Annotated in this window: 43 protein-coding genes (1 of these 43 running past the window's edge); 35 read left to right on the forward strand and 8 right to left on the reverse strand. The window is 40.7% G+C overall.

Annotation, left to right across the window (positions count from 1 at the left end):
- The first annotated feature begins 209 nt into the window (after positions 1-209).
- From mreB to GHD25_RS15275, 4 genes are all read left to right on the forward strand, one after another.
- Positions 210-1,211, forward strand: a complete 1,002-nt coding sequence (gene mreB / locus GHD25_RS15260; RefSeq protein ID WP_164218402.1) for a rod shape-determining protein — start codon at positions 210-212, stop codon at positions 1,209-1,211.
- 256 nt (positions 1,212-1,467) lie between these two features.
- Positions 1,468-2,271: a flagellar hook-basal body protein gene (locus tag GHD25_RS15265; protein WP_164218404.1), complete on the forward strand. Its 804-nt coding sequence runs from the start codon at positions 1,468-1,470 to the stop codon at positions 2,269-2,271.
- A 16-nt stretch (positions 2,272-2,287) separates the two neighbouring features.
- Positions 2,288-3,118 (forward strand): flagellar hook-basal body protein, encoded by an 831-nt coding sequence (locus GHD25_RS15270; RefSeq protein WP_164218406.1) that lies wholly within the window; start codon positions 2,288-2,290, stop codon positions 3,116-3,118.
- Between the two features lie 131 nt (positions 3,119-3,249).
- Entirely contained in the window at positions 3,250-3,597 is a 348-nt protein-coding gene (locus GHD25_RS15275) for a DNA-directed RNA polymerase subunit beta (RefSeq protein ID WP_164218408.1), read from the forward strand.
- 216 nt (positions 3,598-3,813) lie between these two features.
- On the opposite strand, the gene GHD25_RS15280 is transcribed toward GHD25_RS15275, so the two are convergent.
- Positions 3,814-3,957 (reverse strand): lmo0937 family membrane protein, encoded by a 144-nt coding sequence (locus GHD25_RS15280; protein WP_164218410.1) that lies wholly within the window; start codon positions 3,955-3,957, stop codon positions 3,814-3,816.
- A 178-nt stretch (positions 3,958-4,135) separates the two neighbouring features.
- On the opposite strand from GHD25_RS15280, the gene fabZ reads away from it, so the two are divergent.
- Together fabZ and GHD25_RS15290 are read left to right on the forward strand one after the other, a co-directional pair.
- On the forward strand, positions 4,136-4,555 hold the full coding sequence (fabZ, locus tag GHD25_RS15285; protein WP_164218412.1) for a 3-hydroxyacyl-ACP dehydratase FabZ: 420 nt from the start codon (positions 4,136-4,138) through the stop codon (positions 4,553-4,555).
- A 159-nt stretch (positions 4,556-4,714) separates the two neighbouring features.
- A complete protein-coding gene (locus GHD25_RS15290) occupies positions 4,715-4,996 on the forward strand; it encodes a hypothetical protein (RefSeq protein WP_164218414.1) in 282 nt (93 codons plus the stop codon).
- 175 nt (positions 4,997-5,171) lie between these two features.
- Here the strand turns inward: GHD25_RS15290 and GHD25_RS15295 are convergent, their stop codons facing one another.
- Positions 5,172-5,360, reverse strand: a complete 189-nt coding sequence (locus GHD25_RS15295) for a YjfB family protein (RefSeq protein ID WP_164218416.1) — start codon at positions 5,358-5,360, stop codon at positions 5,172-5,174.
- 167 nt (positions 5,361-5,527) lie between these two features.
- Here GHD25_RS15295 and GHD25_RS15300 point away from each other — a divergent pair, with 167 nt between their 5' ends.
- The 5 genes from GHD25_RS15300 (at position 5,528) to GHD25_RS15320 (ending at position 12,543) form a co-directional block, all read left to right on the forward strand.
- On the forward strand, positions 5,528-6,040 hold the full coding sequence (locus GHD25_RS15300; protein WP_164218418.1) for a competence protein ComK: 513 nt from the start codon (positions 5,528-5,530) through the stop codon (positions 6,038-6,040).
- Positions 6,041-6,219: 179 nt separating this feature from the next.
- Positions 6,220-7,065, forward strand: coding sequence for a TetR/AcrR family transcriptional regulator (locus GHD25_RS15305; protein ID WP_164218419.1), 846 nt, complete (start codon positions 6,220-6,222; stop codon positions 7,063-7,065).
- Between the two features lie 84 nt (positions 7,066-7,149).
- Positions 7,150-8,013: an efflux RND transporter periplasmic adaptor subunit gene (locus GHD25_RS15310; protein ID WP_164218421.1), complete on the forward strand. Its 864-nt coding sequence runs from the start codon at positions 7,150-7,152 to the stop codon at positions 8,011-8,013.
- 3 nt (positions 8,014-8,016) lie between these two features.
- On the forward strand, positions 8,017-11,070 hold the full coding sequence (locus tag GHD25_RS15315) for an efflux RND transporter permease subunit (RefSeq protein WP_164218423.1): 3,054 nt from the start codon (positions 8,017-8,019) through the stop codon (positions 11,068-11,070).
- Between the two features lie 378 nt (positions 11,071-11,448).
- Entirely contained in the window at positions 11,449-12,543 is a 1,095-nt protein-coding gene (locus GHD25_RS15320; protein ID WP_164218426.1) for a mechanosensitive ion channel family protein, read from the forward strand.
- A 229-nt stretch (positions 12,544-12,772) separates the two neighbouring features.
- Here the strand turns inward: GHD25_RS15320 and GHD25_RS15325 are convergent, their stop codons facing one another.
- From GHD25_RS15325 to GHD25_RS15335, 3 genes are all read right to left on the reverse strand, one after another.
- On the reverse strand, positions 12,773-13,216 hold the full coding sequence (locus GHD25_RS15325; protein WP_164218428.1) for a threonine/serine exporter family protein: 444 nt from the start codon (positions 13,214-13,216) through the stop codon (positions 12,773-12,775).
- A 228-nt stretch (positions 13,217-13,444) separates the two neighbouring features.
- Positions 13,445-14,188 carry a threonine/serine exporter family protein gene (locus GHD25_RS15330; RefSeq protein WP_164218430.1) on the reverse strand — a complete coding sequence of 248 codons (744 nt, stop codon included), beginning with the start codon at positions 14,186-14,188 and terminating at the stop codon, positions 13,445-13,447.
- A 309-nt stretch (positions 14,189-14,497) separates the two neighbouring features.
- Complete coding sequence (locus GHD25_RS15335; RefSeq protein ID WP_240452388.1) at positions 14,498-14,899, reverse strand: hypothetical protein; 402 nt, start codon at positions 14,897-14,899, stop codon at positions 14,498-14,500.
- Positions 14,900-15,116: 217 nt separating this feature from the next.
- On the opposite strand from GHD25_RS15335, the gene GHD25_RS15340 reads away from it, so the two are divergent.
- The 4 genes from GHD25_RS15340 to GHD25_RS15355 all read left to right on the forward strand — a co-directional run bounded on the left by GHD25_RS15340 (position 15,117) and on the right by GHD25_RS15355 (position 23,020).
- On the forward strand, positions 15,117-16,202 hold the full coding sequence (locus GHD25_RS15340) for a glycosyltransferase family 4 protein (RefSeq protein ID WP_164218523.1): 1,086 nt from the start codon (positions 15,117-15,119) through the stop codon (positions 16,200-16,202).
- 1,353 nt (positions 16,203-17,555) lie between these two features.
- The gene (locus tag GHD25_RS15345) at positions 17,556-21,470 is read left to right on the forward strand and encodes a S8 family serine peptidase (protein WP_164218432.1); all 3,915 of its coding nucleotides are present in this window, start codon (positions 17,556-17,558) and stop codon (positions 21,468-21,470) included.
- Between the two features lie 264 nt (positions 21,471-21,734).
- Positions 21,735-22,694 carry an RpnC/YadD family protein gene (locus tag GHD25_RS15350; protein ID WP_164218434.1) on the forward strand — a complete coding sequence of 320 codons (960 nt, stop codon included), beginning with the start codon at positions 21,735-21,737 and terminating at the stop codon, positions 22,692-22,694.
- An 89-nt stretch (positions 22,695-22,783) separates the two neighbouring features.
- Positions 22,784-23,020, forward strand: a complete 237-nt coding sequence (locus tag GHD25_RS15355) for a hypothetical protein (protein ID WP_164218436.1) — start codon at positions 22,784-22,786, stop codon at positions 23,018-23,020.
- Between the two features lie 18 nt (positions 23,021-23,038).
- On the opposite strand, the gene GHD25_RS15360 is transcribed toward GHD25_RS15355, so the two are convergent.
- Together GHD25_RS15360 and GHD25_RS15365 are read right to left on the reverse strand one after the other, a co-directional pair.
- Positions 23,039-24,073: a dipeptidase gene (locus GHD25_RS15360; RefSeq protein WP_205601373.1), complete on the reverse strand. Its 1,035-nt coding sequence runs from the start codon at positions 24,071-24,073 to the stop codon at positions 23,039-23,041.
- A 175-nt stretch (positions 24,074-24,248) separates the two neighbouring features.
- A complete protein-coding gene (locus GHD25_RS15365; protein WP_164218528.1) occupies positions 24,249-25,562 on the reverse strand; it encodes a nucleotide sugar dehydrogenase in 1,314 nt (437 codons plus the stop codon).
- 195 nt (positions 25,563-25,757) lie between these two features.
- Here GHD25_RS15365 and galU point away from each other — a divergent pair, with 195 nt between their 5' ends.
- From galU to GHD25_RS15450, 17 genes are all read left to right on the forward strand, one after another.
- On the forward strand, positions 25,758-26,645 hold the full coding sequence (gene galU / locus GHD25_RS15370; protein ID WP_164218438.1) for a UTP--glucose-1-phosphate uridylyltransferase GalU: 888 nt from the start codon (positions 25,758-25,760) through the stop codon (positions 26,643-26,645).
- Between the two features lie 146 nt (positions 26,646-26,791).
- Positions 26,792-27,169 (forward strand): hypothetical protein, encoded by a 378-nt coding sequence (locus GHD25_RS15375; RefSeq protein WP_164218440.1) that lies wholly within the window; start codon positions 26,792-26,794, stop codon positions 27,167-27,169.
- A gap of 402 nt (positions 27,170-27,571) precedes the next feature.
- Complete coding sequence (locus tag GHD25_RS15380; protein ID WP_164218442.1) at positions 27,572-28,690, forward strand: glycosyltransferase; 1,119 nt, start codon at positions 27,572-27,574, stop codon at positions 28,688-28,690.
- Between the two features lie 96 nt (positions 28,691-28,786).
- Positions 28,787-29,920, forward strand: coding sequence for a glycosyltransferase (locus tag GHD25_RS15385; RefSeq protein WP_240452386.1), 1,134 nt, complete (start codon positions 28,787-28,789; stop codon positions 29,918-29,920).
- Positions 29,917-30,708 (forward strand): glycosyltransferase family 2 protein, encoded by a 792-nt coding sequence (locus GHD25_RS15390; RefSeq protein WP_164218446.1) that lies wholly within the window; start codon positions 29,917-29,919, stop codon positions 30,706-30,708. Before GHD25_RS15385 ends, GHD25_RS15390 begins: the two co-directional genes overlap by 4 nt.
- Before the next feature lie 216 nt (positions 30,709-30,924).
- Positions 30,925-31,710 (forward strand): ABC transporter permease, encoded by a 786-nt coding sequence (locus tag GHD25_RS15395; protein ID WP_164218448.1) that lies wholly within the window; start codon positions 30,925-30,927, stop codon positions 31,708-31,710.
- A gap of 15 nt (positions 31,711-31,725) precedes the next feature.
- The gene (locus GHD25_RS15400; protein WP_164218450.1) at positions 31,726-33,333 is read left to right on the forward strand and encodes an ABC transporter ATP-binding protein; all 1,608 of its coding nucleotides are present in this window, start codon (positions 31,726-31,728) and stop codon (positions 33,331-33,333) included.
- Positions 33,334-33,348: 15 nt separating this feature from the next.
- Positions 33,349-35,295 (forward strand): glycosyltransferase family 2 protein, encoded by a 1,947-nt coding sequence (locus tag GHD25_RS15405; protein ID WP_164218452.1) that lies wholly within the window; start codon positions 33,349-33,351, stop codon positions 35,293-35,295.
- On the forward strand, positions 35,276-37,417 hold the full coding sequence (locus GHD25_RS15410; protein ID WP_164218454.1) for a glycosyltransferase family 2 protein: 2,142 nt from the start codon (positions 35,276-35,278) through the stop codon (positions 37,415-37,417). The genes GHD25_RS15405 and GHD25_RS15410 overlap by 20 nt, the downstream gene beginning before the upstream one ends.
- Positions 37,418-37,437: 20 nt before the next feature.
- Positions 37,438-38,868, forward strand: a complete 1,431-nt coding sequence (locus GHD25_RS15415) for an ATP-grasp fold amidoligase family protein (RefSeq protein ID WP_164218455.1) — start codon at positions 37,438-37,440, stop codon at positions 38,866-38,868.
- A 13-nt stretch (positions 38,869-38,881) separates the two neighbouring features.
- Positions 38,882-40,504: an acylphosphatase gene (locus GHD25_RS15420; RefSeq protein WP_164218457.1), complete on the forward strand. Its 1,623-nt coding sequence runs from the start codon at positions 38,882-38,884 to the stop codon at positions 40,502-40,504.
- Positions 40,505-40,533: 29 nt separating this feature from the next.
- Positions 40,534-42,180: an acylphosphatase gene (locus tag GHD25_RS15425; protein WP_164218459.1), complete on the forward strand. Its 1,647-nt coding sequence runs from the start codon at positions 40,534-40,536 to the stop codon at positions 42,178-42,180.
- Between the two features lie 28 nt (positions 42,181-42,208).
- Positions 42,209-43,657, forward strand: a complete 1,449-nt coding sequence (locus GHD25_RS15430) for an acylphosphatase (protein ID WP_164218461.1) — start codon at positions 42,209-42,211, stop codon at positions 43,655-43,657.
- A 184-nt stretch (positions 43,658-43,841) separates the two neighbouring features.
- A complete protein-coding gene (locus GHD25_RS15435) occupies positions 43,842-45,410 on the forward strand; it encodes an ATP-grasp domain-containing protein (protein ID WP_164218463.1) in 1,569 nt (522 codons plus the stop codon).
- A gap of 540 nt (positions 45,411-45,950) precedes the next feature.
- Entirely contained in the window at positions 45,951-47,006 is a 1,056-nt protein-coding gene (locus GHD25_RS15440; RefSeq protein WP_240452385.1) for a CapA family protein, read from the forward strand.
- A gap of 33 nt (positions 47,007-47,039) precedes the next feature.
- A complete protein-coding gene (gene cuyB / locus GHD25_RS15445) occupies positions 47,040-47,756 on the forward strand; it encodes a cysteate racemase (RefSeq protein ID WP_164218465.1) in 717 nt (238 codons plus the stop codon).
- A gap of 15 nt (positions 47,757-47,771) precedes the next feature.
- On the forward strand, positions 47,772-49,370 hold the full coding sequence (locus tag GHD25_RS15450; RefSeq protein WP_164218467.1) for an ATP-binding protein: 1,599 nt from the start codon (positions 47,772-47,774) through the stop codon (positions 49,368-49,370).
- Between the two features lie 75 nt (positions 49,371-49,445).
- On the opposite strand, the gene GHD25_RS15455 is transcribed toward GHD25_RS15450, so the two are convergent.
- On the reverse strand, positions 49,446-50,447 hold the full coding sequence (locus GHD25_RS15455; protein WP_164218469.1) for a YheC/YheD family protein: 1,002 nt from the start codon (positions 50,445-50,447) through the stop codon (positions 49,446-49,448).
- 180 nt (positions 50,448-50,627) lie between these two features.
- On the opposite strand from GHD25_RS15455, the gene GHD25_RS15460 reads away from it, so the two are divergent.
- The 3 genes from GHD25_RS15460 to GHD25_RS15470 all read left to right on the forward strand — a co-directional run.
- Positions 50,628-51,707: an ATP-binding protein gene (locus tag GHD25_RS15460; protein WP_164218471.1), complete on the forward strand. Its 1,080-nt coding sequence runs from the start codon at positions 50,628-50,630 to the stop codon at positions 51,705-51,707.
- A gap of 161 nt (positions 51,708-51,868) precedes the next feature.
- Positions 51,869-54,967 (forward strand): peptidoglycan-binding protein, encoded by a 3,099-nt coding sequence (locus tag GHD25_RS15465; protein ID WP_164218473.1) that lies wholly within the window; start codon positions 51,869-51,871, stop codon positions 54,965-54,967.
- Positions 54,968-55,109: 142 nt separating this feature from the next.
- Positions 55,110-57,671, forward strand: the 5' portion of a protein-coding gene (locus tag GHD25_RS15470; protein ID WP_164218476.1) for a peptidoglycan-binding protein. Its footprint extends 837 nt past the window's final position; the window shows 2,562 of its 3,399 coding nt (coding positions 1-2,562); the start codon lies at positions 55,110-55,112; the stop codon falls past the right edge of the window.

The raw sequence follows: 57,671 nt of genomic DNA on the forward strand, positions 1-57,671 counted from the left end.
GACAAAAAAATAAAGCCATTATAAGGCTTTTGCGATTTTTATGATAGATTAAGTGTCAAACTCCCGTGTCACAATATGACCGCCAAAAGACAAATTTTCTGCAGAATTTTGGAGAAAGTGCAGTTAATTACAGGATTTTGTGGTAAAATATATTATTAGTGGCATTATGTCAAAATGTGAGAAAGTAATTATTAGGAGGATCCATACTCATGTTTTCTAGGGATATTGGAATCGACCTTGGAACTGCCAATGTGTTGATTCATGTTAAAGGAAAAGGCATTGTTTTAAATGAACCATCGGTCGTTGCCATGGATCGAAATACTGGAAAAGTATTGGAAGTCGGAGAAGCTGCACGCCGGATGGTTGGACGTACACCAGGAAACATTGAAGCTATTCGTCCGCTCAAGGATGGAGTAATTGCAGACTTTGATGTAACAGAAGCGATGTTAAAGCATTTTATTAATAAAATTAATGTAAGAGGATTTTTATCGAAACCGAGGATGCTTATTTGCTGCCCGACAAATATTACGAAGGTGGAGCAAAAAGCAATTAAAGAAGCTGCTGAAAAATCAGGCGGAAAGCGGGTTTATCTGGAAGAAGAACCAAAAGTTGCCGCGATCGGTTCCGGCATGGAAATCTTCCAGCCGAGCGGGAACATGGTTGTAGATATTGGTGGAGGAACCACAGACGTGGCTGTACTTTCCATGGGTGATATCGTGACCTCTGAATCGATAAAAATGGCCGGTGATAAGTTTGATGTGGACATTCTTCAATACATAAAGAAGAAGTACAAACTGCTCATTGGTGAACGTACGGCAGAAGCCATTAAGATCAATATAGCTACCGTATTCCAGGGCGCGCGAAAAGAAGAAATGGAAATACGCGGGCGTGACATGGTGTCCGGATTGCCGCGCACGATTACCATCTATTCGGAAGAAATTGAAGAGTCTTTACGGGAATCAGTCAATTTAATTGTACAGGCTGCCAAGTCGGTATTGGAGCGTACACCGCCTGAACTGTCTGCCGACATCATTGACCGCGGCGTGATTTTAACGGGCGGCGGAGCATTGACACACGGCATGGATCAGTTGTTGGCCGAGGAGCTGAAGGTTCCTGTATTTATCGCAGAAGAACCGATGAACTGTGTTGCCACAGGCACCGGGTTAATGCTGGAAAATATAGATAAGATCGAACGGAAAAAAGTTGTTTAAAGACGATTTTTTGCAGAGTTAGAAAATAGTTTGCCTGCCTGAATGCAAAGGTCTTTAACCTGAAGTGCAAAGGCTTTTGCTGAAGGGTTCTATCTCAAAAGCACAAAGAATTGTTAAAACGAACGCCGGGTGAAACGTGCTGGTATGCCCGGGAAATTTGCGCATGTAAAAAATCAATGAATGGGGTTCGCCTGACTTTTTGATTATATGCGCTTATACATAATATCTATTAAATTATGAAAAAGGGGGAATTCCCTTGTTACGAGGATTTTATACGGCAGCGAGCGGAATGATTGCTCAGCAGCGGCAGCAGGAAGCGTTGTCCAATAATATTGCCAACGCCAATACACCTGGGTATAAAGCAGACCAGGCGGCATTGCGGGCATTTCCGGAGATGCTTTTGCAGGAAATCGGCACAAAAAAAATACCAACCAGCCGCGGTTTGAGCTTGCCATTGCAAAACCCGGTCGGCTCTTTAAACACCGGAGTTTACGTGCAGGAAACAATCCCTGGTTTTATTCAGGGAGATATGAGGGAAACCGGCATAACAACAGATCTGGCACTCGTAAATGGGGTAATGCCTGATGAAGCCGGCAGTTTATTTTTCACAGTGCAGAATGAGGCGGGAGATGTCCGCTATACAAGAAATGGGAACTTTACCGTGGATGGCGCTGGTTTTTTGGTGACCAATCAAGGCTATTATGTGCTTGATGAAGAAGGGGATGCGATCCAGACAAACGGGATGGAGTTTCAAGTGAGCCGGGACGGTGTGCTTCAGCTTGAAGGTGAGGATATTGCCCTCGGCATTGCCTATACTGAAAATGCCAATGAACTTGTCAAAGAAGGCGATGATTTATTCAGCGGTGATGCAGGTGCAGTGCCTGATGATGCTGCTTATACAATCCAGCAGGGCTTTTTGGAACAATCCAATGTCGACGCTATGCAATCTATGACCCAGATGATGGAATCGTACCGCATGTTTGAAACGAACCAGCGCGTTCTGCGGGCATATGATGAAAGTTTGGGAAAAGCAGTTTCGGAAATTGGCCGGCTGGGGTAAGGGAGGAGTATAATATATGTCCAGATCAATGATACAGGCGGCGGTCACGATGAACCAGCTGCAAAATAAATTGGATTTAATCGGAAATAACCTGGCGAACAGTCAAACAACCGGGTATAAAAGCCGTGAAGCGGATTTTTCCTCCCTTTTGACACAGCAAATCAATAATGTTACACACCCGCAAAATGCGGAAGGGAGATTAACTCCGGATGGTGTAAGAATCGGATCAGGTGCCAGACTGGGTTCTGTGAATATGAACATGGCATTGGGTGCGATAAATGAAACAGGAAGAGAACTTGATGTTGCTCTCCTGCAGCCAAATTATTTTTTTCAGGTAGAGGTAACGGAAAATGGGAATACGGAAACCCGCTACACCCGGGACGGATCCTTTTACTTGAATCCGATAAATGATAATCAGGATGTCCTGCTGACCAATGGTGACGGGAATCCGGTGCTCGGCGAAAATGGCCCGATTATTATTGCAGAAGGGTTCGACTCTATAACAATTCAGCCAAATGGACAAATAACAGTTCAGCGCGGAAATGTAACAGAGGATGCCGGTAATATTACGATTACTGAAGTAGTCAGACCAAGGCTCTTGGAAGCGGCCGGAGAGAATAATTTTCGTTTGCCGGATACAGCAGAACTTGGGTTTGAATTAGATGAGATTCTGCAGGCACCAGCCGGTAATCAGGAGCTTTTGAAAAACGGTGCATTGGAGAATGCCAATGTGGATGTTGCTAAACAAATGTCTGACTTAATGCTGACACAGCGTGCATACCAGTTTAACTCCAGAACTATTTCCATGGGCGACCAGATGATGGGGCTTATCAATCAGCTTCGTTAAGTTCAGTTTTGGCACAGGGACTCCAGTTCAGTCAGTATAATGAATTCTAAACTGCTCCGGTGCCAAAAATCACAGCAATTCCGGGAGCAATAAGCCGGTTTTCTAATCAAGAAGTTTAAGGGGAAACAAACATGTCAACGAAACAAACAGGAAAAGCAGCGGAGGAAAAACAATCAAGACAAGTGTACAAGAAAGCCAGAAAAAAAGAGAATAAACGGCGGGAAAGCCGGGCATCGGAGGAAAAGGCCGCAAAAACACAAACAAGAAAACAGCGCAAAGAAAGACGGAATGCAAAAAAACCGAGAAGGCGTATCTTTCCGTTGTGGCTTCGCATTATTGTCGTCCTGATTCTGGCTGCCGGTGCACTTGTTGCAGGTTTAATGATTGGCTTTGGCGTGATTGGAGACGGAACGCCAACAGATATCCTTAAAGTTGAAACCTGGCAGCATATCATTGACATTGTAGTGGGAGACGCTTGATGGGAATCGGTTTGTAACGGTACTATCTGCAGGGGTGTCTTTCGAATTTCAGTTTTCTTCTTTGCGGAGAAATAGATTGAAATCGGTTGTACAGTTGAAGCCGGATAAATACAAACCAAGTCAAATAAAAAGCTGACCAACATTTTTTGTTGATCAGCTTTTTTAACAGCAGTTTATTCTGGAAAGCAGGATCATCTAGTCTTTTTAACAATCCGGTCATACTTTTCTGCCGGTCACCAAGCGAATGATTAACACAACCAATGCAATGACAAGTAAAATGTGAACAAGGTTTCCGGCAATTTCAAAGCTAAATCCAAGCAGCCACAAAACCAATAGAATGATTAATATGGTCCAAAGCATACAAAATCCTCCCTATGATGCTTATTTTGTTTATCTATAGCTGAAATGATAACTCATTGTGCCTTTTATATTCCTTTCTCCAGGATAAATCAAACCTATCTTTGCTATAATTAAGAGGATCAGTTCAAACGGAAAAGAGCAGGTTACAGAAAAATGTATATGACAAGGAGAGATGGATATGGATATTCAAGAGATTAAAGAAACGATTCCGCATCGTTATCCTTTTCTTTTAGTGGATAAGGTAACGGAAATGGAAGAAGGGAAACGGGTTGTCGGGATTAAAAATGTTACAGCCAACGAGCCTTTTTTTCAGGGGCATTTTCCTGAATACCCGGTGATGCCCGGAGTGTTAATTGTCGAGGCGCTTGCCCAGGTGGGAGCAATAGGTGTACTGGGGATGGAAGCCAATAAAGGAAAACTCGGCTTTTTGGCTGGACTGGACAAATGCAGATTCAAACAGCAGGTAAAACCGGGCGATCAACTGCAGCTGGAAGTGGAGATCACACGCATAAAAGGACCGATTGGAAAAGGCAAAGGCATTGCGACAGTAGACGGTAAAACCGCTTGTGAGGCTGAAATAACATTTGCGATTAAATAAGTATCGGACCATTAATTATATTTCCAACGACTTCACGGGGAATTAGATGAGCCCTCGTATTAGAAAGTTTTTCAAGAAAATAGCAAAATAAAGTATCACTTCTTTATAAATGGTTAAGCTAATGGCGATAGAATACATTATAAAGGAGGAAAATACACTATGAACAAAAAACTTTTGCTTAAATTGGGAATACCTTTCGTAGCACTATCCATCATTGCAGCCTGTGGTACTGACGATGGCAATGACCCGGCAGATGATGAAGCACCTTTAATTGAAGATGATGACGGGGCGCCATTGAACCCGGATGAGGATAATGAGGGCAACGGCGGCATGAACGATGAGCAGGATGATGCCGGTGAGATGACCGATGACCCTGAAGACCAGGACCTTGAGGAAGAGTTTGAGAACCAGGACGGCAACGGCGGTACTGGCAATCAATAAAAAACAAAAAGCAGAACAATACCTATACATAGGCATGTTCTGCTTTTTATTTGCAGGAAAACGTTGAATTTTTCATCACCCCGCGCATAAATAAACGATCCAACAATGTAACTGATATTCTCTCCCATAAAAAAATGCCCATAAGACGGCCTTATGAGCACTTCCAAATCTTTATTTACGCTTTGATATCAATCCGATTGCCTTTAGCAGGATGGACTGCGGCCGGATTCGCTTGATTCAGCATATCTATAAGCCGGGAACCATCCTGCTCCATGACTTTTTTTACATTGTTCATTACAGCCAAACCGGCCTCTGAGCGTACCTGCTGGTTGGACATGACTGCGGACAATGCTGCAATATCCATACAAACCCTCCATTTAAATGACTTCTGCCAATCATTATAACATAGGAAATGATAACCATTGCTGGAGGTTTAATGTTTATTTTTTCAAAAGATTGTTTCCTAATACAGTTAAAATATAGTAAAATAGTCCCATAAGGAGCCGGGAAAAATTTTGGGAGGGAACAGAGATGGGAAAAGGGTCAAATTTAGTATACACGATTACCTATCAAACAAAGGCTATTATGCATAAAGAATCTTCCTATTACCGTTCATGGATATTAGAAGGGGAAAGAGAACGATTTGTCTTACATAAACCGGAGAAAATCATTGAACATAATTGTCTGATCTATGGAACAACGATGGAAGGCAGAAAAACGGCAGTTCAAAGTATTTTAAAATCAGCAAGAAAATTGCCCATTCCCGTTAGTCCGGAGAAAGGCTTTTATATGATTCCGACAACCTCAACGAGGAAAAAGGATTGTGTGTGGCTGGCCTATCATCATATTAAATCCTATGAACAGCGGGATGATAAAACTTATATTTCATTTTACGATGGTACAGGGCTTTTCGTTAATATCTCGGAATTTGCGTTTGACATGCAGTATAAACGCACGAGCCAGGTCATCGTCCATTTGAACCGGCCGGTCATTTTCAGCAGAATAAACGTTATACCCCGCGGTCCTTCAGGAGGTACTTCATAATCAGGGGATTGTCACAATATATTGGTTGTAACACGTGCCTGAAAAGTGTAAGATGAAAAAGTGAGATAATAATAATTTTATGTGACTGACCGGTAAGTCACTATGATGCCGGGCGATATCCCTGCCGGATCTGTATTACATTTCCCGGTGCGGCTAAATAAAAAAAAACAGGTGGTATGATGAACGATAAACAAATGCAGCTGATCCAGGCTGGAATAAAATTATTTGCACGTAAAGGCTATTATCATACTTCCATTCAGGAAATTGCTGCAGAAGCAGGTGTTTCCAAGGGAAGTTTTTATATTTATTTTCAATCAAAGGAAGAGTTTATCGCGAAGGCTTTTCAGTATTTTTATAAGCAGCTTACGGAAAGGATGGAAAGGGTAAAGCAGGAAAACTTGCCTCCAAGAAAAATTTTAGCAAAGCAAATTACTGTGCTGATGGATTTCGTAGACAGTTATAAAGATTTTTTCAGAATGCATGTCAGGGAAAATATCTCCATTGGAGAAGATATTAATAGACTGATCCACGAGATCAAGGAATATAATTTTAACTGGATGGAAGAGATGATTCTTTCCATCTATGGCGAAAAGCAGCAGGGTAATTTGCTGCTGGATACAATTATCCAGTTTGATGGACTTCTTAATGCCTATTTTAAATGGGTTGTATTCAATGATGTGGAGGTGGATAAAACAAGGGCAGGTACATTTATCATCTCCCGGCTGGATGACGTAGTTTATGGAATGAACAGAAAGGCGGAAGAGCCCCTTGCCCATGCTGCTCGTCAAGAAATAGAAAAGCCGCTTGCCAATCTTTTAAATAAACTAGATCAGCTGACGATCAGCGATAACAAACGGAAGCAATTACAGGAAGCAGTTGCCGCACTGCAAACAGAAACGAATAAAGAAACGTATAATCCTGTAATTATCCAGGGACTGCTGGCGCATTTTTCACAGATGGAGGAATTACAGGAAGAGTGCAAACAGCTTGCAGAAATCTGGGATGTTGAATTACTTACATCCTGAAGCAAAAAAATGAAACATCACCCTGATGCAGTACGTATGAACAATAGGCTCATGATACATAGTTGAGAGGAGAACAAACGAAAAATGAAAAAATTGCTATGGAGTATGGCAGCTATTATGGTGGTCGTGTTTTTGGCTGCCTGTAATGAGGATAATGAGGAAACAGAAACAGAAGAAGAGGAGGAAAGGGTTGTTCCGGTCGAGATTGACGAAGCGGAAGAAGGCAGTTTAACCGCTGTGAACACCGTGTATGGGAGAACCGAACCAAACCAAACGACACCGGTAATGGCAGAAACGCCGGGAGAAATTGATACGCTGGAAGTGGAAAACGGGGATAGCGTAGAAGAGGATGATCTCATTGCGACCCTTGATACCCCGGCAGGATTGCAAAACATCAGAGCTGACCGGGAAGGGGGAATCACCAATCTGAATTTTTCAGAAGGAGATATGGTGACGAATGAAGAACCGTTCGCTGTCATTGCCGATTTTAAAACATTGAAAATAACAGCAGGCGTAACTTCAAAGGTTCTGGCACTTTTTGAAAAAGATGATACAGTAAACATTACTATAGATGGACAGGAAATTGAAGGGAACATTACTTCGGTTGGAAACATGCCGGATGATACCGGTTTATATCCTGTTGAAGCAGAAGTGGAAAATGATGACGATGACTTTTTACCTGGTATGGTTGCCAAAATTGCCGTGGATGAAACGCTTGTTTCAGATACGATTATTGTACCGACAGAGGCCGTGATGGAGGAGTCGGAGGAAACTTATGTCTATGTGGTGGTCGATGGGGAAGCAATCCGCAAGACAGTAACCGTTCAGGAAACACAATCAGAAAAAACAGCACTTGAAGGGGACATTGAAGCTGGAGATCAGGTAGTGACGGCCGGCCAGCTGACACTGACAGACGGCGCCCAGGTGAATGTGACGAAAGGGGAATAAACGTTGAAGCTAGTGAAAACATCCGTAAAACGTCCTGTTGGCGTGATCATGATTGTACTTGCCATTATTGCACTTGGCGTTGTCTCGTTTCGCAACCTGGCCGTTGATCTATTTCCGGATATTGAACTTCCAATAGCAGTAGTTGCCACATCCTATGAAGAAGCAGCGCCGCAGGATGTTGAAAATTTAATAAGCAGACCAATTGAATCTGCAGTCAGTACCGTAGAGGGAATTGAAATGGTTCAATCCCAGTCACAGCCGGGGTCTTCATTGGTTGTCATGATGTTTGACACAGATACCGATCTGGACCAGGCTTTACTGAATATCAGGGAAAGTGTGGATCAAGTATCAGGAATGCTGCCGGAGCAGGCCGGCGAACCGAATATTATGCGTTTTAATCCGGACCAGCTGCCGGTAATCTGGGTTGGCCTTACCGGAGACAATGCAGAAAATTTAACAGAAGTTGCCGATGATCAGGTTGTGCCTTTCTTTGAACGGCAGGAAGGGGTAGGTTCTGTCACGCTTGAAGGTGGCCGGGACAGGGAGATTCAACTTGTTCTCGACCAGTCCAGCCTGGATCAATATGGTGTTACCGCCCAAAATATTATTCAGGCTTTAAACAGTACGAACCAATCCGGCTCCGTGGGCACAGTGGAACGAGGAAATCAGGATCTGCAGCTTCGTGTTTCAGGAGAGTTTGACTCCATAGATGATATTAAACAAACGATTGTTCAAAATGAAGCGGGTACCGCCATTCACGTAGAGGATGTAGCTGAAGTACGGGACAGTTACAAGGAAGAGTCAAATGTCACATTAGTCAATGGTGAGCCCGCGCTTGTTCTATCTGTTTTAAAACAGACAGATGCCAATACCGTAAATGTAGCAACAACTATTCAGGAAAGTATGGAAGAAATCCAGGCAAATCTGCCGGCAGACGTAAATTTGGAAGTGATTATCGATACTTCTGAATTTATTCAGCTGTCCATTGATTCAGTAGTTCAAAATATTATAATCGGTGGAGCCATTTCCTTTTTTGTTCTGTTGTTATTTCTAAAAAGCCTTCGAGCTACATTTGTCATAGGATTATCTATTCCAATCGCAATTATTTCTGCGTTTGCCATGCTGTATTTTACCGGGGAAACGCTGAACATTCTGACCCTGGGTGGTCTGGCGCTTGGTATCGGGATGGTAGTGGACAGTTCGATCGTTATTCTTGAACATATATTTACGTACAGGCAGCGCGGCTATAGTTTAAAAGAAGCCGCAATCGAGGGGGCATCTGAATTAACGCCTGCGATAATTGCATCTACGACAACAACATTGGTTGTGTTTTTGCCGATTGTGTTCGTGGGAGGTATTGCTTCAGATTTATTTACACCACTGGCATTGGCAGTTTCCTTCTCGCTCATCGCCTCCCTGGTGGTGGCAATTACCCTTGTGCCCATGCTGTCATCAAAAATGCTCCGGAAAATTTATGGAGCTTCGGGGCGCCGCTATTGGTTTGACCGTCTGCTTGGATGGACTACAGGAAAATATAAGGGTATATTGAGGCGTGTGCTTAAATACAGAAAAACAACCATTGCCGGAACTATTTTGGCGATCATAGCCAGTCTGGCCCTTGTGCCAATGATTGGAGCTGAATTTATTCCGGCGGCAGACCAGGGACAAATGGAGATCCGGGTGGAAACCCGGCTGGGAAGCTCCCTGGAGTACACCGAGGGAATGGTGGAACAGGTAAATGAGAGACTGGAAGACTATGAATCATTTATAGAAACGAGTTTTGTAACCATTGGTTCTGCAGGCTTTGGCACCGGAAATCAGGCAACTTATACGATGCAGCTGATACCGGCAGGGGAGCGGGATCAATCGACGACAGAAATTGCCAGGGACATGGATGAGGATTTCCGGGATATCGCCGGAGCCGAAATTACCGTGAATTCCCTGGATGGCGGAATGGGTCTGGGGGACCCTATCCAGATTCAGGTAAGCGGTCCTGAGCATGAGGTAGTAAATGAGCTTTCAGAGCAGGTGATTGAAGAAATTTCACAGGTGGAAGGTATTTTTAACCCGGAATCATCCGCAACAGATGGCGTGCCGCAAATGAATATTCATGTGGACCATGATGCAGCTGCCATGTATGGATTAACCCAGGAACAGGTATTAAGCCAGGTCAGACTGCAATTCACCCAGCAAGTAGCAACCCAGTATCGGGAAGATGGTCAGGAAATGGATGTTTCCCTCATGTTTCCGAAGGGTGAAAGAAGCACGATTAATGACCTGCAGGATATGAATATCCAGACGCCGACCGGAACGGCTATTCCGCTTGCTGAGGTAGCAGAATTTGAAGAAACACTTGGACCGGTAGCATTATCACGGCAAAATCAGCAGCCGCAAATGAATATTTCAAGTGATATCGTAGACAGGGATCTCGGAAGCATTGTCAGTGATGTAGAGCAAGTACTGGATAATATGAGCTTGCCTGAAGGGTACAGCTTTGAAATGGGCGGCCAGGCACAGGATATGAATGAATCATTTACTGATTTGGCCATCGCGCTGGTTTTCTCGATATTTTTAGTATATGCTGTCATGGCAATACAATTTGAAAATTTCCTGTTTCCGTTTATTATTATGTTTGCTATGCCAACCAGTATAATTGGCGTGCTGCTTGGACTATTTGTTACAGGCATTCCGTTAAGCATTCCAGGCTTTATCGGGATTATCATGCTCGCCGGTATCGTCGTGAACAACTCGATCGTACTGGTGGATTACATCAATATTCTAAGGCGCAAAGGAAAAGAACGGTACGAAGCAATAGTGGAAGCCGGAGCAAGCAGGCTGCGTCCAATTTTAATGACAACATTGACAACGATCCTGGCCATGGTGCCGCTCGGCCTTGCCCTGGGAGAAGGTGCCGAGATGCAGCAGCCGCTGGCAGTGACAATCATCTTCGGACTGACAGTTTCAAGTATGTTCACTTTAATACTGATCCCGGTTATTTACAGCTTATTTGATGATTTGACAGCAAAAATTGTAAAAAGGAAGAATAAAAAGGCTTAAGAGCCGGAGCTCTTCACCTGTGGAAGGTGGGGAGCTTTTTTATTTAGTGATGGGAGCTGGCGGAAGGGGGCGGGTTTGGGAGAGAATCGGATGAAGTATGGTGCAACTTTAACAAGGTGCATGGTGGATGGAGCAATTTTTTGCATTTGAGGACAAGCTTTTTGTGATGCGGCAAGAATTGTGTATATTGTGCGATTTTATTCTTGTTTGGGGCAACATTCTGCACTTCCGGGTGAGTTTGAACGTAATAGATAATTTTAGTAGATCTTCCATATTTTCTAAACTACTGACTATTCGACACAGTGCATCACACGGTCATAATCATCGGGCGGAAAGAATACTTATGATGTACAGGCTGTTAATGGGGGTAGGTGCGGCATGTCCTGGGAAGCGTTAATTTCTCATGAATATTTGCTTGATTTCACAATATTACTGACAATACTGGTGCTGTTTTTCTTTTTGCGAAAATACATAACGAAATATGTATTTATATTTTTGTTAAAAATGGGAGGTAGGAAACTAAATGGTTTTTTTAACCAGCTGCATGCCTCATTTTCACTGCCGATTCAGGGGATTATTTTAATCGCCGGGGCGTATATTGCGGTTGGTTATTTTCCGTTTCTGGCACAATCGAACGATCTGCTGATTCATATACTTAAGTCGGGTGTCATTTTTATGATAAGCTGGGGACTATACAATCTTTCCTCATCCTCATCCGCCCTCTTTTCCAAAATAAATAAAAAATATCATATGAACATCGATGAGATTCTCATTCCCTTGTTTTCCCGGGCATTAAGGATTGTTATTATTGCCATTAGCTTCAGCATTATTGCACAAGAGTTCGGTTATGATGTGAATGGTTTTGTTGCAGGTTTAGGGATAGGCGGGCTCGCTTTTGCCCTGGCAGCCAAAGATGCCCTGGCAAATATGTTCGGCGGTATTATCATTATTACGGAGAAGCCTTTTACCATTGGGGATTGGATTTTAACGCCAAGTGTGGAAGGAACGGTGGAAGATATTTCGTTCAGGAGCACAAAAGTAAGGACATTTGCTCAAGCACTTGTTACGGTTCCAAATGCAACATTATCCAACGAGCCAATCACAAATTGGAGCAAAATGGGAAAAAGACAAATTACCTTTAATTTAACCCTTGCTTATGAAACGCCAAGGGAAAAAATAGAAACAATTGTAAGGCAGGTCGAATATTTGTTAAAAAATCATCCGGAAATTCATCCGGAAACCATTTTTGTGAATTTCGATGAATATAAAGAATATGGCGCAGATATCTTCTTATACTTTTTCACGAAAACAACAGATTGGGGAAAATATTTAACAGTAAAAGAAGAAATTAATTTGCATATCTATGATTTACTGGAAAGTGAAAACGTAACCATTGCCCTCCCTGCTCAAAGAATCCATATGGAAGAACAGAAACCGGCTGATGCGGGGATGTTCGAAAGACAAATCCAGTGAACAGGAATATTGCATGAGTGGTCTTACGGCAAAACCCGGGAAGTAAAAAATCTTAACGGCAGGCCGGGATTTAAGTGCAGTCCCCAGATCTTAACAGTGGAGCGAGTATGAAAGCTTTTACGGTGGGACATGTGCATGAAAGTTTCACTTCTTTACGCTGAGGCAAGCATTAAAGTACACTCACAAATTCTTGAGGAAGGGTGTGCATTACAATGGATCACATGTCCCTTTATGGTCCGAGCCACTCCCCGGTCTTTTTGATAACCTGATTTGCCACTTCGGCAAACATCAGACCAATCGCAATTCCGCCGGCCAAAAGCATCACCTGGGTGGAAAGCTGGACAGCTGCAGTATAATCATTTTCCACAAAATGCCGCATCGCATCATACGCGATCCCGCCGGGAACAAGCGGAATGATTCCGGAAACATTAAATATAATGACAGGTGTTTTAAATAATTTTGCGCATAACTGGCTCAGTACTGCAACAAGCATCGCAGCAAAAATGGTGGAAGGCACGACATCGAGACCTTCTTTTGTAAGGAAAAAATACAATATCCAGCCAAACATGCCGACAAGACCACATTGAATAAGTGCCTGCCTTGGCGCATTAAATAAAACACCGAACCCGGCTGCTGCAATAAAACTTGTAATTACATGGGTAAAAACAGTCATGAAAAACACCTCTTTTAGTGTGATGGGAAACGATGCGGGTTCATTATATTGCTGGAGCGTATTTAGTGGTCCATTCCCTTTGCGGGCCTGACTTAGATTCGAGCTGCATCCGACTGTAAGAATGTCATATCCTCATCTCAAGTTCAGCAGCAATCAGATTTTGCGACAGCCTGAATAAGGAACCTGCTCACGTTCCATGCAGTTACCAATTGACTTCGTTGCACACCGCTATAAAAATGCAAATACTACAGCAACTCCGGCGCCTATCGCAAAGGCAGTCAGGACTGCTTCCACTCCCTTGGAAAGCCCGGCGACTAAATGGCCTATCATTAAATCACGCACTGCATTGGTAATGTGCAGGCCGGGGACGAGCGGCATGACAGCACCGATAATAATCCGGTCAAGTGCCTGGCCGAAGCCGTAATGGACAGAAATTACGGCTGCCAGCCCAATAACGAAGGATGCAAAAAACTCGGCAATAAAACGAATCTCCACCAGCCTATCAAAAAATAACATACTGGCAAAACCAAGTCCCCCGGCAAGAAAAGCAGGAAGAAAATCCCCCCAGCTGCCGCCAAACATAATGGCAAAACTGCCGCTTACAAAAGCTGCTGCGACAATTTGCAGCCAGGCCGGAAAGGTTAATTTCGCCTGGGAAATATTGTTCAACTGCAGCTTGGCCTCGGATACGCTTAATTCACCGGCTGTTATTTTTCGTGAAATATCATTTACTTCTGCAATTTTATGTAAATCCGTAGCCCTTGAGGTGACCCGGCGAAAATATGTCATATCCTGATTCTCATGGGAAAAATTAATACCGGTGGGTGTGGCGTAGCTTTGCGCATTTTTAAGCCCGTAGGCATTGGCAATCCGGTTCATTGTATCTTCCACCCGGTAGGTTTCCGCTCCGCATTCCAGCATTATTTTCCCGGCCATCATACATACTCGGGCAGTGGCTGCTTGTTTTGTCATCCTCCATACACCTTTCCAACGTATTTGTTTTCTCTCTTTGAGTATAGTGTCCTTTCTATAGAAAAGAAAGATATATAGTGTGGAATTTTACAATAGTAAAACTGCATTCATGCGTCTGTTAGTGAATGTGATATTTTATATTGGCTTCCCCAAATCCACTTCATTGGGACTGCGGTACAGCAATTCCTCATCCTATCAAAGACATTTGGGACTGCGGTACAGCAGTTATCCTCCCACCGACAGCAAATGTTGAAATTTTATATTTACTTAATGTATAAAAAAAGAAAGCTGGAACATCCAGCCTTCCTTTTATGGCACCATGATAAACAATCCAATCAATGACATGAATGGAATGGCAGTGGAGAGTGGAATACTCACTAATGAAAATGCATTAATCACTGTTTTTGCTGCGGGTTCGGTGCCGACATTTTTCTGCAGGAAGATAAAGAAAACGGAAAACAGCATAATGAACATAATAATAATTCCCGGTAAGTACAGTTCTTCTACGGTATTTACAGCCTCCGAATTCATAAACGCAAAAACAATAAGAATAATCGGAATAATTTCACTTACGGCAACGCCAATCATGAAATTCGTCTGAACTTTTCCGCGCTCCTCGGGATTCTCCTTTAATTTTTCCACGTTTATTTTAAACAATATTAAAATAGGAATGACTGCGAGTGCAGCAGCTGCGACAAATAGGTAAGGCAAAATTACAACCTCCTTTTCCATAGGATAATCATCCGCGTGCTTAAAAAAAGTATTCTGCTTAAAGCATGCTTAAAAGCATATAAATTTTACCATAGTTTCATTGCCGGCTCAATCCACAAAAATTTGCTAAACCTCCCCAAACTTCGCTATAATTTAAGTCAATTACTAAGAGAAACAACAGCTATGCCAACTTACAACAGGATTGCAGGAGAAAAATATGTTTAATTTTGCCGATTTAGCAATTGCATTCATGATTGCACTTATATCCGCTTTTTTCATAACTTTTCCGGTGAAACAACTCGCGATAAAATGGGGAGCTGTTGATTTCCCCAATCATCGGAAAATACATACAAAGGTAACACCGCGTTTAGGCGGACTTGCTATTTTTGCAGGTTTTTTAATTGGTTTGCTCTATTTATTTCCAAGCCATCCCAACCTGCCGGAAATTATCCTTGGCTCCATCGTAATTATCCTTACCGGTGCACTTGATGACCGCTATGGACTCCGGCCCGGCGTGAAGCTGACCGGCCAGCTGATTGCTGCATCATTTCTTATATCGGACGGGCTGATTATTGACAGGCTGACACTGCCATTTGTCGGGACCATCGAACTTGGTTTTTTAAGTGTGCTGATTACCATTCTCTGGGTGGTCGGAATTACGAATGCGATTAATCTGATCGATGGGCTGGATGGATTGGCGACCGGAGTCACGACAATCGCATTAATCAGTATTTTTATTATGGCAATTATAGATGTTCAAGTGATGGTTGCTTATTTAAGCATTGTGCTGATCGGCGCCAACCTGGGATTTTTATACCATAATTTTTACCCGGCAAAAATATACATGGGCGATACCGGTTCTAATTTTCTGGGGTACATGATTGCAGTTGTTTCCATGCTTGGTTTGTTTAAAAATATCGCCTTATTCAGTTTCATTATTCCGGTCATCGTGCTCGCCGTCCCGATTTTTGATACGCTTTTTGCCATTCTCAGGCGTGCCTATAATAAAGAAAACATTATGGCTGCAGACAATAAGCATATCCATTACCAGCTCCTCCGTCAAGGATACAGCCACCGGAAAACAGTACTGATTCTGTATATTTTCAGCGCACTATTCGGTACGATGGCGATTTTATTTTCCAACGCAAGCATCACGACATCATTAATTATTACATTATTCGTGCTGGCATTATTGCATATTCTTGCAGAAATCATGGGTCTGGTCATGGGCGGAAAACGGCCAATGCTCGACATGCTGGGGAGCGTATTTAAAAAAAAGCGGAAACGGGATACTGAAAACTAGCCAGCCGGGAAGCTGGTTGGAAGCAGTTATTAAATGTTGCTGAGTATAGTGAATGAGGCAACGAACGGGGAGGGACCTACCTGCTTCGTTCACTGATCGGGTGGATGAGGCAATGAACGGAGAGAACCTCCGCTGCTTCGTTAACTGATCGGGTGTATGAGGCAATGAACGGAGAGAAACTCATCTGCTTCGTTCACTGATCGGGTGGCTGAGGCAATGAACGTGGAGAACCTCCCCTGCTTCGTTAACAGATCGGATGGATGAGTCAATGAACGAGGAGAAACTTATCTGCTTCGTTAACTGATCGGGTGTATGAGGCAATGAACGGAGAGAACCTCCGCTGCTTCGTTCACTGATTGTGCGAATGAGGCAACGAACGTGGAGAAACACACCTGCTTCGTTAACAGATTGTGCGAATGAGGCAATGAACGAGGAGAAACTCACCTGCTTCGTTCACTGATCGGGTGGATGAGGCAATGAACGAGGAGAAACTCACCTGCTTCGTTAACTGATCGGGTGGATGAGGCAACGAACGAGGAGAAACTCATCTGCTTCGTTAACTGATCGGGTGTATGAGGCAATGAACGGAGAGAACCTCCCCTGCTTCGTTCACTGATTGTGCGAATGAGGCAACGAACGTGGAGAACCTCCCCTGCTTCGTTCACTGATTGTGCGAATGAGGCAATGAACGGGGAAAAACTCCCCTGCTTCGTTAACAGATCGGGTGGCTGAGGCAATGAACGGAGAGAAACTCATCTGATTCGTTAACTGATCGTGTGAATGAGGCAACGAACGGAGAGAACCTCCGCTGCTTCGTTAACTGATCGGGTGGCTGAGGCAACGAACGTATAGAAACTTACCTCATTCGTCAACTGATCGTGCAAATCGATCAACGAACGGTCAGGAAATATCCCCACTCGCTCTCACCAGCATGTAAAAACCTGATCAATATTAATATTTATGTCCTTCCTCATATTTGGCGGCTTTGGGATATCGTTACCCTCTCTATGTACATCCGCCAAAAAGAACAATTGCTCCGACCTTGAGTTCGCCGGTGAATCACTGCAAAACCGGTAACACTTAATGCCCGCTTTCTTCCATGAATGACAACCCCTGACAACACACCACCAGGACTATTAACCCATTTTATACCAATAAATTTATCGATTTTTGTCGAAAACAGAACAAAAATTGCACCAATTTCCCCATGACCTTTGGCTCTGTCTCCGTTCCCGAAAATTTTGTATGATTATGATATCTGAATATTAAGACCTAAGTTATTCAGGGGAAGGGGGTCACTTTGCATCAAACCGATATTCTCAGCATCTATTAATCTATAATAGGGGGAAGTTTATGATTAAAAGAATTGGATTTATATTTTTGGCAATTTTACTAGTGCTCAGTAATTTTTCATTTGTCAGTGCAGCAGGACAAGCCTTGCCGCAGCAGTTGAAAGAGAGACCAAATCTGCTATCCGGCGAATTAAAAGAAACAGAGGACCCGAATAAAAAGCTGCGCGTAATCGTGGAAGTAGATGATGAAGCACCGATTGAAATCGCAACAAAGAAAGGCATGACATTTAACAGTCTTGCAGAAAATGAAAAACTGCAGATGGAAAGAGAAGCAAAAGCAAAGCAGGAAATCATTAAGGACGAAATGAAAGGAAAGCAGGTAGAAGCTGACTATCTGCAGGAGTTCACGACGGTAGTGAACGGTTTTAGTGCCGAAGTAAAGCAGGGGGATATTGAAAGTATAAAAGATATTCCAAGTGTAAAATCGGTACATATTGTAAATGAATACGAACGTCCAATTGTGGAACCGGAAATGAAATACAGTAAAGAGTTAGTCGAAGCACAAAAAGTTTGGCGGGATTATGGATATAAAGGGGAAGGCATGGTTGTCGGCATCATTGATTCCGGGATCGATCCGAGCCACCGGGACATGGTTCTTACCGATAACGAAACAGGTGCACTGACCGAGGACTACGTCAATACGGTCATTGACAAGGAAGACCTGCCGGGAAGCTATTATACTGAAAAAGTACCGTATGGCTACAACTACATGGATGAAAATGATGAGATCCGTGAAATTCATGTAAATGCCAACTACCATGGCATGCATGTCGGCGGAACGGTTGCTGCCAATGGAGATGAAGAAAATGGAGGAATCCTGGGTGTTGCACCGGAAGCACAGCTTTTGGCATTGAAAGTGTTCGGAAATGATCCCGATATGCAATCCACCTATGGCGATATTTACATTAAAGCCATTGATGATGCGATAAAACTAGGGGCTGATGTGCTGAACATGAGTTTAGGTTCAACAGCGGGCTTTGTGGATCCTGAATCTCCGGAACAGCAAGCGGTAACCCGTGCAGTAAATAATGGCATTCTGATGTCTATTTCAGGAGGCAACTCCGCATTATTTGGCGATGGTTTCTTTTATCCATATGCCTCAAATCCTGACTATGGTGTCAGCGGATCACCCGGGGTAGCGTATGATTCTTTGCAGGTATCCTCCTTTGAAAATACTTTCATGGAAGTGGATGCCGTGGCATATTCATACGGTGAGGAAACTGGAACAGCTGCATTCCTGTCTGCCGGAAACACAAACCCGCCTGAAGACGGTTCTTCATTTGAAGTTACCGAAGCAGGACTGGGGCATCCGGAAGATTTTACAGATGCTGACGGAAAATTTGTACTCATCCAGCGTGGAGAACTGGATTTTGTCACAAAAGCACTTAATGCACAAAATGCAGGAGCTGCCGGAGTGATCGTCTATAACAATGAAGATGGGCTTGTAAATATGGCTACAGATCCGGAGATTACGATACCACAGCTGTTTATGCTGAAAAGTGATGGGGACAAACTGGTTGCAGCCATCCGCGATGGGCAGGATGTGACATTCACTTTTTCCGGTGATTCCGCAATGATCGATAATCCGGATGCCGGAAAGATGAGTGCATTCACGTCCTGGGGACTTACACCGAACTTGGATTTCAAACCGGAAATCACTGCACCGGGCGGCCAAATCCTTTCCACATTAAATGATAACGAATACGGATTAATGAGCGGTACATCCATGGCTGCACCACATGTTGCAGGCGGAGCCGCCCTGGTATTGGAACGGATTGATGAGGAATTTGGCTATGCAAACGCAGACCGTGTGAACCTGACAAAAAATATCATGATGAATACCTCGGAAAAAGTGGAATTTGACGGCGCCTTTGTTTCACCGAGACGTCAAGGTGCCGGGTTAATGCAATTGCATGCTGCATTATCCACACCGGTAGTTGTGACTGAATCCGAAACAAATGAAGCAAAAGTGTCATTAAGAGAAGTAACGGAAAATGAAGTGACTTTTTCCTTAACTGCCGAAAACTTTACGGATGAAGCAGTTACGTATGAAGTGGAAGCAAATGCACAGACAGACACGCCTGTAGATGGCGGAGGTGTTATTGTTACTGCACCGAATATGTTTGGCGCTAATGATCTTGGCGAGCTTGCCACCGTAAATGGTGAATCTGTAAGTACAATTGAAGTACCGGCAAATGATACCGTGACATTTGAAGTAACCATCGATGTAAGCAGTGTGGACGAGTCTCTCACTGAAATATTTACAAATGGATACTGGCTGGAAGGTTTCGTGACACTGACTGATCCGACAGACATGAACCCTGAGCTGACAGTGCCGTATGCCGGATTTAAAGGAGACTGGGACGCTGCACCAATTTTTGATGAACCTATGTGGGATGCGGACACGTATTATGGCATGACAGGTGTTGTTACCCACCTTGGAGAAGGAGACTATGGATTCCTCGGGGAGGATCTCGCAACAGGAGCCATTGATCCGGAAAAAATTGCCTTCTCGCCAAATGGAGATGGCGAACAGGATGATGCTTTGCTTATGTTCTCACTCCTGAGGAATGCCAAAGACGCCAAGTTTAACGTGCTGGATGAAGACGGGGAAATACTTCGCACGATCAGGCTGGAATCCAACCTGAGAAAAAATTACTATGACAGTGGAAGAGGCCCGCTTTATTCTTTGTCCGGTGAAAGAGCATGGGATGGAAAGATTAATGGAGAGCTTGCAAGTGAAGGTCAATATTATTTGCAGGCAGAAGCAGTCATTGACTATGAAGGTGCTGAATGGCAGTCACTGACTTTGCCGGTAAAACTGGATGTAACAGCACCGGAATTAACAGCCGAATATGATGCAGAAGAACAAGTGGTAACAGTAGATGCAAGCGATAATGAAGAAGGAAGCGGACTTGCATACTGGGAAGTTTATGTGGACGGGGAGCCTGTCCTGGAAGAACCTTATGTACAAGGGGAAACCGAACATCAATTTACATCTGAATTGGAAGACGGTGCAACCATCACGGTCATTGCCGCTGACTATGCCGGAAACAGTGCGGAAGAAGAAATGGAAGCAGAAGGACCTGCTGACACCACGCCACCGGATCTTCGTCTCACAACACCTGAATTCCTGGGAGTTGAAACAGACAGGGATGTTGAATTTTCCGGCTATGTTACAGATGATACCGGTATAAATACAGTAACTGTGGATGGACAAGAAGCAGATCTTGTTTATAACGAAGAAGAAGATCGCTATGAATTTTCCCTCACGGTAGCACATGAAGAAGATGGTTTTTATACCCGGCAGGTTAAGGCAGTGGATCACGCAGGCAATGAGTCATCTTTTGCCCGCAGATACTTTGTGGATACCACACCGGCAGCATTGGAAATAACAGCGCCGGAGAAAACAGAAGAGGCGGCTGTTGCCGTTTCAGCAGCGATCCAGGATAATTTTGACGAAATTAATCTGTTTGTAGATGACAACCATGTTTTCAACCATGACCTCTCCATGCCATATGGTGAGAACGGATTTGATGAAACAGTCGAGGATATTTCATTAAACCTGGAGCTCGGCACAAATGAATTCGAATTTAAAGTGGTTGATCTTGCCGGGTTTGAGACAGTGGAGAATGTAACGATTGAGCGGGAAACAAGCGTTGCCAATATGCAAAGCATAATCGAGGCATTTACCGCCTCGGGAGAAATTGCAAATGAAGCAACCGCACGCGCTTTAAGTTTGCATCTGACAGCAGTCGGCCATTACGCAGACAATGATCAGCTCGATAAAGCAGTACAGCACATGCCTGGCCTGCACCAACTGCTCAATGTATTCGAAAGAAATAATATGATAACAGAAAAAGCAGCAAACACCTTGAAAAAACACGCAGAATACCTAATTGCAAAGTGGGACTGAGGGACAGGCACGTTGTCCCACTTGTGGGGACACAGGGACAGGTTTGCTGTCCCAATTACTTCAGTAATGAAGACATTTTAGTATTGTAAAAAAGAAGGCACGATAGGCAGTATTTGAAATGCTCCCCTTAAGGTAGACAGATTAAAAAATAAAAATCTGTTTTGTCTTAAGGGGAACTTTTTATGCCTTCTTCTTGTTTATTGCGTTTCTATTGACAAGAGATTTTTAAATGTTAAAATTAATTTAAAATTCTGGAAGGGATGGATGGAGGTATTGATAACTACAAAAAAAGCAACAATAATTTTTGAGAAAAAGTCACTTTATACTGACCATGACAGGCTATTCAAAGAACTGATTCAAACGTTTTTCAAGGAATTTATCGGTGCATTTTTTCCATTGGTTTACAGAGAAATAAATTTCTCCACTGTAAAATTTCTGGATCAGGAAGTATTTACAGATATCATAATCGGCGAAAAGCGCCGTATAGACATCCTTGCTGAAGTAAAGCTAAAAGCTAAACATCAGATTATCCACATCCATATTGAACCCCAGGCCTCATATGAAAAGGACTTCCATGAAAGAATGTTCATTTACTACAGCCGCCTTTATGAAAAACACCGCAAGCCCATATTGCCAATTGCAGTTTTCAGTTATAATGATAAGAGACAGGTACCAGAACAATTTGATATTCATGTAACAGGACTCCACCCAATTAGATTTCGCTATTTACAGCTTCATTTAATTAAGAAAAATTGGCGGGAGTTCATTAAAAATGATAACCCTGCTGCTGCCGCACTATTAAGTAAAATGGGATATACAGAAGAAGAGCGGGTGCAAGTGAAATTGGAGTTTTTACGAATGATAAGCCGAATGGAACTGGATCCGGCCAGGATGTCTTTATTATACGGATTCTTTGAAACTTATCTTGAATTAGATGATGAGGAGGAGAAAGAAATGCAGGAAAAAATTAAACAGCTGCCGGAAGATGAAGCAAAGGTTTTGCATCGGCTGCCCAATTCATATTTTGAAAAGGGTATGAAGGAAGGAATAGAAAAGGGAATAGAAAAAGGAATAGAAAAAGGAATAGAAAGAGGAATAGAAAAAGGTAAGCAGGCAGCGGCAAAAAATCTATTATTAAAAAATATGTCAAAAGAAGAGGTTGCAGAGGTTACGGAGTTAAGTATAGAAGAGGTAGAAGAAATTGCCGGGAACTTAAAAGGTTAATGGACATGAAGGACAGATACCTGGGGCTGTGCTAAATGCTCGCCCCGTCGTAAAGAATTGTCCCAGTGTCCCTCAAGGAGGAGAAAGAAATGCAGGAAAAAATTAAACAGCTGCCGGAAGATGAAGCAAAGGTCTTGTACCGGCTGCCCAATTCATATTTTGAAAAGGGTATGAAGGAAGGAATAGAAAAAGGTAAGCAGGCAGCGGCAAAAAATCTATTATTAAAAAATATGTCAAAAGAAGAGGTTGCAGAAGTTACGGAGTTAAGTATAGAAGAAGTAGAAGAAATTGCCGGGAACTTAAAAGGTGAAATGGGGGACAGCTGACCTGTCCCTGTGTCCCATTTATCCAAGCACACGTTCATATACTTTCATAAAGTTTCTGCCGTAGATTTTTATGATATCTTCTTTGGCAAACCCTCTTTCCAACAGGGCAAAGGTCAATCTCCCCAAGGAACCATGCTTGTCGACGATATCAAATGCTTCCCGGACGACCCCGTCAGGTTTATATTTCGTAAACAAGTCGCATAAATCAAGTCCAAGTCCGATATGTTCCACACCAACTATACCCGCCATGTGCCCAATATGATCGGCAAGGGTGTTCACATCCGGTTTGTCCGATTCAACGGAAGCAATTATACTGACCGCATTGATTCCCGCCACACCGCCAGAGTCTGCAAGTGCCTGCAACTGGGCGTCGGTTAAGTTTCTCGGTGTATTGGATACCGCTCTTGCATTCGAGTGGGAGGCAATGACCGGCTGATTGGAATGGGCCATTATATCTTCAAACCCTTCATCATTAATATGGGTCACATCCATGATCATGCCGAGTTTTTCCGCTTCCCTGAGCACCTCCAGCCCAAAATCCGACAAGCCGCCCGTCATTTGCCGATCGGAAAATTTAAATGTACAGCCATCGCCTGCCGCATTTCTTCTGCTCCACGTTAACCCGACAAACCGAACGCCCAGTTCATAAAATACCCTTAATAAAGAAATATCTGTACCAAGCGGCTCCACTCCTTCAAAAGAAAGCATGATGCCAACTTTTCCACTTGCCTTTGCCTGCAAAATATCCGTAGTATCTTTACAGAGCATCAGTTTATCAGCTGACTCCTCAAGCTCCGTGTACAGACAGCTTACCTGATGGAGAGCTTTTCGCAATGCATTCTCCGGAAGGTCGGCATCTTCCAGGTAAATGGAAGAAACAATCACATTCCAGCCGCCTTTTATAAATTCAGGAAGATGATCTGTTTCAATCACCTTTGTCCTGCCTAATGCACGCTGTGCAGCTACATCAAACAGAAGGTCAAAATGCGCATCAATGGTAATGGCCTGTTCGTGAATCTCGTCTATTGTTTCCTGTAATGTATTTTTTCCCACGTTATATGTCCCCCTATTATATTAATGAAGACAAACCCCAAAAGGCTGCCTCTATTATACTCTATATTTAACAATTTTCAAAAAACATCACGGAAATGAAAAGCAAAACTCCCAAGTGCGATCCAGTCAGGGAGTTTTGCCTTCCTATTAGATTTCGTTAAGGCAGAACAAGCCTTTATAAACTCCAATAATGAAATCCTCTTCTCTCACATTCTTTTCTGTCATAAATGCTTTTAATATCAACAAGCACTTTTCTGTCGTTTTTAAATAACGTCTCAAGCCTGTCCAAATCAAATTCTTCTTTTAATTCATTATGCGGCACTGCCATCACGATCGAATCCAAATCCTGCAGTTCATCTTTGGAGGCCAGCTCGATGCCGAACTCACGATACACATTTTCCACTTCGGCAACCGGATCATACACGATTACATTCACACCGTATTCCTTCAGCTCATCAATAATATCAATCACGCGTGTGTTTCTCACATCCCCGACATTTTCCTTAAATGTCAGGCCGAAAATGGCAACCTTCGCGCCATCGATTTCCTGCTTGGCCTTGATCATTTTTTTAATAATGTTGCTTGCCACATATTTACCCATGTCATCATTAATTTTTCTGCCGGACAAAATAATTTGCGAATGATAACCAAGCTGCTCTGCTTTATATGTGAAATAATACGGGTCCACTCCAATACAATGGCCGCCGACGAGGCCAGGGGTGAACTTCAGGAAATTCCACTTTGTACCGGCAGCTTCCAGCACAGCTTTCGTATTAATATCCATTTTATTAAACACCATGGAAAGCTCATTCATGAAGGCGATATTAATATCACGCTGGGAGTTTTCAATTACCTTGGCAGCTTCAGCCACTTTAATGGACTCGGCTTCATGCACGCCGGCTTCAATGATGGAGCCGTAAACATCGGAAATTTCCCGGAGCGCTTCTTCATCCGATCCGGAAACAATTTTAATGATTTTGGTAAGCGTATTGACTTTATCCCCCGGGTTAATGCGCTCAGGCGAATACCCGGCTTTAAAATCCTCGCCAAACGTCATCCCTGATTCTTTTTCCAGCACCGGAATACAGATTTCTTCTGTTGTTCCCGGATAAACCGTGGATTCATAGACCACAATGGAACCTTTTGTCAAATTCCGTCCAACCGTTTCACTGGCACCAATGACCGGCTCCAAATTCGGTGTTTTATCCATATTAATCGGAGTGGGTACTGACACAATATGAAATTTGCATGCTTTCAAATCTGCTTCATCACTGGTAAAGGTCATGGTCGTATTCCTGACAGCCTCATCCCCTGCCTCATCCGTCACATCCACTCCACTTAAGTATTTATCCAGTTTTTCCTTATTTATATCATAGCCGACAACATCATATTTTTTAGCGAGTTCAATAGCCAGCGGCAAGCCTACATAGCCCAGGCCGATTACTGAGATTTTTTCTTTTCTATTCTTAATATCTTCAAACAAACTCATCATATTTTCATTCCCTTTTTAAACTTTTATCTAAAATTCACTATACAATTATATCACGTGATTGTATAGCATTTTCTCTCATAACGTCGCCTGATTACGACATAATATGCAAATATGATAAACTAAGATGTAGCCGGACAAACACTGATTATGGTTAAAATTTTACTATGCTTCAGTTTAAAGGAGACGGACGTTATGCAGGTAAAAAAAGCAATTATCCCAGCTGCTGGACTGGGCACACGGCTATTGCCGGCCACAAAAGCCACCCCGAAGGAAATGCTGCCGATTGTGGACAAGCCGACCATTCAATATATTGTGGAAGAGGCAGTCGACTCGGGAATTGAAGATATTATCATTATTTCGGGCAGGGGAAAGCGGGCAATCGAGGATCATTTTGATACCACCTATGAATTGGAAGCAAAACTTGAAAAAACAGGAAAGACAGACGTGCTGGAACAGGTTCGCTCGATTTCCAATTTGGCAAATATCCACTATATCAGGCAAAAAGAGCCAAAAGGACTCGGCCATGCGATTGGCTGTGCAAGCAGCTTTGTCGGCAATGAACCCTTTGCTGTGCTGCTAGGGGATGATATTGTCGAATCGGAAGTCCCATGTTTAAAACAATTGCTTCAGGTATATGAGAAACACCAGTGCTCTGTCATTGGCGTACACGACGTGCCATGGGAAGATGTGTCCAAATACGGCATTATTAAAGCTGCCAATGGAAAAGATTTTGGCAGTTCCATCAAAGAAATTGAGACGATGGTGGAAAAACCTAAACAGGAAGAAGCGCCATCCAATTTGGCAGTCATGGGAAGATACGTGCTTACCCCTGCCATTTTTGATATTCTGAAAAATCTTCCGCCTGGAAAGGATAATGAGATTCAACTGACAGATGCCATTAAAATATTGCATGAATCAGAACAGGTGCTGGCATATAACTTTGATGGTGAACGCTATGATGTAGGAAACCAGCTGGGCCTCGTAGAAGCAACCATTGATTTTGCTTTAAAACGTGCAGATTTGCATGAAGATGTGAAGGCGTATATGCAGAAGAAACTGGCGTCTTTAGATAACGATTAAATAGGAGGGGTCGGCATATTTGCCGCCCCTTGTTTTTGCAGGCGGTACGAAAGCCGCGTAGGAGAGCTGAAATCGCGCAAGCCCCGGGGAAATCGCTCGAGAACTGCCAAAAAACGATCGGGAGTCCCAAAATTCGATCGGGATCATTGGAAAATCGATCGAGAACTCGCAAAAACGATCGGGCAGCCCGGCAAATCGATCGGGAACTTCCAAAAATCGATCGGGAGCTCCAAACTTCGATCGGGCAGCCCGTAAAATCGATCGGGAGCCGCAAAATTTCGATCGGGCAGCATGACAAATCGATCGGGAACCCCAAAAACGATCGGGTAGCCCGGCAAATCGATCGAGAACTCCCAAAAAACGATCGGGAGCTGCAAATTTCGATCGGGCAGCCCGGCAAATCGCTCGAGAACTTCCAAAAATCGATCGACAAGCACCCAAAAACAATCGGACCGCCAAAAGGAAAAACAAACTTTATGCATGCAGCAACGCCTGTTTTGGAAGGAAACAAGCCTACTTCCTGATGGAAAATTCATCTTTTTTAAATGAGAATTGATCCACCCAGCAATGGTTCAGTATCCAGAAGCACATCGCCTTCTTCTACAGCTTCAATTTCTCCCCTTGCATAAAAACTTCAGATCATGAAAAAGCGAATATTTCACTTTCACCACCGATGCTTTGTTGTCTGTTCTAGCATCATTTTTTGTTTTCTGTTCCCGGATGGTTTCATCATGTTGGGAAGATGGGGAAGGTTATATTAACTTCCCCCTTGCCACCTTCACCCCAACCGAACCACCTCTCCATCACATTTCCGAACAGTTCGACAATTTATTTATCTGCGCGCCTATGGTATAATTCGTGAAGTGTAAATCATGGAAAAGAATGAGTAACAGCATAACAAGCATGCAAGGGGAAGGCTGAATAAGGTGAAAAAAGTTAAAGTGATATTTTTTATCTACCAGATGGGTGCCGGCGGGGCGGCAAGAACGATGCTGAACATCCTGAATAACATGGACCGGACAAAATTCATGCCTGTGCTTGTTACATTAAATTATAATGGAAGCTATGAAAGCTATATAGAAGAAGATATAAAATTTATTAAATTAAATACAAAACGTTTGCGCTCGGCTGTTCTTCCGCTGGCAAAGGTTATTCGCAGGGAGAAAGCCGATATTGTATTCAGTACGATTCCGAATTATAATACGATCGCAATTCTGGCAAGGATTATTTCCTTTACCCGTGCCAAAAATATTGTCCGGGAAGCAGCCTTTCTCGGCGGCAGTTTCCGTGCCGACATGAAATTGCGGGCAATGGGAATGCTATATAAACTGACTGGCAAGGTGATTGCCCTGTCCAACGGGGTGAAGGAAAATATTGTCACTCGCTATAAAGTAAAACCGGAGAAAATCCGGGTCATCTATAATCCTGTGGATGTGGACAGCATCACCGCACATATGGAGACAGGGGAAATCGCCCGGGAAAACAAGTATATTTTCCAGGATAACGCCAAAGTGATCATTACTGCAGGAAGACTTGTAAAAGATAAAGACCACGAAACATTGATCAGCGCTTTTGCGAAAGTCAATCAAAAAATGAATGCAAGACTTGTCATCCTTGGCGAAGGGGAGCTGGAGGGAAAGTTAAAGCAGCAGGCTGCAAAGCTCCACCTGCAGGATAACATTCATTTTCTCGGCTTTCAGCAAAATCCGTATGTCTATTTTAAACATGCAGATCTGTTTGTCCTGTCCTCGCTCAGGGAAGGGTTTGGCCATGTGCTGACAGAAGCGCTGGCAACAGGGACGCCAATTGTTTCCACCAACTGCAGACCCGGGGCAATGGAAGTGCTCGATGGCGGTAAATACGGCATCCTTTGTAAAACAGGAGATGCCGATGATATGGCAGAAAAAATAACAAAAACACTAAAACTTGATGATGAAAAAACAGAGGAAATAATTGATAATGGTATCCGCCGTGCCAATGAATTTCATGCACGGAAAATTGTAAAAGAATATGAGGAAACTTTTTTAAACGAACACCGTAATTAGGAGATGAGGAGTATGACAGCTCCAAATGAAAGGAAATATGATGCTGTCGCCGGCGCAGATCCGGAGAGCCATAGAAAAGGCAAAAGAATCGTTCATATGACGACAGTCCATCATCCTTACGACCCGAGAATTTATCATAAAGAATGCATGTCACTGGCCGACGCAGGCTTTGACGTTACATTAATTGCACAGACAGCAGAAAAGGATACAGAAACAACTCAAGCAAAACCGATCAGACATATACCATTAAAAACGTATCCAAGCAGATTGAAACGCATGCTTTTCGGCACCAGGGAGGCATACAAAAAAGCAAAAGCTATACGCGCAGATGTCTATCATTTCCATGACCCGGAACTGCTTCCGGTAGCGTGGATGTTAAAGAAGCGAAACAATACCGTCATCTATGATATTCACGAAGACTATATTACAAGCATTTTGCAGAAAGACTATTTGCCTGGGCCGTTCAAAAAAATGATTGCTGCTGCGTATAAGTATATGGAGAAATTTTTCGCACGCCGCTTACAGCTTTGTCTGGCGGAAAAATATTATAAAGACATCTATCCGGATGGTGTGTTAATTTTAAATTACCCGACCGTAAATGAAAATTTTATGAAGCATGACAGAGAAGGCAGCCCACAGGAGGATAAATTATTGTATACTGGTAATGTATCCCATGTTCGGGGCGCGCTTTTTCATGCGAAAATTCCGCTGATTGACGAACAGACAGATGTTCATTTTGTCGGAAAATGTCCAAGTGATCTGGCAAAAGAAATGGAAGAAGTGGCCGGATTGGAGAAGGACAGGCTGCATATCGAGGGTATTGATGAATTTATTGAAAAGGAAGTAATTGAAAAGCGGTATCTTGAGCGCAACTGGCTGGCCGGAATCGCACTTTTCCCGCCGACTGAGCATTACATGAAAAAAGAGCTGACGAAATTCTTTGAGTACATGAATGCCGGGCTGCCGGTCATCTGTTCGGACTTTCCCGTGTGGAAAAATTTTATCGAAATGTATGAATGCGGGATTGCTGTTGACCCGAATAATGATGAAGAAATAAAAAAGGCGATCCAGTATCTTCGAAGCCACCCGGACAGCGCAAAGCAAATGGGCGAAAATGGAAAAAAAGCCGTGCAGGAACAGCTGAATTGGAAAACCCAGGAGGAAAAACTCGTCCATTGGTATGACGAATTGCTCAAGCTCAATGAAAAAAGAATGGGGCAGATAATGTGAAAGAGCGCAAAACCCCTTTAATATCCGTAATAACACCTGCATACAATGCAGAAAATTTCATACATGAAACCATTGAATCCGTACTGACACAGACTTACCCAAACTGGGAAATGATCATCGTGGATGATTGCTCGAAAGATCGGACGAGAGAAATCGTAAAAAAATATGAGGAAAAAGACAGCCGCATCAAGCTGTTTCAACTGGAAACAAACAGCGGCTCCGCGGTCGCCCGCAATACGGCAATGAAAAATGCAAACGGAAAATACATCGCTTTTTTGGACAGTGATGATCTGTGGTATCCCGAAAAATTGGAAAAGCAGCTGCAATTCATGCAGGAGAAACATATCGCTTTTTCTTTTACAAAATACATTCGGATGGAAGAGGATGGAACGCTTAGAAATGCGATTTCCAAAGCACCAGCGTCCGTCGGCTACCACGATTTAATGAAGCATTGCGTCATCGGCTGTTTAACAGTAATGGTCGACAGGGAGGAAATCGGCCCGCTGGAGATGGTGAACATCCGGACAAGACAGGATTATGTCTACTGGCTCACCATCACGAAAATGGGCTACCGTGCTTATGGATTGTCTGAAGTGCTGGCAAAATACCGCAGTGTTGATAATTCGATTTCCAGCAATAAGTTAAAGGCTGCAAAACGGCAATGGTATGTATACAGGGTAATTGAAAAGCAAAATCTAATAAAAAGCATCTATTATTTTGCACATTATGCAGTCATTGGATTAAAAAATAGTATAAAATATAGAATGGCCGATCGAAAAGAAGCGTAAAGATCGGCTGGGGCGCCGGGGAAATATGGGCTGATTCAGCCTATGCTTTTTCATAGACAGATACCAGCCGGCTTTAATTACTTTTGGCATAAAAAGTACCATTAATACGCCGATAGCGTTATCTATATCAAAATTGCCGTGAATGGCAATACGGACTGAAATTATAGCTGTTTTTATTTCCCCGAAGCAAAGTTAATTAGGCGGTGTCAACTTTAAATGAAATCTTACATACAGGAAATAATAAAACGAAAAGACTTACTGTTCTACCTGGTGAAATCCGGATTAAAAGCAGAACACAGAAACAGCTATCTCGGCTATTTCTGGTGGCTGCTGGATCCGCTCTTAAACGTACTCGTGTTTTATATGTTGGTCGTTGTCATCCTGCAAAGGGACAGTCAGGGAGACTATCCCTATGCATTATTCCTCGTAATCGGACTGGTTGCCTGGAGATGTATCAGCAGTACGGTGAACTCATCGGCAAAATCCATCATGCGCTACAGCTCGATTATTAATCAGGTGTATTTGCCGAAATCGATCTTTCCGCTGTCGTTTACATTAACACAGCTGTTTAATTTTGCCTTTGGGCTTGTCGTAGTGGCCATATTTCTGCTGATATACGGCTACATACCCGGCTGGGAAGCCCTTTATCTGCCGGTGCTTGTCATTATTCAGACCACATTTCTGCTGGCAGTCGGGCTGGTACTCGGATTTATTACCGTATTCGTCCGGGATATTGATAATCTCATGACATATGTAACGAGAATCTTTTTCTACGCTTCCCCGATTATTTGGGAAGGCGGACGTTTGCCGCCGGAATATGGCTGGGCCGTAGCGATCAATCCGGTAGCACATATTGTGGAAAATTACCGGAACATTTTAATGCATGGCACATCACCGGACTTTGTGCCGTTAACCATTATATTCGTTCTGTCCGTGGCAGTGATTATTTTCATGCTCTATTACTACAGCAGGAATGAACACAAAATTATTAAAGCATTATAAAAGAGGTTTTATACAATGAGTTCTCAAACAAAAGACACCAATAAAAATGTCATCAGGGCAAAAAATATAGGTGTCGCCTTTAATTCCAAAAAGCGGGATGATTACAAATCCCTTATATTCAACACCTTTAAAAGAGATAAGCGGTCAAAGGAAGAAAAGAAATTCTGGCCGCTGACAGATATTAACTTTGAAGGTCACCAGGGAGAAATTCTTGGCATTATCGGATCCAATGGTGCAGGAAAAACAACCTTAAGCAAAATCATCTCCGGCATATTGCAGGAAGATCACGGGGAAATAGATGTGGACGGCAATGTAACAGCATTGTTTTCCTTTGGCATGGGCTTTAATAAGGAATTGACCGGCCGTGAAAACGTCTATTTAAACGGCATGATGCTCGGCATCGATAAAGATATGATTAACCATTATATTAATGATATTCATGCATTTTCCGACCTGGGGGAGTTTTTTGAGCAGCCGATGAAATATTATTCCAGCGGGATGAAGGCTAGACTTGGATTCAGTGTAGCATCCCATCTTCAGCCGGAAATCCTCATCCTGGATGAGGCACTGAATACAGGGGATGCCAAATTCAGCCGAAAAGCTGCCGAGAAAATGAAGGAACTCGTAAAGCAGGCAAAGATGGTCATTATCGTCACCCATAGTCTCCGCTATGCCCAAAGAAACTGTGACAGGCTCATGTGGCTCGATCAGGGCAAAGTAAGAGAGATCGGTGATCCAAAAACGGTGATCGAAAACTATAAAGCAACCGTTCCCCCAAGGCCGCCAAGACGGCATCGCAACCTCCAGCTGGAAAAAACAGAAACAGAGGTTGGGGAAGGGACGATCGTAAAAGCCGACAATGTCGGTGTTTCCTTTAAATTAAATACAGGCACATTCTGGGCATTAAAAAATGTCAGCTTTGAAATAAAAGAGCGGGAAGTCGTCGGGATCATCGGCCATAACGGTGCAGGGAAAAGCACGCTGTGCAAAGTGCTGACCAAAATTTTATCCCCGGATGAAGGGCATATCGAACTGAACGGGGAGACCTCATCCCTGCTTGGCTACGGAACCGGCTTTAACGCCCAATTAAACGGCACAGATAATATATATTTAAATGCCATGCTGCTCGGTATTTCCAAGGAGCGGATTGAAAAAAATTATGATGCGATCGTGGAATTTTCCGGGCTGGGCAAAAAAATACACCAGCCTGTCAAGGACTATTCCAGCGGGATGAAAGCACGCCTCGGATTCAGCATCGCAGCCATTCTCAAGCCGGATATTTTTATTATTGATGAAGCATTATCCACCGGCGACATGGCGTTTAAACAAAAAGCAAGCGAACGGATCCAGGAAATGATGGAACGCGCAAAAGCAGTCATCATCGTAACTCACAGCATGAGTTTTGTGGAGCAGATCTGCACCCGTGCAATCTGGATGGAAAAAGGGCAGATCCGCTATGACGGAACACCGGAAGAAGCGGTAGCCAAGTATCGGGAGGCACAGGGAGTAAAACCTGTGAAGAATGTGAGAAATAACAGAAATACAAAAGTCATGAAAAATAGAGCAGCACAAAGAAACAGAAAGAATAAACCGGCGGAAAAAAAGTCCGGGGCTGACGCTTAATGGTGGTGGATGTTGATGTTTCGTATACTGAAAAAAATAATCATAGCGCCGATTGACTGGGTGCTTTACCGGCTGTTAAATGAACAGCAGAGAAAAAAACTTACAGATAAGCTGTCAGATGAACAAAAAGCGAAAATCAAACGGCTGATCGGCGGAAAAAAACAAGTTCAAAGACAACAATTGAAACAAATCAAACATCATCTTTACAGTCTCGGATTTACGGAAAAAGGCCTGGAAGACTTGAAGTCTTTCCATGCCAATATGAAGGACAAACACTTAAAACGGCTCGCAGCATGGGAGCTCGTTTTGTGGTTTGCCAATATATACACGGAAGACGGGGCAAAACAGGCACTCGCCTATATACCTGCAGCATCTGACGGAGAACAGGATCCGGATCAGTTAAGAAGAATCGCTATCATCAAAGCAGAGTGCCATGAGCGGCTGAATCAGATGGAAGAAGGAAAGCAGGTTTTACAGGAAATACTCAAAACACAAACGCATCCCGATTTGTATCTTGGGCTGGCCAACCTGGAAACTTCCATCAGTGACCGCGTGGAATGGATGAATAAAGCGATGCAAATGTATGACCTGCAGCCGATTACATTCACGGCAGAGGATCAGCCGAATTATGACGATATAGCAAATGAACCGCTGAATAGAAAGATAGCAGACGGTCCCAAGGTATCCGTTATTTTCCCGGCTTACAATGCAGAATCAGGGATCGGCACAGCAATAGAGTCCATTCTGGCGCAAACGTGGCAGAACCTGGAACTCCTCGTCGTTGATGACTGCAGTCCGGACAATACCGCAGCAGTGATCCGCAGCTACGCAAAACAGGACAGCCGGGTGAAGCTGCTCTCCACCCCGGTGAACAGCGGCCCGTATGTAGCAAGAAATATTGCGCTTAAGCAGGCAACCGGAGAATTTATCACCATCAATGATGCAGATGACTGGTCCCACGCGGAAAAAATAGAAATACAAGTAAAACATCTGATGGACAATAAAAATATCATCGCCAACACTTCCGAGCATGCAAGACTGACTGAAGAACTAAAATTATACCGCCGGGGAACACCGGGAAAATATATTTTCCCCAACATGTCCTCCATTATGTTCAGACGCAAGCCGGTAATGGAAAAAGTCGGTTTTTGGGATAGTGTACGCTTTGCTGCAGACGGGGAATTTAAACGCCGTCTTATTAAAGTTTTCGGAAAAGCAGCCTATGCGGACCTGGAAACAGGACCATTATCCCTGCCAAGACAAGCTGTCGCATCCCTGACAAGCAGCTCCGCATTTGGCTATAGCGGATTTTTTATGGGCGTCAGAAAAGAGTACGTGGAAAGTCTGGAGTATTTTCATAAACAGGCGGATTCCCTGTATTACCCTTACCCGCAGGAAACGAGACCATTTCCGGTGCCAGAGCCAATGTGGCCGAAACGGGAAGAAAAACTTACCGGCTATCGGGAGTTTGATGTGATCATTGCTTCCGATTTTCGTTTAAAAGAAACAAACAAAACAGCGATAAAAGAAATAGAAAAGCAGCTGCAAGCAGGAAAACGGGTTGGACTTACGCAAATGTATCATTATAATCTCAGCATCAATCATGACATTCAGCCGGAAATCCGCCAAATGCTTGATGGACAGTCTGTACAAATGATTGTATACGGAGAAAAAGTAACTGCAGCAGGGATCATCGTTATGAACCCGCTTGTCCTGGCAGATCGGCAAAAATATATACCCGAGATCAAAGCAGAAAGGATTGCTGTCATCCTGACGGAAACGCCGGACGAAAATATGGAACAAATGCAAGATCAGCTGCAGGCTTATTTTGGCAAACGCGGCCGCTGGTATCCAATCGATGAAGCAGCGAGGGAATCCTTTGAGAATAAGCATCCGGATAAAAAAGGCCGGCTTGCAAAAGAAAACTGGGAGCAAATGACCTATGAAAAACTGGGAGGATAATCAGCGGACTGCTGAATTAGAGACGAAACTGCGTGAATTGGAAATGATACTGGCGGAAAAACAAACTGAAAAGCAGAAAACAGAAGAGCATTTGAATGAACTGCAGCGGGAATTTCGGGCAGTGACCGGCAGCAGAACCTGGAAGCTCGTCCAGTCGCCGAAAAAGATGAAGAAATTTTTAAGGGCCACAGCTGCCTATGCACTTGGCAGACGAAACAGGAAACAGCTGTACAGCAAGGAATATAAAAGAAAAAATGCTTCCAACCAACTGAAAAAATATAAATACCATTTATATAACCTTGGCTTTGAAGAAAAAACATTACATGAACTGGAAAGCTTGTTTAAAGAAACGGACAATAAGTATCTGAGACAGGCCATTGCCTGGGAACTTACGCTTTGGTATGCAAATAAATATACAAAAACAAATGCAAGAAGGGCATTGGATTATTTGCCTGCTGCCATGAAGGATATGGATAACGCGGAGCAATTAAGAAGAGCTGCTGTTATTAAGGCGGAATGCCTATCCCTGCTCGGTGAATTGGAAGCAGGGAAAGCGTTCATCCGGCAGGTGCTCTCGTTTCAAAAGCATCCTGACTTATATCTTGCTGCAGCCAATCTGGAGGAAAAGGCGGAAAACTGCTTAAAATGGGTGAATAAAGCGCTGGATGTTTACGGACTGGAGCCGCTCAGACTGTCGGAAAGTAAAGCAGCAGCAGCGTATGACAAACTGATATCGGATTCCGGCCAAAAAACAAAAGACGGTCCAAAAGTAACGGTTATTATTCCTGCCTACAATGCAGAAGAAGGCATCAAAACAGCAATAGAATCCATTCTTAAACAAACATGGCAGCATTTCGAACTGATCATCGTGGACGATTGCAGTCCCGATCATACGAAAGAGACAGTCATCGAGTATGCCAAAAAGGACGAAAGAATTAAACTGCTGTCCACACCGCAAAACAGCGGACCTTATATGGCAAGAAACATCGCACTGAGGGAAGCAGCAGGTGAATTCGTAACAATTAATGATTCTGATGACTGGTCACATCCGAGGAAACTGGAAATCCAGGCAAAACATTTGATGGAAAACCCTCACGTTATTGCGAATACGTCAGAACAGGCGCGAATGACAGAGGAACTGGGGCTGTACCGGAGAGGGACTCCGGGACATTATATTTTTACCAATATGTCCTCTCTGATGTTCAGAAGAGCGCCGGTGATGGAGAAGGCAGGTTATTGGGATGAAGTCCGTTTTGCTGCTGACAGTGAATACATTAAAAGGATAGGGCTCATCTTTGGAAAAGAAAAGATTGTGGATCTGAAGACAGGACCCCTTTCCTTTCCAAGACAAACAGCAGGCTCTCTTACAGGAAGCTCGGCATTTGGCTATAATGGATTTCTTATGGGAGCAAGAAAAGAATATGCGGAAGTACACCGGCAGTATCATAAAAACGCAAATTCTCTTTATTACCCGTTCCCGCAACAAGAAAGACCATTCCCCGTGCCGGAGCCAATGTGGCCGAAAAGAGAACAAAAAACTTCCGGTGCAAGACATTTTGATATGGTTATTGCCGGGGATTTCAGACTGCCTGAGAATGAGCTTTATTCAGCGATAAAACAAATCGAATACCATAAACAGCTTGGGCTCCGGACAGGACTGATGCAAATGGCAAAATATGACGCGGGGCTCCCAAAAGAGATCAATCCAAAAATCAGGGAACATATTAATGGCAGCAACATTCAGCTACTTGTGTACGGCGAGAAAATCAGCTGTGAAAACCTGATAATAAAAAATGCCGCCATATTACAGGAAAAACAAAAATACATTCCTGAATTACAAGCGGCTAACGTTAAGGTAATCTTGGATGAACTCCCGTCAAAAAATGATGCCTTTTATGATATAAGAAAATGTGCATATCATGCTGTACACTATTTTGGAAGAAGAGGAAGATGGTATCCGACTGATGACAAGGTAAGGACGGCATTATTAGCCGATCATCCGCGGGAATTAGCGTCAATGAAGCTTTCCAGTGACAATTGGGACACCATAACCGATAACCTGAACGATTATGCTTCCCATATCGAGGAATGGACCGTGGACGAAAATCCATACTTATTTTGAACAATAAGGGGCTGGTCTTAATGAATAATTCAAATGATTATAACAATGCAGATGCGCCACAAACAGAAGAAGCATTAACGAAAGCATTGATAGAAAAAGAAGCGCAGATAGCAAAAACCGAAAAAGAAATAAAAACAAACAAAAAAGAGATTAAAAACATAGAGAAAAGCAATACATGGAAATATTCCGAGCCTGTCCGAAAAATGAATGATTTATTTGCGGCAGGAAAAAGAAGTACAGATCAGTCCCAGTACATCAAACAACTCGAAGCCGAACTGGAAACAGCCGAAAAGGAACGCGATCAGGCAAAAGAACGAATGCATGAACTTATGCTCGATGACCGCAAACTGAACAGCCAAGCGCTGGTTAAAAAGATAAATGAAACGAAACTGGACGGCGGAATTATTGATTTTATTGATAAGACTGTAAAGAATAAAAAACAGCATGATACAAATTATAGAAATGCATTAAGCTATGCTGCCCGCTTGTATATGAATGAAGAAAACGATTATAAGAACATGGTATATTCCAAAGCGCTGGAAGGCTTGAAAATAGAAGAGATCCCGGAGTTTATGATGCGGGCAGGTTTATCCGAAGATCCTATTCCATTGAGACAGGCCGCTTCCTTCCGGGGAAGCTTGAATATGCGAATCAGGCAAATGCAGCTGACAGGAACATTGCCCGAATGGCTGCTGGATGATAAGCAAGCTGCCTATCAGTTTATGGATCATCTCGGTGTCCGAATCCCCAAGATTTCCAAACAAACCTACCGGCTGGAAGAGATTCCCCGGGAAGGCGGAATCGTGATTAAGCCGGTGGATGGAGCAGGCGGACGTGGTGTGTACCTTGTTTACAGTAATAATGATATAATAGATATTAAGCGCAGCAAAAAGATGCACAGCTGGGAGGAGTTAATCTCCAGTATGAAAGAAGATGTCCTCATGGGGTGGGTTCATCATAATGAATGGTTTACGGAAGAACTCATACTTGAAGACATTCAGAAAAAAACACCGGCAAGCGATATAAAATTTTACTGTTTCTACGGAAAAGTCGGCATCATACTGGAAATCACCCGTGTGCCTGAACTCAGGTACTGCTGGTGGACAATTACCGGCGAAAGAGTTAGGACAGGAAAATATGATGAGGATTTGTTTAAAGGGCAGGGTGTAACCCAATCTGAAATTGAGTTTGCCTCAGACATCAGTTTAAAAATACCCGCCCCTTTTATAAGAATAGACTTTTTACGTTCAGAAAATGGACTTATTTTTGGGGAATTCACACCAAAACCGGGTAATTATGACGATTTTGATGAAAAAACGGATAAATGGCTCGGTGATTATTTTATAGAGGCACAAGGACGGCTGAGTAACGACCTGTTAAACGGAAAAGATTTTTCGGCGTTTAAGCAATTTACACCGCGTAATAAGTACAACGGGGACGGTTCAATTTAGGAGGAAGACAAAAATGGAAGAGAATACAAATGAATGGCTGCCGCACCTATCAGAAGAAGTTGTTTCCGATGCACACGGAAACCTGCTTGATGCCTACGTAATTGCACTTGAAGGCTGGAGACGTGGGCTGACGCTTCGCTGGCATGTCAAAAACTCGGAAAAGTTCAGTGAAATGGCAACATGGTATGTGGACAACCCTGGCCAGCTATTCTCGCTAAGCTCCAAGAATAGACAGCATTATTTCTTTCGTTCACGGGGAGATAAAATATCAAATGAAGCGGTAGCAATCGGAAAGGACAAAGAACGGACGAAGCAGGCATTAAGAAAGACAGAGGTCCTGATTCCTGAAGGTAAACAGTTTTCCGAAAAGGAAACAGATGATACGATTATAGATTATGCTTCCTCTCTGGGCTATCCGGTAGTTTTGAAACCGACTGACGGAAGCTTTGGAAGAGGAGTTGTATCCAATATTACCAGTCCTGGTGAATTAGCATTCTCACTGGAATATGTCCGGGAACAACTAAATTACCGAGATGTTATTGTCGAGCAATACATACCCGGAAACGAATATCGCATGTATGTTGTCAACGATCAGGTTGTTGGTGCGATAAACCGCATTCCGCCCAACGTGACTGGAGACGGTATTAATTCCATTAAGGCATTAATTGAGCTGAAAAATGAAGAAAGAAGCCTGAATCCCCGATTGGTGAGCTGTCCTATTAATTTAAATCAGGAAACGGTTGATTTTATAGGAAGAAAAGGTTATACATTAGACACCGTCCCGGAAGAAGGAGAACAAATTTTTCTTAGTGAAAAAACGAACATTTCCCTCGGGGGAGACCCGATTGACGTATTGGACGAACTTCCGGAAGAAATAAAGCGCACAGCGGTAAAGGCGATACAGGCTGTACCTGGTTTGTTCCACGGATCCGTTGATTTAATCATCCATGCAAATAATCCGGAAAAAGGATACGTGATAGAACTTAATCCAACTTCCCAATTGGGTGGTATCTTATATCCTATGAAAGGGAAGTCGCGTGATATTCCATCAGCAATTATTGATTATTATTTTCCGGAAACAATAGACGTAACAAAAAATAAAGCAAATGTGTTTTTTGATTTTCACGACGTATTAGATCCGCTGCAATCAAGGGATGCCAGTGTTTCCACGGTAACCCCGTGCCCGCAGGAAAAGATGTATGCAAAAAAATATACAGTAAGCGGAGAAGTTCAGGATATTGGCTATCACCGCGGATTAAGAAAGCAGGCATTTGAACGGTATCTGCATGGTTTTGTAATGAATTTGGAGAACGGGGATATTGAAGTAGTTGTCGCCGGTACGGATATGGAAATGATCAATGATTTTAAAAATGCTTTATGGGAAGATGAAGAACGCGCGCAAGTGTTTGAAGTCCAGGAAAGCAGCTATGATGAGCCAATCAAAGTCGGATTTGATATAAAAGCAGATTTGAAAACACAGCTGGAGGAATTGAAGTTATACCAACAGGAATTGGAAGTAACGGTAAACGATATGAAAAAAGCAGAGATTCAGCGAAGGAAATTTTATGACAGCTTATCATGGAGAGCTACAAAACCAATTCGGCTGGCTGGAGCAGTATTCAAGAGGTTTAAATAAAGCAGTACGTTAAATGGAGGAATTATTAAATGAAAGAGATACAGGGAATCAGTTTGCCCCACCTGACAAATGAAATAGTGAAAAATGCCAGGAAGACAAGACTGGACGCATTTGCAGTAGCACTGGAAGGATGGCGCAGAGGCTTAAAACTAAAATGGTATACAAGAGACTCAGAGCATTTTCAGGATATGATCATTTTTGGTGTGAACCCTCCGGGCAGACTCTTTTCCCTGAGCTCCGAGAAAAAGACACATTACTTTTTCAGAACAAGAGGGGATAAAGTAACCAATGAAGCGGTGGAAATTGGTTCCGAAAAAGACGACACAAAAGAAATACTCTTGCAAAAAGGGGTCCCCGTCCCGCTTGGAAAAGGTTTTGGCGAAGATGCTTCTGATGAAGAAATTATTTCTTACAGTAAAGAATTGGATTTTCCGCTTGTGTTAAAACCGACGAATGCAAGCCTTGGAAATGGTGTAGTTACAAATATAAGAGATGATCAGGAATTCCTCAAAGCCGTAAACTATGTCAGACATGACCTTGGATATGGAGAAGTTGTTGTCGAACAGCACGTACAGGGTGAAGAATACCGTATTTACGTAGTGGAGGATAAAGTAATCGCAGCATATAACAGGGTCCCTGCAAATATTATCGGCGATGGTGTCCATACGATTGAAGAACTGATTGGCCTGAAAAATGAGGAACGAAAAAAGAATGCCCGTTTGAACAGCTGCCTGATTGAAATGGATATTGAGATTCTTGAATTTATTCAGGAAGCGGGCTACAGCCTGGAAAGTGTACCGAAAAAGGGAGAAAAAATCTTCCTGAGACAAAAGACAAACGTATCATCCGGCGGAGACCCGATTGATGTTACGGATACGATGCCGGAAGAGTATAAGAAGGTTGCGATCGATGCAATTAAGGCCGTACCAGGCTTACACCATGCAGGTGTGGACATTATTGTAAATAAAAACAGAAAACAAAATGTACCTGCTGTAGTTATTGAATTAAATCCAACCGCACAAATTGGAGGGGCATTATTTCCGTTAAAAGGAAAGGCACGCGATATACCTAAAGCAATTATTGATTATTATTTTCCCGAAACGAAAGATAAAGTTGACACAACAAAGTCCAAAGTTTATTTTGACTTAATAAATGTGCTGGAACCGTTGGAAAACCGGGCAGCGTTAGAGGTGGAGGTAAGCCCGGCCCCAATGGGAAAATTATATGCCAAAAAATATATTGTCTACGGAGATGTACAACGGCAGGCTTATCATAGATGGTTGAAAAAACAGGCGTTGGATCGTAACCTGCACGGGAATATAAAAAGTACTGTTTTCGACGAAATTGAAATTATTGTAGCTGGGACGGACAAACAGAAAATAGAGGAATTTAAAAAGCTGATAAGTAATAATAAGAGAAATTCAAAGGTAACAAAAATAAAAGAAGAAAACCATGATGAACCAGTAACAGTAGGATTTGAAATAACAGAGCAGTACAACACTTCCAGTGCCAGGTCGATTCAATATGCATTGAGGAAAATGGAAAAAGACCTTAAAAATATGACCAAGCAGAAAAATAGAATCGAAAAAGATAATTGGCATATTGTCAATAGTACTTCATGGAAGGTGACGGAGCCTGTGAGAAAGGTTGGGGCTTTGGTGAAGAACAGGCAATAAGTTTTTAATATTTTGGGGAGGGATTTTGATGAATAAAGGTTACCCTTATTGGTTATCAAAACAAATGCTTTCAGGCGTTAGAAGATTTGATATAGACGCCTTCCTGGTTGCACTGGAAGGATGGAGAAGAGGGCTTTCCTTGAAATTTTACTATGATCCCTCTACTGTAACGGATCTTAAAATTATTGGCTATAATCAGATTGGAAAAGCCTTCTCATTAAGCTCGGGGGATAAAACACATTATTTTTATCGTACACGTGGAGATAAAGTGTCAAATGAAGCCACAGATATTGGGACAGATAAAGCCCGGGCCAAAGAATATCTAATGAAGGCAAATGTCCCAACTCCAGGAGGCTTCACCTTTAATAAATCAATGGATATAGATTCTGTTGTTAATAAGGCATTAAAATTAGGGTTTCCGCTAGTTCTGAAACCAACATTGGGGAGCCTGGGAAAAGGTGTTGTTACAGATATAAATACGGAAAAGTATTTAAGAGAGAGTATATCCTACTGTTACTCAGAGTTTGATTATGAGGAATTTATTATTGAGCGGCATGTCGAGGGTGAAGATGTTCGGGTGTATGTTATTAAAGATGAAGTGGTTGGAGCAATTAAACGTACTTCTGCAAACGTAACTGGGGATGGAAAACTTACGTTAGATGAACTTATAGATCATAAAAATGAACAAAGAAGGCTTAACCCTCAAACCTCTACTCGTCTTATTAAAAAGGATACTGGTTTAACTAATTTCCTGACCCGGCATAATTTAACTTTAGATTACATTCCGGAAAAAGGGAAAACTGTCTATCTAAAAGGTCAGAGTAATATTTCTTCAGGTGGTGACTCGGTTGACACAACTGATGAGCTGTCGCATGATGTTAAAAAAACTGCAATACAAGCCGTCAAAGAAATACCCGGGTTGAACCATGCAGGTGTCGATTTAATCGTAAACAATGAAAACGCGTATATCATTGAAATTAACTCTACTGCAGGAATATCGTTGCATACTTTTCCTGTACATGGAAAACCACGTAATATCGCAAAGGACATAATTGACTATTACTTCCCTGAAACAAAAGGCAAAGGTGATAATAGCACAAAAATCTATTTTGATTACAAAAATATTCTTGAATTACTTCGAAGCAATTCTGTTAAACAGTTGGAGGTATCAGATGCTCCTGTTGGTGAGTTGTATGCGAAGCGTTATGTGATTTCCGGAAAGGTGCAAAAAGTAGGATATAGAAGGTGGATTCGAAAACAAGCTATAGAAAACGGTTTGCACGGCTATACCAGGAACTTAAACAATGGGAAAGTTGTTGTTGTAGTAGCGGCTGTTGAAAAGGATAAGGTGAATAATTTTAAAAGGACTTGTTATGAAGGACCGGAAAGAGCTGAGGTAACGAACGTTAAAGAATATTTATGGGATAAACAAATTAGGGTAGGGTTTGAGATTAGGAAGCAAAAGAAGAAATTTTGAACCTGTATTTTTTAATTTCAAATATGACCAAATATCTTTATGTAAAACAAATGGAGACAGCTAAGCAAACTAGAAACTTTAACTCTACCGATCTATTGATTATCTTGTAGGATTCTAAAAGGATGAAAAAGTGTTCATGATTAAGGGGTTCCAACGATGTTTAAGTGAAAAGGGGTAAGATTAGATGGATAACGAATATAAATGGTTACCGGAGTTAGAAGGCACGGTGCCAAAGGAAGCATATGGTTATGCTATAAGCAATTATGCTATTGCTTATGAAGCGTGGCGACGAGGTTTAAATATCACGTTCGAAAAAGTTTATCATAATAGAGGAATGTTTATTCCAAAGTATACAATTTATAGTAAGAATAATAAGGTGCAATTTAGTCATACCCGGCCTCATCTTGTCTCAAAACAAGCAATTAAAATATGTGTAAACAAACAACTTACCAGAGAAGCACTTGACAAAGAAAATATCCCAGTACCTAAAGGAATGCTCCTTAAAAGTTTGGATGAAACATATATTAAAAAAGCTACTAGTGGATTAAATTTTCCTTTAGTCGTTAAACCACTAAATGGAAGAGGTGGAAGAGGAGTTATTACGGGGATAGATGATTTCGTTGAATTGAAAGAGAATATACAGTACTTAAAGAATGAGTTAAATTTTGATCAAATTATTGTTGAGGAATATATTCAAGGTGAGGACTATAGAGCTTTCGTTATTGGTGATAAGGTGGTTGGAGCTTTTCGAAGACTTCCCCCGCATGTTATTGGTGATGGAAAAAACTCTATAAAAAAATTGATGAAAAGTAAGAATGATATAAGAGTCAAGATTCCTGGAACTTATAATATGAGAGTGATTATAAATAAAGAAATTAAAAGAGAGTTAAGAAAACAAAACTATACTCTAAACTCTGTTCCAAGTAGAGGGCAATTTGTAAGATTAAAAACAAAGAATAATGTTTCTTCAGGTGGAGATCCAATAGATGCTACAGACGAGTTGCCGGAAGAAATAAAAAATAATTTGGTTAAAGCCGTGAAAGCTATTCCAGGATTAATTCAGGGTGGAGTAGATGTAATTTATGATAAAAAAACAGGGAGATATGCTATTCTTGAAATAAACACCAAGCCTTCAATAAGAAATCACCTCTATCCAATAAAAGGAAATGCACACGAAATACCTAAAGCAATAATTGATTATTATTTCCCGGAAACTAAGGGCAATTACCTTAGCAAAACAACACCTAAATACTACTTTGATTATTTGTTTGTAACAAAATATATTCGGAATAATAGGTTGGAAAAATTTACACTTCCTCCCCATCCTTATGAACCCAATTTGGATTCAAAATTAATTTCGTTTAAATCAAATAAAGAATTAACTAGAGTTAAACAATTGATAAGAAGTACATTTCATAAACTGAAATTTAATGGAGAAATGAATTTAATAAGATCAGGCGAATATGAACTTATTGTTGCTGGTAACTATCAAGATATAGATTTTTTTATTGACAAACTTCGGTCTAATCGGTTATTAAGTGAAGTCCAGTTCTATAATTATGCGGGACCTGTTAGAATTGGTTTTACATTTAATAATAAATCTATGAGCGATCCTTTAAGATTGATAGAGGAAAATGAAAATCTAAATAAAAAAGTTAAACAACTTGAGAAAGAACTTAATCAACTTAAAAATAGCAAGTCCTGGAAAATAACTTCTCCATTAAGAAAACTGAAAAGAAAGCGTGAAAAGTAATTTTGCAGTGTAAAATTCGGTAGATGAGAGTTCCTGATAATACACATGCAACTCTATATTAAGAAAAACCAATTCTTGAACCGGCAGTTTCGACAAATCTATAGTGGAAGAAACTACTATTTTAATTTTATCAGTATTCAAATCATCAAAATTTTTGCGTGGTTGGTGCAACAAAAGAATGTAAAAATATTATTGATGAACATGGAACTGTTATAGAAATGCTTTGATTAAAAAGGTCGATCGTCAAATAATTAACTAGTGAAATTTCGTAGCTTACTACTTATTCGTTGACTTTAAATTATAATTTTTATAAAGGTGAATAAACTAGGAGAGACTGCGACTGTAACATTGCAATATAAATTCACTAAAAGGTTTTAAAGGTAAGCTGGATTATGATAAATTCTGTTAATTCGAAGTAATAGTTGAAAGAAACATTTAGTATAAAGAATTATTTTGTATTTAAAATTAAATATTATGATGCAGAAGGGAAAAAGGAGTTAATAATTCCCTTAAATTCTACCTAGGTTGAGGAGGAGTAACTTGGGATTGATCAAAAATAACAATACAGTTTCATTAACTGCAGTTGGCGATATATTATTGCACGGAAGAGTATATGGTGGTTTAAATAAAAAAACAGGGTTTAATTTTATTAAACAGTTACAAAGTGTTCAACCACTTTTAGGAAAAACAGATATAACTGTTGCTAACCTTGAAACAATTATTGCTGGAACATCGATTGGTTTATCTTCTTTCCCCAAATTTAATGCACCTGTCGAGATTGGTTATGCATTAAAGGAAATGGGCGTAGATTTGGTCTCAATTGCTAATAATCATGTGTTAGATAGAGGAGAAGAAGGATTACTAAAGTCAATCGAGAATCTTGAAAGGATAGGACTTGAATACGATGGTGCATTTAAATCTGAAATAGATAAGGAAAGGTTGAGGGTTTTTAATATAAATGGTATAAAAGTATGTTTCTTATCATACACACAAGGCACAAATGGGATTAAAATACCAAAAGATAAACCCTATTTGGTTAACTCACTTAAAGAGACTTCAGTTTTAAGCATAGTAAAACAACTAAGACAAATTAAAAATAAGGGTATAGCGGATATTGTAATCATAAATATGCATTTTGGTGAAGAATATCATTTGTATCCCTCTGCTAGGCAAAGAGAAATAGCAGCTTCACTTTCAGATGCAGGTGCAGATATAATAATTGGTCATCACCCTCACGTACTGCAACCACCAGAATGGATCGAGAACTCACGTGGAACTAAAACGTTCGTTGCCTATTCAATGGGGAACTTTCTATCGGGGCAAAATGGTTTATATAGACAGGTTGGGGCTTCATTATCTTTAGATATTGAAAAACCTAGTCCAAAATATAAAGAAGTTGTTATTAAAAATCCAAAATACAGATTAACTTTTGTTAAGAGAGAAAAAAGATTAAGATATAATATATATATATTTGAGGATTGGTTAAAAGAAAATGATTATATTATAACTAGTGATGGGAAATTTTTATCCAGAGATGTATATGAAAATGTTGTAAATAGAATGAAAAAGTGGATTCCAAATTTAGAAATAAGTTAATAAGATTGTTTTTAACTCGAAAGGTGAGTATATATGAGACAGAAGGTAATCGGGATACTGGGAGGAATGGGCCCAGCTGCTACATCAGAATTATTCACCAGAATAATTAATAATACCGCAGCTGAGATGGATCAAGAACATGTAAATATGGTTATTATAAATGATCCACAGATTCCAGACCGTTCAGCATACATTTTAGAAAATGGTATTAGTCCAATACCTAAACTTCAAGAAAATCTAAAAAGGCTTTCCTTGGCGGGTGCAGAAGTAGCTGTTATTCCTTGTATGACAGCACACAGTTTTATAAAAGAATTAAATAAAACTTCTCCGATTCCAATTATAAATGCAATAAGTTTAGTGGAAGAGTTCATTCAAAAATATTATCCACACTATAATAAAATTGGTCTATTAGCAACGGATGGGTCTATTGGATCGAAGGTGTTTCAAAGATATATATCAAAAGATATAGTCGTCCCTGATAACATAAACCAACAAGAGGTTATGGCCATAATATATGGTAAGGATGGTATTAAAGCAGGAAATGTTTCCGAACAGGTAAGTGACAGAATTAAAAAAATTACAGACAGGTTAAAAAAGGAAAAAGCTGAAGCCGTGATTGCAGGATGCACAGAATTAGGGCTGGTAATGAACGAAGAAAAGGTACAAATGCCAGTCATTGATCCTATAACAATACTTGCGAAAAAAGTTGTAGAGATAGGGAATAATTATGTAGCAACAATTAAAAGATAAGGGAGGTATTGAATAGTGGCTGAAAAAGATTATGAATGGCTCCCCCATTTGGAGGATTGTATACCAAATGAAGGTAAAGGTTATAGCTTATCTATGTATTCCATAGCATTGGAAGCATGGAGAAGGGGAATTACTGTGAAATTTTATAATAATACACCTAAGAAATCTCAAATTAGGTATTCGCTTTCTTATCAAGGAAAAGAATACTTTTTTACTGTGTCGAGGGGGAGTATTGTGCCAAGAGAAGCAGTAAAAATTTGTATTAATAAACAATTAACGAAAGAATATTTGATGGAAGCGGGTGTTCCTACCCCCGCAGGAACTGAATTCACAGGAGATTCAACAGAAGAAGAAATTTTAAAATATGCCCAGTCGCTTGGCTATCCGTTAGTTATAAAACCTTCAAACGGTACTGGAGGTCATGGTGTCATAGCTAATATAAAAAATGAAGCAGAGTTTAAATCAGCACTGGATTACGTTAGAAATGATTTAAAATATTCCAATGTAATAGTTGAGAAATTTTCAATTGGTGTAGATCACCGTGTTTTTGTTATAGATGGTAAAGTTATTGGAGCATTTCGGCGAATACCAGCAAATGTTGTTGGCGATGGCGTGAATAACATAAAATACTTATTAAGACTCAAAAATAAAGAGCGTAATAAAAATCCATCTTTAAACGGGCTTCCTATTACAATAGATAAAGAAGTGCATAATACTTTAAAACAAAATGGCTATACTTTGGAAACCGTTCCCGAAAAAGGGAAGAGAGTATTTTTAAAAACAAAAAATAATGTTTCTTCCGGCGGTGATTCAACTGATGCAACTGAAGAATTGTCCGAAGAGGTTAAAGAAATTGCTGTGAATGCAGCTAAAGCAATCCCTGGCCTCGTTCAATGTGGAATTGATATGGTAATAAATAATGAAAAAAATACTGGGGAAATATTAGAAATAAACTCCAGGCCAGCAATTAGAAATCATCTATTTCCAATGGTGGGAAAAGCAAGAGATATCCCAAAAGCGATTGTAGACTATTATTTTCCGCAATCAGAAAAAATAAAAACTACAGTGAATTATTATTTTGATTTTGATGTAGTTGCTGATAATTTCAGAAGAAGGTTTACGGAAGAGTTTTTGATACCTCCCATGCCTACGGAAAATGTTCAAGCAAAAAAGTTACTTATAACAGGTGACTTATTAAATAGTAAATTTGATACATGGATTCTGCGTCAGGCAAGAAAGTTGAAAGTAGATGGTCATTTAAAACACATTGAAAATGAGAAGGTTTCTATTGTTGTCGCCGGGAAGAGTGAAGCAGTTGCTAATTTTGAAAATATAATAAATGAAAAAATACCGAGTAAATTTAAAATCAAGAATATATCACTAGAAGAGTGGAAAAAACCTATTAAATATGGATTTGAAATTGTAAATTCTGGGTCAAAGGTTAAAAAAATACCTACAAGCAAAAAATATTGGGATTTAAAGGAGCAGCTTGAGGAAATAAAAAGGGAAAGAGATTTTTATAAACAGGAAGTAAATAAAATTGAAAATAGTACCTCTTGGAAAATCACTTCACCTATACGTATGGCAGGAAGTATAATCAAGAGTAAAAAATAATAGCTTCTCATAGTTAGTACAGCACCAGAAGCATACCTATTATTATAGGTATGCTTCTTATCCAAATTCACAATTCTAATTTGAAAGTTTATCCAACATATACTTATAATAATCGCATTTAACCTGAGCAATTGCTCCTTCTCCAAATTCTACGCCCGGTGCGTTATTTGATTCAAAGTAATAGAGTCTTCCATCTTTTTCAATACCAATATCAATTCCTAGAGAGCCTAATTCTTGATTAAATATCTTTTCTATTTTGTATGGCAAAGTCTTTCCTGTATTTATAATTGAGGTCTTAACTTCCTTCCATTTTTCACCATAGTTTGCTTTTAAGAAAGAATTTAATTCACTGACACTTCCACCTTTTGAAACATTTGAGACCACTTTTTGCCCAGTGCCTATTCTAATTAGGTTAATTACATTCTCCCACTCGCCATTTCCATTTTTTTCTAGCCTTATTCTGCAATCAAATGGGTCTCCGTTCTTTGTTTTAGAGTTAATATACTTTTGAAAGATAAATCTTCTTTCGTTCACTTTTTGCTTGAAAAAAGACTTTAACTGCCTTTTAGATAGAGTTATTTCCTGGGTTTCAAAACTTATTATAAATTTGTTTTTTTTCTTTGCAATCATGTATATATCTTGACCTCTTTCACCTCTGCTTGGTTTCATTATTATTTTTTGGTGTTTTTTTAAGAAGCTAAAGAAATCTTTGAAATCCGTGTGTTTAATAGTCGGAATTAGTAAATGGGAAAATTCACCATCATCCATCAGTTTTTCAATTGTTATTTCTTTACTGGCCAACCTTCCGGTCGTAAAATAACTATGTTCTCTTAAAAACTTAATTTGTTTTTTAAATTTAAAGCTGTGTACCGTGACATCTACAAACAAAGGAATGTTAACTTTTCTTTTAACCCATTTATTATTAATAAGAATTTTACCATTAATTATCTTTTCATTCATGTTAATATCTTTGGGGTGAAAGTATACTAAGTCAATGCCATGATATTTTGTTGTTTTCGCTAAAAGTTTAATGAATTTTGAGGGTTTATTTCCATTCCGCATATAACCTACCTGCATTTTTACCACCCTTTTTAAGTTTAATCGTGTTGCTTTTGTAGATATTCCATATAATTAAGCTTGCTTATGGATCTAATCAAGATATATAATTATATATTGTAATAAGTTTACTTGCAAAAAACAATTTTTCATACTTTAAGCTTAAGTTAATTACAAATAAGAATACTTATGGAGGTAATGATGAGTATACTAAAAGTTTTAAAAAAGAAAAATAAGAATACAGGAAAAAAACCTTTATCTTTAAGAAAACAAGAAGAGGATGCTGAATTTGTAAGACAAAGAAAAAAAGAAGGAATAGGTTTAAAATCATCACTAATAGAGTATGCTGCAATGAAAAAAGGATTATCAGTTGATCGAATATCAAAGAGAGTAATTGTAGTTAAATCAGATAAAATTGAACGAGGTTTTTCTTTAATGAATGGAGATTATTCGAGTAGGGTTGGTTCTATTCTGTGTACAAATAAAGAAGATTCAAGGTATTTGTTAAAACAAAAAGGGTTGACTGTAACAGAATCAAGGTTATTTAAGGATTCAGATTTTGATGAGGCAGTTAAGTATGCAGAAAAAATTGGTTATCCTGTTGTTGTGAAACCAACTACACTATCCCGTGGCAGAGGTATTACGCCTGATATTAAACAAAAGGAAAGTTTACAAAAAGCATGGACAAAAGCAGTCAATGCCTATAAGAAAAAAAGTAAAAATCATAAAATTTTAGTTGAAAAACACTTTCATGGTGAAGATTTCAGATTTTATGTAGTTGGGGATAAACTTGTTTCCGCTACACATAGGAAAAGAGCAAGTGTTACAGGAGATGGAAAGTCTTCAGTACTTCAACTGATAAAAAGAAAAAATAATGAAAGGCAAGTTAATCCCTATTTGGTAGACCATCTCATACCAGAAGATTATACGTTGCTCGAAATGTTACATGAACAAAAAATAGATCTAGATTTTATCCCTAAAATGAATCAGGAGATTACTTTACGAAAGCAATCCAATATTCATGCAGGAGGAGATAATATAGATGTTACAGACAGCGCCCACCCGGAATTTAAAGCTATTGCTATTAAAGCTATTCAAGCAATTCCTGGACTAGCATATGGAGGGGTTGATATCATAGCCCCAGATATTACGATTAAACCAAATGAAAAAAATCATATTGTTAGTGAAGTGGAATTCTCACCAGCCCCATTGGCTCACTTTCCATATCTAGGAAAAAAACGAAATATGGCAGGGGCAGTAATTGATTATTATTTTAAGTAAGTAGAAAGTAAAAATGAGTTCACTAAATAGAACTCATTTTTTTTGAATAAATTTTCAAACCGCTTTATGTTTGTGTAATTCTATTGACCTATTGAAATTAACTTTAATTTATCCGATACTATAAGGGCGTTTAATAATAACATCAGGGAGGTGAAACTAAAGTGAAGGTAATTAAACAACTATTTATACTTATGGCAGCCTTAATTTTATTCCACTTTAGTCCACAAATAACAGAAGCAGCAGAGCATAACAGGGATAACTCCTCAGAAATTGAAACAACAAAAGAAGCAGATAGTGAATCAAAAACTTCCTCGATAGATGAGGAGAAAAAATTAGAGGAAGACTTAAAAGAACCTGTTGAGAATAAGGAAACATCAGATAATAAAGAGAACTATAATCAAACTGTTGAGTCTGATGGAAACCCCAAAAATGAACAAGAAAAAGATAAAATAATTAAAGAGAATCCAAAAGAAAAAGATGAAAATACAGAAGAAAAAGATGAAGAAAAAACTCAAGAAAATCATAAGTCAAGCAAACCAAGAAGTGAAGAAGTAGAAAATGAAGAAGAAGAAACATCAGAGTCTTCTACCTCAATTATGCAATTTCGCGACAGTGGAGAAGCAGTACAAGCTTTTAAATTGGATCTTATGGAGTTAGGATTTGGCACCCATTGGAATAATCCAACCAATTATTTTGGTCCTGATACCGTAAATGTAGTGGAAGAGTTCCAAAGTTATTACGGTATTACTGTAAGCGGTACAGGCGATGAAGCAACATTGTCAAAAGTAGAATCCGTATTGTCTAGTCCCTACCAACGAGGGAATCGAAGTGAAGAGATAAGAGAAATAAAGTTAGACCTGGTAGCATTGGGGTTTGCCGATTGGAGTAACCCAACCAATTATTTTGGTCCAGATACTGAAAATGTAGTCAGAGCTTTTCAGTCAGCAAACGGATTAGCAGTTAATGGGATCATAGACGAAGTAACTTTCAATAAATTAGATGAATTGCTGAATGCACCTTTACAATATGGGGACAGAAACCCTAGAGTACAAGAATTCAAGTTGAATCTTATGCAGCTGGGATTTGGGACACATTGGAATAATCCAACCAATTATTTTGGTCCGGATACAGTGAATGTTGTAGAAGAGTTTCAGAGTTATTACGGTTTGACCGTAAATGGTACAGGCGATGATCCAACATTGTCCAAAATGGCAACCATATTTTCCAGTCCCTATCAGCGGGGGAACCGAAGTGAGGAGATAAGAGAAATAAAGTTAGACCTGGTAGCATTGGGTTTTGCCGATTGGAGTAATCCGACCAATTATTTTGGGTCGGATACAGAAAATGTAGTGAAGGATTTTCAGTCAACCTTTAATTTGGCCGTAAATGGGATTATAGATGAAATAACCTACAACAAAATTGAAGAGTTAAAGGCAACGCCTTTACAATACGGAGTTAGAAGTACAGAAGTAAAAGAATTCAAACTCGACCTTGTAAAATTAGGCTTTGCAGATTGGGCTAATCCGACAACATACTTTGGTTCAGGGACGGTAAGTGCAGTAGAGGATTTTCAGGACTTTTATGGTCTGCCTATTACTGGAACCGGCGATGAAGCAACACTAGATCAAATAGAAACGATATTATCCACCCCAATGCAATTAGGTGCGAGAAGCAACGAGATCAGGCAAATGAAAGAGGAATTAGTAGCAATAGGATTTGCCGAGTGGAGCAGCCCATCCAATTATTTTGGTGCGGAGACAGAGAATGCCGTAAAAGACTTTCAGTCAGCCTATAGTTTGGCAGTTAACGGAATCGTAGATGAAGTGACATTAGCTAAAATAGAAGAAGTAAAAAATGCTCCTTTGGAATATGGATTAAGAAGAGGAGACGTAATTGACTTTAAGGAAGACCTAATGAATACAGGTTTTGGCACGCATTGGAATAACCCGACCAATTATTTTGGTCCTGACACTGTCAACGTAGTGGAAGAATTCCAAGCTTATTATGGTCTAGCCGTAACCGGTAAAGGTGATGAGGCAACGCTGGATCAGATAGAATCTGTATTATCGAGTCCTTATCAGGCAGGAAACCGAAGTGAAGAGATACTAAACCTTAAGCTTGATATGGTTGATTTAGGTTTTGCCCACTGGTCAAATCCAACTAATTATTATGGTTCAGAAACAGAAGCTGTCGTACGTGAGATTCAAGAGCATTATAATTTAGCTATAAATGGGATTGTAGATGAAGTAACGCTTAATAGATTAGAAGAAGAAACTTCTGACCTATTAAGGTATGGTCAAAGAAGTGATGAGGTTCAAAGCTTTAAAGAGAACCTGATTAAGACAGGGTTTGGGACGCATTGGAATAACCCGACCAATTACTTTGGTCCTGATACCGTTACCGTAGTGGAAGAGTTTCAATCCTTTTATGGTTTAGCAGTTAGTGGAGTGGCGAATGAATTTACTCTGAACAAAGTAGATGAGATTCTTTCCAGTCCAATGCAGCTGGGAGCAAGAAGCAGTGAGATCAGGCAAATGAAAGAAGATTTAGTAGCATTGGGTTTTGCCGATTGGAGTAATCCAACTAATTGTTTCTGTGCTGATACGGAAAGGGTTGTTAAGGAATTTCAAGCTGAACATAATTTGCCTGTCAGTGGGATTATGGATCAGGTATCTATAAATAAATTAAATTCTGAGATTGAAAACAATGTTTTTAGGATCTTTCTTGATCCGGGCCATGGGGATGATGATCCAGGTGGCCAAGGCTACGGTCTTAATGAAAAAGATGTAGTTTTAGATATTGCATTAAAAACTGCAGATGTATTATTATCTACTTATACTGGAGTTGATGTGAGGCTATCAAGAATAGATGATACATTTGTGGAACTAACGGATAGAGCAAATATGGCAAATGAATGGGATGCTGATTATTTTGTCAGTTTCCATACTAATGCTTTTAATGGAAATGCTAGAGGATTTGAAACATATATCTATAATGGAAATGTTTCGGATGAAACACGTGAAAGACAGAAAGATATTCATGATTATTTAGCTGACCGAATAGATGTAAATGATCGGGGAGCGAAGGAAGCAAATTTCAACGTGTTAAGAAATACTAGTATGCCAGCTATATTGTTAGAGTATATGTTTATTGATAACTATAACGAAAACCAATTGCTCAGAGATGCTAGTTATCGGACCTTTTTAGCCCAAATAACTGCAGAAGCAATAGCAAATTCTTTTAATTTAAGAACAAGATAAAAATAGAGATAGTAGATTTTAATCTACTATCTCTATTTTAAATTATTTAGGCTTATTTAAGGGGTTTGCTTGAAAAGGTTAATTAATTTCCGATACTATAAGTATAATATAGTTAATATTATCAAAGGGAGGTGACACTAAAGTGAAATTTACAAAATCATTATTTCTACTAATAGTATCTTTAATTCTTTTCCACTTTAGTCCACAAATAATAGTTGCAGGGGAAAGCAAAGAAGGTAAGCAGGAAATATACGAAGAAAAAAATGAAGCAATACCATTAGAAAATGATGGAAGAAAAGACGAAACGGTAAAATCGGAAGATGAGGAAACCTATAATAGAGATGCAAATACAAAAGACCTTGAAGAAGATATAGAAGGTAACCAAGAGGAAGATGTTAAAGGAAATTTAGTAGAAGATAAAGAAGCAAATAAAAAGACAGAGAGAAAGACAGATATAATGATAGACTCCACCTCATCAATTATGCAGTTTGGGGACCGAAACGGAACAGTACAAGCTTTTAAATTGGATCTTATGGAGTTAGGATTTGGCACCCATTGGAATAATCCAACCAATTATTTTGGTCCTGATACCGTAAATGTAGTGGAAGAGTTTCAAAGATATTACGGTCTGACTGTAAATGGCACAGGCGATGAAGCAACATTGTCAAAAGTGGAATCCGTATTGTCTAGTCCCTACCAACGAGGGAATCGAAGTGAAGAGATAAGAGAAATAAAGTTAGACCTGGTAGCATTGGGGTTTGCCGATTGGAGTAACCCAACCAATTATTTTGGTCCAGATACTGAAAATGTAGTCAGAGCTTTTCAGTCAGCGAACGGATTAGCAGTTAATGGGATCATAGACGAAGTAACTTTCAATAAATTAGATGAATTGTTGAATGCACCTTTACAATATGGGGACAGAAACCCTAGAGTACAAGAATTCAAGTTGGATCTTATGCAGCTGGGATTTGGGACACATTGGAATAATCCAACCAATTATTTTGGTCCGGATACAGTGAATGTCGTGGAAGAGTTTCAGAGTTATTACGGTTTGACCGTAAATGGTACAGGCGATGATCCAACATTGTCCAAAATGGCAACCATATTTTCCAGTTCCTATCAGCGGGGGAAGCGAAGTCAGGAGATAAGAGAAATAAAGTTAGACCTCGTAGCGTTAGGTTTTGCCGATTGGAGTAATCCGACCAATTATTTTGGGTCGGATACAGAAAATGTGGTGAAGGATTTTCAGTCAACCTTTAATTTGGCCGTAAATGGGATTATAGATGAAATAACCTACAACAAAATTGAAGAGTTAAAGGCAACGCCTTTACAATACGGAGTTAGAAGTACAGAAGTAAAAGAATTCAAACTCGACCTTGTAAAATTAGGCTTTGCAGATTGGGCTAATCCGACAACATACTTTGGTTCAGGGACGGTAAGTGCAGTAGAGGATTTTCAGGACTTTTATGGTCTGCCTATTACTGGAACCGGCGATGAAGCAACACTAGATCAAATAGAAACGATATTATCCAGCCCAATGCAATTAGGTGCGAGAAGCAACGAGATCAGGCAAATGAAAGAGGAGTTAGTGGCAATAGGATTTGCCGACTGGAGCAGCCCATCCAATTATTTTGGTGCGGAGACAGAGAATGCCGTAAAAGACTTTCAGTCAGCCTATAGTTTGGCAGTTAACGGAATCGTAGATGAAGTGACATTAGCTAAAATAGAAGAAGTAAAAAATGCTCCTTTGGAATATGGATTAAGAAGAGGAGACGTAGTTGACTTTAAGGAAGACCTAATGAATACAGGTTTTGGCACGCATTGGAATAACCCGACCAATTATTTTGGTCCTGACACTGTCAACGTAGTGGAAGAATTCCAAGCTTATTACGGGCTAACTGTAACCGGTAAAGGTGATGAGGCAACACTGGATCAGATAGAATCTGTATTATCGAGTCCTTATCAGGCAGGAAACCGAAGCGAAGAGATACTAAACCTTAAGCTTGATATGGTTGATTTAGGTTTTGCTCATTGGTCGAATCCAACTAATTATTATGGTTCAGAAACAGAAGCTGTCGTACGTGAGATTCAAGAGCATTATAGTTTAGCTATAAATGGGATTGTAGATGAAGTGACATTTAATAGATTAGAAGAAGAAACTTCTGACCTATTAAGGTATGGTCAAAGAAGTGATGAGGTTCAAAGCTTTAAAGAGAACTTGATTAAGACAGGGTTTGGGACGCATTGGAATAACCCGACTAATTACTTTGGTCCTGATACCGTTACCGTAGTGGAAGAGTTTCAATCCTTTTACGGTTTATCTGTAAGTGGAGTGGCGAATGAATTTACTCTTAATAAAATAGATGAGATTCTTTCCAGTCCAATGCAGCTGGGAGCAAGGAGCAATGAGATCAGGCAAATGAAAGAAGATTTAGTAGCATTGGGTTTTGCCGATTGGAGTAACCCGACTAATTGTTTCTGTGCTGGTACGGAAAGGGTTGTTCAAGATTTTCAACAGGCATATAATTTACCAATTAGCGGTATTATGGATGAAAAATCGTTGGAAGTTCTTTCCTTAGCTTTACAAGGTACAAAATATACCTGGTACAATTTAACGCTTGATGAAGCTCTTAATATCCAAATGAGTTTAAATAATCCCGCACCACAAACAGATAAAAACTATGCTTATGTATCAGCTTCTCAT

The organism is Virgibacillus aidingensis (assembly GCF_010994035.1).
Lineage (GTDB): Bacteria > Bacillota > Bacilli > Bacillales > Amphibacillaceae > Virgibacillus_N.

What these genes read in the sequence shown, in the direction of transcription:
- GHD25_RS15460 (WP_164218471.1), top strand. Translation starts at nt 50,628, where the DNA reads ATGAGTATACTAAAAGTTTTAAAAAAGAAAAATAAGAATACAGGAAAA.
- GHD25_RS15310 (WP_164218421.1), top strand. Translation starts at nt 7,150, where the DNA reads ATGAAAAAATTGCTATGGAGTATGGCAGCTATTATGGTGGTCGTGTTT.
- GHD25_RS15430 (WP_164218461.1), top strand. Translation starts at nt 42,209, where the DNA reads ATGAATAAAGGTTACCCTTATTGGTTATCAAAACAAATGCTTTCAGGC.
- GHD25_RS15280 (WP_164218410.1), bottom strand. Translation starts at nt 3,957, where the DNA reads ATGCTTTGGACCATATTAATCATTCTATTGGTTTTGTGGCTGCTTGGA.
- GHD25_RS15325 (WP_164218428.1), bottom strand. Translation starts at nt 13,216, where the DNA reads ATGACTGTTTTTACCCATGTAATTACAAGTTTTATTGCAGCAGCCGGG.
- GHD25_RS15270 (WP_164218406.1), top strand. Translation starts at nt 2,288, where the DNA reads ATGTCCAGATCAATGATACAGGCGGCGGTCACGATGAACCAGCTGCAA.
- GHD25_RS15410 (WP_164218454.1), top strand. Translation starts at nt 35,276, where the DNA reads ATGAAAAACTGGGAGGATAATCAGCGGACTGCTGAATTAGAGACGAAA.
- GHD25_RS15320 (WP_164218426.1), top strand. Translation starts at nt 11,449, where the DNA reads ATGTCCTGGGAAGCGTTAATTTCTCATGAATATTTGCTTGATTTCACA.
- GHD25_RS15305 (WP_164218419.1), top strand. Translation starts at nt 6,220, where the DNA reads ATGAACGATAAACAAATGCAGCTGATCCAGGCTGGAATAAAATTATTT.
- cuyB (WP_164218465.1), top strand. Translation starts at nt 47,040, where the DNA reads ATGAGACAGAAGGTAATCGGGATACTGGGAGGAATGGGCCCAGCTGCT.
- galU (WP_164218438.1), top strand. Translation starts at nt 25,758, where the DNA reads ATGCAGGTAAAAAAAGCAATTATCCCAGCTGCTGGACTGGGCACACGG.
- GHD25_RS15300 (WP_164218418.1), top strand. Translation starts at nt 5,528, where the DNA reads ATGGGAAAAGGGTCAAATTTAGTATACACGATTACCTATCAAACAAAG.
- GHD25_RS15415 (WP_164218455.1), top strand. Translation starts at nt 37,438, where the DNA reads ATGAATAATTCAAATGATTATAACAATGCAGATGCGCCACAAACAGAA.
- GHD25_RS15355 (WP_164218436.1), top strand. Translation starts at nt 22,784, where the DNA reads ATGCAGGAAAAAATTAAACAGCTGCCGGAAGATGAAGCAAAGGTCTTG.
- GHD25_RS15365 (WP_164218528.1), bottom strand. Translation starts at nt 25,562, where the DNA reads ATGAGTTTGTTTGAAGATATTAAGAATAGAAAAGAAAAAATCTCAGTA.
- GHD25_RS15330 (WP_164218430.1), bottom strand. Translation starts at nt 14,188, where the DNA reads ATGACAAAACAAGCAGCCACTGCCCGAGTATGTATGATGGCCGGGAAA.
- GHD25_RS15400 (WP_164218450.1), top strand. Translation starts at nt 31,726, where the DNA reads ATGAGTTCTCAAACAAAAGACACCAATAAAAATGTCATCAGGGCAAAA.
- GHD25_RS15435 (WP_164218463.1), top strand. Translation starts at nt 43,842, where the DNA reads ATGGATAACGAATATAAATGGTTACCGGAGTTAGAAGGCACGGTGCCA.
- GHD25_RS15425 (WP_164218459.1), top strand. Translation starts at nt 40,534, where the DNA reads ATGAAAGAGATACAGGGAATCAGTTTGCCCCACCTGACAAATGAAATA.
- GHD25_RS15290 (WP_164218414.1), top strand. Translation starts at nt 4,715, where the DNA reads ATGAACAAAAAACTTTTGCTTAAATTGGGAATACCTTTCGTAGCACTA.
- GHD25_RS15405 (WP_164218452.1), top strand. Translation starts at nt 33,349, where the DNA reads ATGTTTCGTATACTGAAAAAAATAATCATAGCGCCGATTGACTGGGTG.
- GHD25_RS15420 (WP_164218457.1), top strand. Translation starts at nt 38,882, where the DNA reads ATGGAAGAGAATACAAATGAATGGCTGCCGCACCTATCAGAAGAAGTT.
- GHD25_RS15455 (WP_164218469.1), bottom strand. Translation starts at nt 50,447, where the DNA reads ATGCAGGTAGGTTATATGCGGAATGGAAATAAACCCTCAAAATTCATT.
- GHD25_RS15340 (WP_164218523.1), top strand. Translation starts at nt 15,117, where the DNA reads ATGTTTAATTTTGCCGATTTAGCAATTGCATTCATGATTGCACTTATA.
- GHD25_RS15395 (WP_164218448.1), top strand. Translation starts at nt 30,925, where the DNA reads ATGAAATCTTACATACAGGAAATAATAAAACGAAAAGACTTACTGTTC.
- fabZ (WP_164218412.1), top strand. Translation starts at nt 4,136, where the DNA reads ATGGATATTCAAGAGATTAAAGAAACGATTCCGCATCGTTATCCTTTT.
- GHD25_RS15385 (WP_240452386.1), top strand. Translation starts at nt 28,787, where the DNA reads ATGACGACAGTCCATCATCCTTACGACCCGAGAATTTATCATAAAGAA.
- mreB (WP_164218402.1), top strand. Translation starts at nt 210, where the DNA reads ATGTTTTCTAGGGATATTGGAATCGACCTTGGAACTGCCAATGTGTTG.
- GHD25_RS15350 (WP_164218434.1), top strand. Translation starts at nt 21,735, where the DNA reads ATGGAGGTATTGATAACTACAAAAAAAGCAACAATAATTTTTGAGAAA.
- GHD25_RS15345 (WP_164218432.1), top strand. Translation starts at nt 17,556, where the DNA reads ATGATTAAAAGAATTGGATTTATATTTTTGGCAATTTTACTAGTGCTC.
- GHD25_RS15295 (WP_164218416.1), bottom strand. Translation starts at nt 5,360, where the DNA reads ATGGATATTGCAGCATTGTCCGCAGTCATGTCCAACCAGCAGGTACGC.
- GHD25_RS15275 (WP_164218408.1), top strand. Translation starts at nt 3,250, where the DNA reads ATGTCAACGAAACAAACAGGAAAAGCAGCGGAGGAAAAACAATCAAGA.